A 57,671-nucleotide genomic window follows, 5' to 3' on the forward strand; every position below is an offset into this window, starting at 1 on the left:
GCACGCGATGGTGCTGGATGTGATGCGCCAGGTGCTGGCCCACACCCACGCCCATGCCGACCTGGAGCCCATGCGAAACCTGGTACCCGAGCTGGTCAACTGGTTTCCGGCCCACGCCGACATGATGGACGCAGCCCTGGTCTTCCACATGAGTCAGGTCGGCTACGACCCGCTCACGGGCCAGACCACCCAGCCCATGGCCACCGAGGCCAGTGGCATCAGCTCCTGCGGCAGCCAAGGCTGCAGCTGATGCAGCCGAGCCCTGGCACGCGTCTTCAGTGCCGGGCCATTTTGAACACCGCCACCGCCTCGCCCAGCTCCGCGGCATAGTCGCGCAGGCTTTGCGCTGCGGCCGCCGACTCCTCCACCAGGGCGGCATTCTGCTGCGTCATCTGATCCAGCTCGCCCACCGAGGCGCTGACCTGACTGATGCCTCGGCTTTGCTCGGCGGCCGAGGTGGAGATCTCGCCGATGATGTCGCTGACCCGCTGCACCGAGGTGACGATGTCGCCCATGGTCTGGCCGGCATCGCTGACCAGGCGTGAACCCTGCTCCACCCGCGCCACGCTGCTGCCAATCAAGCTCTTGATCTCCCGGGCGGCCTCGGCGCTGCGCTGGGCCAGGCTGCGCACCTCGCCAGCCACCACGGCAAAGCCTCGGCCCTGCTCGCCCGCACGCGCGGCCTCGACCGCGGCGTTCAGGGCCAGGATATTGGTCTGGAAGGCAATGCCATCGATGACGCCGATGATGTCGCCGATCTTGCGCGAGCTGGTGTTGATCTCGTCCATGGTGCTGACCACCTGCCCCACCACCTCGCCACCGCGCAAAGCCACGCTGGCGGCCGTGTGGGCCAACTCGCTGGCACTTCGCGCGGCCTCGGCGCTCTGGCCGACTGCGCGGGTCAACTCTTCCATGGAACTGGCAGCGCGCTGCAGATTGCTGGCGGCCTGCTCGGTACGCGTGGAGAGGTCCAGGCTGCCCGAGGCAATCTCGGACGCGGCCGTGCGGATGGAATCGGTGCTGTCGCGGACCGAGGCCATCGCGTCTTCGACCGCACCCAAAGCGTCCAGCATGCGGCGGGTGGTCGGCTCACGGCTCAAGCTCTGAACGACGGCGAAGTCGACCTTCCCGTCCTTGTTCATCAGGCGCAGCGCGATCGTATTCAGCTCTTCGCCCACCCGGGAAGCGGCCTGCGCCCGGCGCGCCAAGACCATCAGCACACCGGCCTCGGCGACCACAAACGCGGCATGCTCCAGGACGATGGCCAGGCTGGGCTGGGTGAAGCAGATCGGGCCCCAGCCCCATTGCTGGAAATAGTTGAAGCTCAGGTGATGCAGGGCCACGGTCAGGGCCGCCACCAGAATGGGCAGGGTGCTGCGGTAGACCGCGGTGACCGCGAGAAAGGCGAACACGCTGAAGTGGGCCTCGGTGTGCCCGCGCGCCACCTGGATCATCAAAGCCACCATGGCCATGCCCAGAAACGGCAGACCCAGCTGCGCCGCAGTGCCGCCCTGCGAAAACCAAGCCAGGCCCAGAGCCGCGACCATCAGCGACACGCCAAGCCCCAAGGCCAGGCCGAAACTGTCGTAGGCCGCCCCATAGGCCAAGCAGCCCAGCAAGAGCAGCAGAATGGCACCCAGCAAGGTGCGGTCGTTCAGATGCAAGGCCTTCATCGGTGGGTCTCCCTGGGGCCGCCTGTTCGGTGTGCAGGGCTTGCAGATGTGATCCGTGGCGGTCCGCCGCTCATTCTGGCCAAAACGCCCCCCCGCCAGAGCCGAAACAGAGGCGAGTTTGCAGGCCTGCTCGCAGGCTGGCGCGCTGCCTCCTGCTGACAGTCGCTGTCAGCAGCGGCAGGCCACAATCGAGCTCGATGACTGATTCCCCGCTCCCCGGCACCCGCGGCCTTTCGCCCCTGCCCGATCGCCTGATCGCGCACCTGGACATGGACGCCTTCTATGCCTCGGTGGAGCTGCTGCGCTACCCCGATCTGAAAGGCCAGGCCGTGGTGATCGGCGGGCGGCGCATGCACGAGCCGCGCACCTTGACCGACGGCACGCGTGAATACTCGCGGCTGCGCGACTACACCGGCCGCGGCGTCATCACCACCTCCACCTATGCCGCGCGCGACCTGGGCGTGTTCTCGGGCATGGGCATGATGAAGGCCGCCCTGCGCGCGCCCGATGCCATACTGCTGCCCACCGATTTCGAGGCCTACCGGCATTACTCGCGCCTGTTCAAGGCGGCGGTGGCCGAGATCGCGCCGGTGATCGAGGACCGCGGCATCGATGAGATCGTATGAGTGTTTTATAGACGGAATGTAACCTAAGTCATTTTCCACCTATGAGACGGAACTGTGGCGGACTGCGCAGGATGTAATGCTTCAGCGCCCGTCGGAAAATCTTTTATTTCTAATAGCTTTAGTAATTTATCGGTTCGGGTGTATGGCAGCAAATCAGTGCGGCCATTGGCGGCCCGGCGCGCGGTGGCGAGCGGCCGCGGGTGGCGGCCGAAAAACGCGCTGCTTCCGATTGCCTGAACAGCCGCAATCGGAAGCAAAAGTTATAATGTTTTCATTATTTATACGTCTAGTCGTGTAATGAAAACACAATCGGCCGGCAGCAATTTCCTACTCCTGCATGAAGACGGGCGGATTCACTATCCGTTTTCAAAGTTCTTGACTCTCCGATTTGACAATCCGCACACCAGAGAACTTGTAAGCCAACCCCTGCGGTTGCTAGGAAAGTACATGTCTGCGCACGGAATCGAGTTGGCCGTCCGGGCACTGGACGGGCGCTGCCTTACCTACGGTGAATGCGCCGACCTCGCTGGCCTCTGCTACAGGCCGTTGGATGAAGTCGAACTGCTCACGGACAAGAAGGTAAAACTCATCACCAGCGCAAAGGCTGGTCAAGCGCCCAGGGACGCCCGGGGAGCCGTCGAAGACAACACCGCGAAGAAACGCCTCTTCTATATCGCGGCGTATCTCCAATTCTTCCGCGAGGCTTTTTTGGACGAACACATACGTTCGAGTTCAACTAGATCTGAGCTTGCCGAGAGTTACGCTCGAACACAGAAGCGTCTCACAGACGAAATTCGCGGAACAAAACAAAACCACCATGTCAACATTCGATCACTTCCGAGCGCAAAGTTCTTAGAAATTATTCGCGTCGTCGTGGTAGAGCCAGAACGCATTTTTCTGACTGCATCTGGGAAGGTTTCGTCCACCCTTTACAGAGATAGAGCGATGGTCCTGCTTGCGTGCGAATGCCTTCGACCTGGCGCGATAGCAAACATCGCGCGCGACGACTTTCGTCCGTCCGGCGGCTATCTCAACATAAAGGATCACAGAAAAAAGCGCCAAGGCAGGACGACGACTGGCACCCCTGTTCTAAAGCTTGGACAGAGCACCAGCGTAAATAGCGCATCTGAAACAATGATTACGCTTTACCCCTTCACAGTAAGCGCTATTCAAGATTACATCAGGGAAGAACGAGAACCAATACTTACCAAGCGCCTGAGGAATCTCAGTCGCGGATTTCTATTTTTATCTCAGAACGGCGGCCCGATCGGTCATCGATCCAGCTTGACAACTATGTTTCATGAGTTGGGGGAACAGCTTAGAGAACTTGATTTTTTGAGTGTAGGCGATGACCCATATTTTCATGATAAGGCACAGTATGACTTCTACGGATACGTCCTTCGACATTCCGCCGCCAGTCTATTCGTAGAGTCGAAAGGGACATCTGATGCAACCTTGGACGAAATGCGAATTCGGTTTGGCTGGACAGCATTGAGCAAAATGCCGCAACGATATGCTGACCGCGCCCTGAGCGACAAGGCAAATATCGATCTAATGGATTTCAATCAATCCCTGCTTGAAGCGTCAAGGCGAGGAAATTCTAAATGAGCATAGTCCATCAGATGATTGGCAGTTCCTCGTGCGAATGGGACGAACTCTACCCCCTGCAGTGGACGATGTCCGAAACCAAAGGGAAAGGCGCTGATCGCATCACAACCACTGAGGAATTCGATCTAAGGTCACTCAGCCCCCACTACAGCACATCATTTTTAATTGAACTCAAGAATCTGCTTATAGATCGACGTAAAAGGGTTGCACTAATCACCGTCAAGACAGAATTCACAAATTTGCGATCGCTTTTTCGTCAAATACACGAAAACAAGATTGCGGTCACCCCAATAACGCAGATTGACCAGCCGCTCCTTCTAGGCCTTCGAACTATTCTCGAAGAAGTATCCGCACCTGCATTGAACCGATTAAAGGGCTGGTTCAACGATCACCATGAGTCGTTATGTTTCGCAGATGACCTTACAAAGCAAGATTTCCCCACAAAGAAATCAGCCAAAGGAGCGATGGGGGAATTGACGGCGCGGATACTTACTCGTGCCCTTACGAGAGCGGCATGTGTGACGGTGTTACGAGCGGCAGACGAGGCTTACGAAGAGGGTGTGATTGAAATAGGAACATACAGTTGCCTGCATCTGGCCTTTCATATCTTTTGCCGACCCACAAGTTACCGACGCCTAAGGCTCGCTGATCTGCGAATCGATAGAAATCCCGAGACAGAAACGACCAACTATTTTCTTCTTGTGTCACCGGCCAAAACACAAGTTAGCAACCCTGGAAAATTTCCCTTCCAACTGAACAAGATCGTTGGGGAGCTTCTCGAAGCGCAACGGCTAAACGTTATCGATAATTTCTCCCACTTGGTGGACCAGGCCGACATCGGGAAACTCGCAATGTTTCCATCGGTGCGACTAAACAAAGATCGCGACGGCTGGGTAAGTGAGCATGCGCAAAGAAACTTCGGGCAATGCACCAATAACGCGTTCATCACCGCGTATTTTCGCTCACTTTACAGACTAATTCCGTCAGTCAAATTCAATTTCAACGCACTGCGCCACACTATTGGGACCCAGCTAGCAGAAGCCGGATGTTCCGGGAAAACGATTCAGGCTGTGCTGAAGCACGCCTCTGACAAGACATGCCAAGCTTATGTAGATATCGCCTTCCACGGTTTAATTGACCAGCTGAGCGACACTTTGCAACCTGGCTTCGAAGAACATTTCCCCACGTTCGACAAATTCCGCTCTAAAACTGAGCCCGTGGATCCACAAAGAGCGATTCGAAGCGACGATCTGGCGACGAATCGCTCCGAGCTAACAGGTGAGTGCGGAAGAAGCATAGCGTGTCAGTTCGCCCCGCTTTCGTGCTATGCGTGCCCTAGATTTATCCCATGCTTTGACGCCGATCACACGATCAATTTAGATCTAGTCGACACCGAGATAGTTAGATGCAAGCAAATGGGCCTGCCATTCAGGCACATGCTTTCCCGAGCGACAGATATTCGCCGTCATATCATAGTTGTCATGGCAGCGTCCGATCGGAAGCGCCACGAAATGGCGGCAGGAGCAACTGCGTGAACGCGCTGATCGACCTTGATGGCGTTCGTCAAAGAAATGCTCTCGCCGCATGGTCGGCCAATTGTCGGCGAGCATTTGGACGGAGATTTCCAAAAATTGACTTTGAAAATGATATATGGCCAATAGAAACGCTTTACGCCTCACGGGTCCGAGATATTAGCCTTCAAGCGCCGCTTCAAGACTTTGAAGTGAAGGACAGCAGTTTCAATGATGCTTTGAGATGCATCGCTGCGACTATCGCCGTCGCAGATCGGTTGAAAGATCCCAGACCTGAATTGAGAGCATTCCGACTGCTCAGTGACGTGCAGGCTGAAACCATATTCGATCTATCGATTCCTGATCTGATGTCTCTGGAAGCCAATCTCCTGATAAAAGCCAAGGCCGCACCGGAAACAGCTCAGACCGCGCGTCATCTTCTGAGAAGACTAGGACGTCACCTGGAAACCTTGTCTTCAAAATCGATCATTTCCAGGATCAAATACAAACCATCTCGCGAGGTACAAGCAGCCTTAGCCACGCTTCAAAGAGCTCACCGAAGTTGGTTAAAGGATAAAGCATCTAAAACGCTGGACAATAAAATCGAATCGCTTTCCGAATCGATTACTTCTGCCTTCAGGCAGGACCCCATTTTATCAGTTACAGACATTTCGACTATCAGCCTAATGGCAATGGAAATGTCCGCCCCATCCAGAATCAACGAAATCCTCTGCCTCTCGGTAGATGATCGCGTAAGCCTCGACGACTATGTAAAGCGTTCCGATGGGAAATCCAGCGATCAAACGCACTCCGCACATCAGACGTTAATAGTCACGATGAAGGGAAGTAAGGGCGCCGCATGGGGAGCTAAGCCGATTCTCAATTTCATGATTGGTCTTTTTAATCTCTCTATAGAAACAATAATTAACAACGGGAAGCGCTCAAGAAAACTCGTTAATTGGTACGAAAAGAATCCTCAGAAGCTCTTTCTGCCCCCAGATTTAGAGTATTTACGCGGTGGACAAATTTCAGTGAATGATCTCTGGCGAATCATGAACTTCGCGGATTCGCCAAAGACCGACCGGCGCCCTAGGAGTAGTAACGTAACCGTATTTAGAGAGCTCAAATCAAAGCTTCTCTTTCTTCCAAATCCACGGCTTGGCGAACCTGGACAGAAGAAACTGCTGCCGGTGCTTCGTTGGGATGACTTAGAGCCGCATCTTCTAAAACGCGTGCACTCGGCGATGGAGGACTGCCGCAGAGTTACGACACACAACCACTACAAGGGCACGCTTTCAAGGATGTTGTTCCTTCTTGATGTTGAAGATACACCTTATTTGCCGAGTTCGTTGAAGTATGCAACGGTTGCGCGTAGATTGAAATCACATACATCGGATGTCGAATTTTATGATCGGCATCGCCGCGCGAGACTAGAACCGACCATCTTTCAAAAGCTTAATATAGTGATGCCCATCGACGGCAAAGTCGGTTTTGCCGAAATTGAAACTCACGATCCACGTCGATGGCTAAACACCCAAGCTCTTCTTCATAGAGAGAAACTATCTGACGCCCTAATTAACAAATGGGCGCGAAGATTAGACATTCGACAGCTCGATAGCTACGACCTCCGCACGCCAGAGCAGAAGGCCGATAAGTCCGCTATGCCCACCGTCGTTGAACTCACGGATCTTTCTGCGGGACTCGAAGCGATTCACAGGGCGGAGGAAAACTACGGACTGAATAGCGAACTCGTCGTTGTCGACGAGGCACGTATCACGATGACCAGTATGGAGTCAATAGCACAAGCCGTGGAAACGAGACCTGTTGCCAGGACATCAGAGCAGCTATTTGTCATCTACCCAAATTGGTATGGCGCGTGTATCCACCAGCACCATGAGAAACCATGTACGGCCTATTTGTCATGCCTTCCCTGCGATAACAATCTTGTAGTCAAGGGGCATCTTCCGACGAATGAAGAGGTTAGAAAGCGCTCTCATGTCCTCTATCAAAGCATAGTCGATCAGATTGAGAAACTTGTCTTCGCGCATAACCGCTCCATTGCTGACAACCCCGGCGATCTTGCTGAGCATGTGTTTACTTTGGCAAGCAAGGGACTGTCGGCAACAGGCATGGCGGATGATTTGACTGAAAGATTTCATGAGATCCGCCATCTCATTAAGGAAGTCGCATTTTTCAATAAGCTTGAAGAGGCCTTTGTAGCCAGAAAAATGGTGCATCACTTGGACAGTCCGAATGTTGCAAGCGGCGCACTCATCAAATATCACAATCCTACGAGGCATGCATCGCCCGGCATGGAACGCGCCATGGAAGCCAATGGCACAAGATCGGAGGTAGGAACTCGACGAGAGAGCCTGATAAAACTCTATCCCGAGTTTGCGCCTACAAGTATAGGATTATTGGACCAGCGCGCGCTCCTCACCGAAGAAGACGATGACTCTGAAGAGGAGGATTCTCAAATGAAAGGAGCAGACCTCGCTGGAGAGGTCAACAACGATGTCCAATGAAAAAGCCGGGCGCCCAGAAATTCTGACTCTTGAAGTGGCAAAGAAAATTGCCAAGCTAATTGAACGTTTTCCGGATGCAGAAATACCTGCAACTTGGGACAACGTTACAGCTCAATGCAAAAAATGCTACGGTCTAGATTTCGATTGGCGAACCCTATCTCAAAAGAGATGGGATGGTGAAAAGTTAATTGCAAACGCGCTGACCGCTGCAAAAGACATTCAGAAGCGAATGCGGAACGACTCGTCGCCAAGCTACAAGACTTCATCGCGCGCAACTTTGTTGGAGCTAGTGCAGAAGCAAAACGCCAAGATTCTGTCATTAAAGGACGAACTTGAAAAGGTCCGATCTCACCAAATGGATACTTTAGATGCTTTTCTCCATACAAGGCTCGATCTTCAAGAATTGCTGAATAGAGCGTCAAGCGAGAAACTTTAACGCAAAGGGAAATCTGTGAGCGCTCAGAAGGGAAGCAATGGAATAAAGGATGGCGAAGCCAATTCGGAGGCATTTCGGCGATGGGAAAGTTCCGTTCGTGATTTCAAGCCGTACATTCAGAATGGCGCGCTAAAGATTTCCGTGGTGGCCCGTGAATGCGCTTTGAACCGAGATGTCTTCTACACCAATGCAGAGATCCGAGATGTTCTGTGGCCGGCATTGAAGAGGCGCCTCGAAAAGGCAGGTGTTCTAAAAGCTCGGGCGGTTGACCCCACCGTTGAGACCAAGTCGATCAGTGCCCGCAGTGCCCTTAGCGATATGCGTGTCAAACAAATCCAGGAAGAAAACGAGGCGGTGAAGGCCGAGAACGAAGAACTTCGCCGAAAACTCGCAAAGTTCAAGGGCGTCGAAGAGGCTCTGCAATCGACGGGACGACTTCCATGGTGATCCAAGACCGGCTCCAGTCCGTCCTTGTAAAAGTTCTAACGGTTCGCGTTCAGAATCGACACGGTGTTGTGTTCCGCGGCAAGGTGATCAACGAGGATGGGGAAGTCTCCGATGCCTATAGCGAGTTGACTGCACGACTGCAAGCGGGCGCCATTGGCACACAAGTGCTGGCGGGCCAGTGGTGGAAGCTGACTGGAGTAATTGCATCTCGGTCTTTTATCAACGCTGCCGGTTTCGAAATGACTGAGGAGCAAATGGACGTCACGCCAGGGAACGCATCGTTGCGACTTCCTTCAGGACGCCACGTTGTGGACTACCTCGCTCGCAACCCTCGTTTCACCGGCATAGGGCCCGTGACGGCCGAGGACCTGTGGGAAAAGTTTCAAGATAGGCTTTTCAGCATTCTGGACGATGGCGACTACCAAGCGTTGGTCGACGTTGTCAGCCCTGCAAAGGCGACGCTGTTGGTGCAGGGATGGCAGGAAGAGGGTCTCAGTACCACGCTGCAGTGGCTTCAGTCTCACGGCGTTGGGTTGACGATCGGCCGGCGAATTTTGAGTTATTTTGGCGCGGACGCGATTGACAAGATCTCCGACAACCCCTATCGATTACTGAGCTTCTCGGCCGGATGGAATGAGGTCGATCAGTTGGCGACTGGGCATCTCGGAATCGCTCACGATGATCCCCGCAGACTTTCAGCAGCAGTGGAAGAGGTGGTGTACCGCCGTTTCAGCATGGGCGACACTTTCGTTTCCCGCGCCGACTTGAGTATGGGTCTCCGGACCCTCGTCGCGGCTGGAAAGCAGACCTCGCAGCTGCTCAGTTCTGCCATCGACATGGCTGAATCAGCCGGTCGATTGTTATTTGACCTTGATGGCAACGCATACAGCCTCGGCGCCTCGATCCTCGAAAACCGGGTAGTTGACGCCATCAGTTCTCGTTTGCATCTTCGCAGCCCAGCGTGCAACGTGCGCGGCATCATGTGTGCATACGAAGCTCGAGAAGGTCTCAAGTTAAACGCCGAACAGCTCGAAGCAGTCCACCTAGTTGCGGACAACCACTTCTGCGTCATCACCGGCGGCGCGGGTTGCGGAAAGACCACTGCGCTGCGGGTTGTGTGCGACGTACTCGAGGCCCAGGGATATGAAGTCATTCAATTAGCGCTGGCAGGCAAGGCCGCAAAACGCATGATGGAGTCGACTGGACGTCCAGCTTCCACGTTGGCTAGCTTCATCAAGAAGTCTAGAGAACTGGATGATTCCGGGCTGTCACGTCAGTGCCCAGTTGCGCTCGTGATCGATGAGGCGTCCATGGTGGATCTCATTAGCTTCAGCACAGCCGTAGGACATTTAAACCCTGATTCCAAGATCGTGCTGATTGGAGACCCCCACCAGTTGCCTCCAGTGGGACCGGGGCTAATCCTTCATTGCCTTACAGAGATTTCGGCAATTCCGCACGTTCAATTGAAAGTAGCGAAACGCTTCGGCACGGTGATTGCCGACTTTGCGACTCGTATCAAGGGCGGAGATTTTCCCACTCTGAACGAAATTCAAAGCCCGATTCAATTCACTGAATCCAGCAGCTCAGAGATGGCAAAGCGTGCCGCGTCACTCTACCTCGAGCGACCTAATGAAACAGTTGTCTTGTGCGCCACCCGGTCTGTAGCTCAGGCGATAAACCAGCGCGTGCAGAAAGCGCTGTCCATCGGTTCTCGCCCCCTTCAGTTTTGGAATTTCGAGTTCGACCAGTGGGAGGGCTTAGGATTCTACGAAGGCGACCTACTCATCTGCACGAAGAATCACTGGGACATTGGCATTCAGAATGGATCGATGGGACGACTCGTCTCAGTAGCCGATCCCGTCAAACACTCATCGGACCCAAATCTGGAGCTTGGCAAGGTTGAGTGGGATGATGGCATAACTCGCTCGCTGACCGAATCACTGCTGGCTAGCGTCGAACTAGGTTATGCACTCACCATTCATAAGTCCCAGGGCTCACAATGGGGTCGCGTGATTGTTTGTCTCCCGATGAACAAGACATCGATGCGGATTGAACGGAGCCTTGTCTACACAGCCGTTACGCGTGCTCAAAGTGAGGTCGTCATCCTTGGAAACCACGCGTTGATTACACAGTCCGTAGTCGAGCGAAAAAGTGCTGATCGCCGCCGCGTTGGTCTTCCGAAGCGATTAAACGCCATCCTGCACCCCGAGTCCGGCGACGGTCCGCGCGCGGCAGGACAACCCCTATCGACAAGCTTGCTGTAGCCAATTCGCTATGACGCCGGTCCGCCGAATTGCGCACATCGACATGGATGCTTTCTTTGCGTCCTGCGAGCTCTCGATCTACCCAGAACTCCGGGGCGTTCCCATGGTTGTCGGCGGCGGAGACCGCCATCAACCCCGGCTGAATGCTAGCGGTATTCGTGAGTTCTCACGGCTGCGCGACTACGTTGGCAGAGGTGTTTTGACCACGGCCACATACGAAGCGCGCGCACTAGGAGTGCGCTCTGGTATGCCGACCATGAAGGCAGCTAAGTTGGCACCTAACGCCGTTTTGCTGCCAGTGAATTTTGCCTTGTATCGTCGGCATTCCGCGCTTTTCAAGGACGCGGTGCGTTCGATATGCGCCGAAGTACAAGACATTGGCATTGATGAGATCTACGCGGACATTACCTCACTGACCGGCGACTCTCACTCAATCGCCGTGCAGATCAAGGCGGCCGTGTTTAGTGCTACCCGCTTGACCTGTTCTGTCGGGATCGCGCCGAACAAGCTATTGGCCAAGCTATGTTCTGACCTTCAAAAGCCAGACGGCATTACCGTCCTAAGCGCTGAGGACGTCCCCACGCGCGTTTGGCCGCTGCCCGTGAGCAAGGTAAATGGGATTGGTCCAAAGGCGACACTCAAGCTCGCCACCATGGCTATCAACACCGTCGGAGACTTGGCCGCAGCAGACATTGCAGTCTTGCAGGAGTCTTTCGGACCGAACTACGCCGAGTGGCTGCATCAGGTTGCGCACGGAGTAGACGATCGCCCGCTGGTCACGCATTCGGAGCCAAGGTCGATCAGCCGCGAGACGACGTTCGAAAAAAACCTTCACGTTAAGCGTGACCGGGATGCTCTTTCACAGGTGTTCACAGATCTCTGTTCGCGCCTCAGCGACGACCTGATTCGCAAGGGGTACCGTGCGCACACTGTCGGCATCAAGCTAAGGTTTGAGGATTTCAAGACCGTTACTCGTGACTTGACATTGCCGAAAGCAATCGACGACAAACGGTCTATGCGCCAAGCCGCCTCGGCTTGCCTTAAACGCATCCCACTCGACAAAACGATTCGGCTTTTGGGGGTGCGAGCGAGCGCCTTAGTGCCGGCTTCAACGCCGCTCGATGAAGGACCCGCTCAGGGCGCGCTCGACTTTGGGTTGCCAGAACCGTAGTCCAACTGCCATGATGCGACGAACTAGAGCTCGTTCAGTGGAGCCACTCTCAAGTTGTTCCTTGCGCTGGTGGGCAAACACATGGTTGTGACCACCGGTGCGCTGCACCAACTCAGAATAGCTGATTGGCTTCGATGCAACCTCATCATCCATGTTTCTCTGCCAGTGAGCCCAAGCCTGCCGAGAGTGGCTGTCGAACACTAACTTGAAAACATGTGTGGGTACCTGCAGGGGCGATGCCGCCGATCCTGATGACGCGCCATCAACTTCGTTGACCTTGGCCTTGAAATCCTGGAACTCTTTGAACTGGTCGAGGTAGGCGTTATTGATCGTGGCCGGAGCATCTTCCAGCGCGGCCTGGCCGCGCGGGGTGATGCGGTAGTAGCCCCGGCGGGTGCCTTCGGCCAGGCCCGCCTTGACCAAGTAGGTCTTGGCCCAATGCACGCGGTTGGCGAACATGGTCTGCTTGCCGCTGGGCAGCAACTGCGCGCGTTCATCCGGCGTCAGGCCCAACTGGTCTGCGAGCTGCTCGACGGCGTCGCCGATCTTGGTCTCGCCAGCCGCCGCACAGGCCAGGACGGGGCGCATGAGGGTCTGGTAGTCCGGAATCATGCAATTGCCCCTTCGACCTCGTGAACAGCATCAGCAGCACGTTCAGCCGAGAAGGCACGCGCAAGCAGGGCATCAAAGGTTGCCGTTGCCTTCTCTAGCGCTAGGGCCTGCTGCGATTGGATCGACAGCATCCCTTCAGCGTGCCGCGCGAAGACGCTTTGTTGGGCCAGCGGGGGCACAGGCAGACGCAGCTCGAAGAGCTTGGCTTGGGAGATGTTGCGCATGGACGCACTTGTCCCCGAGGACAGCTTACCGAGCTCTTGCCGAACATGCGCGCTCTGGAACAAGGCATGCATGAAGGCCTGCTCAACCGGCTCGGCCCAGACGAAGCGCCACAGCTTGTCTGGCAACAGGGTTCTGCCGTTCGTGGACCTGACCACCGCCGTTGCACCTACGAGCTGCTCGGTGTTCGCCCGAGAAAACAGCATGTCGCCCTCGCGGACGATGTGGTTCGATGGCGGTTCGTAGTCGTCCGGCGTCGGCTTGCTTTCGGCCTCGATGTACCCCCCGGATGTCACGGCGCTTACCTTCAAGATCCTGTAGTCCGTGCTGCCCTCGCTTGCTGCCTGCAGGTTCTTGCCGCCTTCGAAGCGCGCGACCAGTTCCCGGACGGTGCGAATCGGCAAGCCCTTCGGGTTCGTCGCCGGGTCGCCGAACATGTCCGCGCAGAGCGCAGGGATCAGTGCTGCGGCCTTCTGCTGCGCTTGGTGTCGCAGGTGGACGATGCCGTCAGCTCTGGATAGCTGATCGACGATTCGCCGCTGCTCGTCGAGAGGCGGCACGGGGACACGGACTTTCCTGAGCCCTTCGCCGGTGATCTGCGGCTGGGCGCTTCCAGATATGACGTCGTGGAAGCCTCGGTGCTTTAACGCGTAGTAAAGGAACTGCAGATCGACAGACTCGGAGAGGTCGTCAAGCGCCATCGCGTTGCCGGTGACGTACGCCTTTGGCACAGAGAGGTTCAGGGTTCCGCACGTAGCCCCTCGGCACGTGATCAAGAGAGTTGCATGCTCGTGGTTGTACTGCGAGTAGTAACCGATACGGCCGTTTGCTCCGTAGACTGGATATCCGGTCTCCGTGAATTCAGCCTGCGAGATGGTTCTCCACTGCCTCGGTCTACAGATCTCCGTCAGGTACTTTGTGGGCCAGCCCGTCATACCGCCTCACTCAGTGCCGTCCGCAGAGCCTCGACCTCTTCTGCTATCTCTGCCTCGATAGCAGCCAGCTCAGCCAGCAGCTCGCGCGGGTCCTGGTGCGCCGCCTGAACTTGGCTCATGGGCCGATAGCGGCTGGCCGAAAGGTTGAAGTCGTTGGCACGCAGCGCTGTGGTGTCGGCGAACCACCAGGGCGCAGTCCACTCGGCCTTGGGATCGCGTTCACTCCAGGCCTGGAGCTTGGCCTCGCGGTCCCGGTAGGCCGCCGCCAGGCCGGGCATGTCGTCGGCCTCGACCGGCGTGTCGTGGTTGGCGTCCATCTTGTAGCCGTCGTTGTCGGCGTGCAGGAACATGACGTTCTCTGTCTTGCCACCACAGCGGAAGAACAGCACCGACGTCTTCACGCCCGAGTAGGGTTGGAAGACGCCACCCGGCAGGCTCATCACCGCCTGCACGCGGTTGTTCTCAATGAGCTGGCGGCGCAGTTCTTTGTGCGCCCCAGTGGAGCCGAAAAGAAGACCCTCGGGCACGATGACTCCGCAGCGCCCACCCGGGCGCAGGCTGTCCATCATGTACTTCATGAACAGCAGCTCGGTGGCCGTGCTGGTGCCGATCTTCACGTCGTCGACGATGCGGTCCTTGTCCACACGCCCTGAAAACGGCGGGTTGGCCAGCACGACGTGGTAGCCCTCCTGCGGCAGGCCGAGCTCAGCCTTGCGTTCGTTGTCGAAGCTGGTGGTCAGCACGTTGCGCAGCAGCACGCGCACGTTGGGCAGGCCGCGCAGCGTCAGGTTCATCGTGGCCAGGCGGATCATCTTCGGGTCCACGTCGTTACCGAAGAAGGTCTTGTTCTGGATTGCCGAGAGCTGCGCGCTGGACAGCTTGTCACCCAGGCCACGTACCTGGGTCTTGCCGTCGATCTCCACTTGCTGGATGGCGCCGGGCGACGAGTTAGCCAGGCGCATGTGGTTGTAGGCGGCCACGAGGAAGCCCGCGGTGCCGGCCGCGGGGTCGTAGACGGTTTCGCCGACTTTGGGGTCGACCATCTCGACGATGGTGCGGATGACGTGACGCGGGGTTCGGAACTGGCCCAGCTCGCCGGCCTGGCGGATCTGCCGGAGCACGTGTTCGAAGAGGTCACCCTTGGTGTCGGCGTCGGAGCGGTCCAGGCGCAGGCCGTCGACCAGGGTCACGACCTGGGTCAGCACGGTGGGCTCGTCGATGACAAGCCGCGAGCCATGCATGAAGTTGACAGCCGAGCCGCCTGCCACTTCGGTAAAGAACGAGAACACTTCGTCGCGCAGGAAGCGCACCAGAGGTTCACCGGACAGTCCCGTGGCCCACACCGACCAGCGGAAACGGTCTTTCGGGATCGTGGTCTCGCCCTTGGTGGGCGCGTTGAGTGGGTTCTGCAGCGTCCAGAAGCCGTCGAACATACTTGTGTAAGGCTGCTTCAGCACCTTGGCGCGTGCCTGGTTCTCGGCGTCGATGCCTTCGACCAGGTAGAAGAAGAACAGGAAGGCCAGTTGCTCGGCGTTGCTGACCGGGTCGGGGTAGCCGCCGCCGAACAAGTAGTTGCGGATTGCGTCGACATCGCGGCGCATGTCAGGGGTCAAAGGCATCGAGGGATCTCTGGTCTTGTGGGGTCAGGATGGCGCGCGCGGTTGCGCGCCCGAATCAGGTTGTGGAGGTTCTGCGTCGCCGAACACGGCGGCGCTGAGCGACTCGAGGATGTCGTCGAGCACATCAGCCCCGCCGAAGACGCGCACCGCCTCGGGTAGGCCGCCCATCAGTGTGAACGGCGGAAAAGCGAAGTGCCCGGCTGTGAACTCGTCCCAGGTGTCAGCATTGGCGCGAAGCTGGCTGCCCACAGTGCGCAGCCAGCGTTCCTGGTCGGGCGTGAGTTCGCCTTCGCGGCTCAGGATCCAGGCTTCGAAGCGGGAGCCAACTTGTTCCTGCAACTGCTCGGAGGCTTCAGGAAAGATCAGGTTGCCGTCCTCGTCCACCGTCACCCAGGCGCGAGTATTGGGGTCGATATGGTCATCGACATCCAGGGAAAGCAATTTGCGTGGCTCACCAGGGGGCTTGCGCGGTCGTTCCACCACGATGCCGCCTTCGCCGGCTCCTTCGTCGTCGCCGTGGTAATCGGTGACGCCGACGAAGTCGAACATTGTGAACACCGGCTTGCCTTTCGCCTTGCGGGTGCCGCGCCCGCGCATCTGTTGGTACAGGATGGTCGAGCGGGTGAAGCGCGCGAAGACCAGGCTGACGACGTCAGGGCAATCGAAGCCTGTGTCCAGCATGTTCACCGAGACCAGAATCTGCGGAAACTGCTCTTTCTTGAAGCGTTTGATTTTGGTCATGCCGTCGACTGTGTCGTCGGCGCCCGTTCCGGAGACCACGTAGTCTGCGTAGCGCACCTCAGGCGAGGGCTTCTTGTCGGCAAAGGCCTGGTCGAACATGTTGGCCAGGGTCTCGGCATGCCGCTTGGTGACGGCGAAGACGATCACCTTGCCGAAGAGCGGCTTGCGCAGCACGCCCTTAGCGTCGACGTAACCGTTGTCCATGACCTGACGGAACTCGCGCACCATGGCGCGGTTGCGCTCGGGGATGGTGACCTTGCGTTCGAGAGCTGCCGGGTCGATCGTGATGGTCTTGGCATCGCCAAAAAGCTCTTCCAACTCCGACTTGGTGTTTGCGTCCATCGCCGACCAGTCGAGTTCGTCACGTGCGACCTCGAAGCCGCCTTCGGCCGCCGTCTTGACGGTCTTGGCCTTGTAGATCTGGTACGGCACGAGGAAGCCTTCCCGGATGGCGTCCTTCATTTTGTAGCTGAAGGTGGGCCGGTCGACCTCGAAGAAGCGCAGGGTGTCGCGGATGGCGAGCTTGTCGTCCTCGTCGCCAAAGGTCGAAGGGTCGGCGATGCACGGTGTGGCCGTGAGGCCGACCTGTACGCCGTCGAAGTGCTTGAGCACGCCGCTCCACTTGCCGTAGATCGAGCGATGGCACTCGTCCGAGATCACTAGGTCGAAGTAGCCGGCCGAATATTCACTGTAGATGTTCACCATGCTTTGCAGCGTGGTGATGGTGATGCGCTTCTCGTCCTGGAAGCGGCGCCCGGCGCGCAGCACATAGGCCGGGAAGTCGCTGAGGTGTTCCGCGAAGGCATCTTCGGTTTGCTTGGCCAGCGGGATGCGGTCAACGAGGAAAAGCACGCGGGTGATCGCGCCTGCTTCGAACAAGCGCTTGATGAAGGCCGCGGCCGTACGCGTCTTGCCGGTGCCGGTGGCCATCTCGACCAGGAGCTTGCGACGTCCGGCCTGGATCTGTGTGCAAAGCTCGTTGATGCAATCGATCTGGTAGTCGCGTTCGACGATGTGCTTGTCGATCTCGACCGAAAGCAGGTCTCGCTTGACCTGGGCGGTGGCCGCACGACGCTCCAGATCAACCTGAGAGAAGAAGGTCTTGATCGGGCGTGGAAAGGCTTCGGTCTGCCACTCCCAAAAGCGGATCTCGTTGCCGTTGGCCAGGAAAATGTAGGGGACCTTGAGCTGGGCGGCGTAAGCCTTCGCTTGGTCTTCGGCTTCGGCAGGGTTTATGGCTGCCTTCTTGGCCTCAACGACAGCGAGAGATCGGCCGTTGCGGTCGCACAGCACATAGTCGGCCTTGGTGCGGTCGGGGAGCACATACTCGAAGCGCACGGCGTTCGTGTTTGTGATTTCCCAGCCCTGGTCGCGAAGCTGGGCATCTATCTTGACGCGCGAGAACGCTTCATTTGTCATTCTTCGAGTTCTCTCCCTCTGACAGGTTGGCCATCTCGGCAAGCTTTACCGCTTTATCAACCAACTGCGATGGTTTTTCATGTAGTGCATACGCGATCGCACAAATGACGCTGAGCGTTGGCTGACGTCTGCCGGATTCGAGCAAACCAATGAATGTGCGATCCAGGAAGGCATGGCTAGCCAGTTCCTCCTGAGTCATGCCACGTTTCTGGCGGGTCTCCTTCAATGTCCTTGCAAAGGCGTCAATGACAGCCTCGTTTCGCGCTCTCGCCATCAGCGCAATCATCCGGGCATGCAGACTATAGTCAACCGACTATAGTCTGCATGTGTTATCAATTACGAACCGGAGCACTTAATGCAGCAACATACCGCCGCAGGGCCAGGAAACTGGCCAGACGCTGATATCGCAGCGCCTCAGCCCAGTTCGCGAATAGGCGCCCCGGTTTCAGTTGCGGTGGAAGGCGTCATGTTTTTGGTCACCTTCCGCTGCCGCCACAATGCAAGTGAGGCTCTAGTGCAACTGATTGCGAGTCCGGAGGATTTTGAGAAGGTGCCGATTCCAGATGGCGGGTACTTTCTTGATGCAATCGACCTTCTGACGCTAGAGAGAAGTTGCGGGTCAAGCGAGGCCTCTCGCAGAGTCGCATGCTTGCTGACAAGGTCGCCGAACAACCGATCGGCACTCAGCCATTTGATAGTCACTGCAACCGGGGACCTCCACCGGGTGCCACCGAACGCACCGGGCGATGCCTTGGACCTGGCCGACTGGAAGGTGCTGTACAGCCATGGCGGTGTTGCACGCAAGTGACCGTGAGGCAATATCTATCTGATGCACTGGATAGATCTCGATGGTTCTGAAACCATCGGGACATGCCGAAAAACCGCGACTACACCGGACTTCTGAGGACTCCGCCTTCAATGGCAAGTCAAAGAGCGGGGGATGTGCTAGTTTCTGCCCATGAAGCCAGTCAAACAATGTCCGCGCATAACGACTGAGTCTTGCGCTCCAGGTGGTCGCGGCCAGCAGCCTCTGCTGAATGTTGAACTGCACATGCGTTTGCTGCTTGAAGGCGGTGCAAAAGCTTCAACGCTCGAATCAGCCATGGCGGCTCTGACTCGTATCCGTCGGGGGCGAGATGCGGAGGCCAAATGCAGGGGGCAATGAATTCAACAAGTTACAGAAACCGCAATTGCGGGATTCCGCCGCAATTCACCGCAAAGTGAGCATCTGGCGCGCGTGGTTAAGGTTCCAAGGTCATGTTTTCGCCCCGTAATCTTGATCTGAAGAGCTTGGCGCTACATCATCTCGTTGCTCAGAAGATCCGATCGGACCCCTCTCTGTTTTTGAAGGTGCGCAAGAATCTCGAGCGGCTGGCAGATCGGAGCAATGGCGCTCCAGACGTCTACGCAACGGCTTGGCTTGTTGTGTTCGACCAAGGATTGGACGAAGCCCTTGCTGTCGCAACGTCGGACACAGAACGGGGGCAAGCAATGAGGTCGAGTTCTCCGTTCGCGGGCGTCTTGGCCGAGAGCGAGCGCCTTGATTTTCTCAAGGCATGGGCATTGCGAACCACGTCAAATCCGCACTCCCGATGAACCTCATGCTGGCATCAGCAAAATGGTCGGGAAAGGCGCCGCTCGTTACATGCACCGGCAATAGCGGAATGAAGCACAGAAATTCAGTAAATCATTGATTTAATTGAGAGAACGTGGATTCTTGTGCATCAGATAGATAGTGCCGGACCGTGAATAGGAAGTACGCTGCCTTCTGTCCGGTAACTTCAACTCAGACCCGAACAACCGCTCGTGCGGCGGGCAACACTGCAGACTCCGGCGATGTGGGCGCCCTCGTAATGGACGCCAAGTTCCGCACACGCTGGCGACGGGGCGAACTTACCGACCTACTCGTTGAACTGTTCGATGGAAAGGGCTACGGCGGCAAATGGGATCGCGTGTTCATTTTGCAGCCGCAGGCATATGCAGTGTCTGACCCGTCATCTCCGCTTGCCTGGGGGCAGCACTGCGACTATGGACAGGAATCGCCCTCAAATCACCGAACAGGAAATATCCAACTCGCGGCTGGGGCTCAAGACGGTGATGCGCAACAGAACCTGCGTCGTTTGATCGCCATGGGACTACCCCCCGCGTCAGAATAGTTGTCGCCTCCATTGATTCAACCCAGGGGGCGGCGATGAAGGACGAGAGTGGCAAGGTACGGACAAGCATTGAAGAACAGAGCGGTGGCCAGGTTGCTGCCGCCGGAGAGCGCGACGCTGGAAGTGGTGGCGCGGGATGTCGGCATTGGCGTGGGTACGCTGGAGCGTTGGCGTGAACAGGCGCAGCCTGCACCTGCGGGTGCCCGGACATGGACAGCCGGCGCCCGGCTTGAAGCCGTGATCATCACAGCGGCCATGAACGAAGCGGGCAAGAGCGCCTGGTGCCGTGAGCATGGCGTGTACCCGGCCGAGTTGGACAAGTGGCGAGCGAGTTGCACCGCCGCACTGGCCGCGCCCGAGGAGGCGCGCGCCAGCCCGCAGGCCACGCGAGCCGACCGCAAACGCATCAAGGAGCTCGAACGCGACCTGCTGCGCAAGGACCGGGCGCTGGCCGAGACGGCCGCCTTGCTGGTGCTGTCAAAAAAAGTCGCGGCGATCTTCAACAAGGGCGAGGACGAATGATCGGCCTCGAGGATCGCCAAGCCTTGGCTCGAGACATCAACGCCGCGCATGCGGCTGGAGCGCGGCTGCGGCCGGCCTGCGAGATCGCAGGCATCGAGCTGCGCACCTTGCAGCGCTGGAAGGCCGGCAAGGGGCTCTGCGAAGGCGATGGCCGGCCTCGGGCCGTGCGCCCACTGCCAAGCCATGCCTTGAGCCCGGCCGAGCGCGCCGCGCTGCTGGCCGCGGCCAACGAGCCGCGCTTCGCGTCGGTGCCGCCGGCGCGCATCGTGCCCATGCTGGCCGATGAGGGCGTCTACCTGGGCAGCGAATCCAGCATGGCCCGCGTGCTGCGCGAGCATGGGCAGAACGCACGACGCGGCCGCGCCAAGGCCCCCAAGACCTCGCGAGCACCGACCACGCACATCGCCTGCGCCCCCGGTCAAGTCTGGTGCTGGGACATGACCTACCTGCCGGCCCAGGTGACGGGCCGCTGGTTCCATCTGTACCTGATCCTGGACCTGTACAGCCGCAAGATCGTGGGGGCCGAGGTGCACGACCGTGATGACTCCGACCATGCCGTGCATTTGGTGCGCCGCACAGCGCTGGCGGAAGGCATTGCCACGCGAGAAACCAGGCCCGTGCGGCATGGCGACAACGGCTCCACGCTCAAGTCCACGACGGTGCTGGCCATGCTCAACTGGCTGGGCATCAAGCCCTCGTACTCGCGGCCCCGCGTGAGCGACGACAACGCCTATGCCGAGTCCTTGTTCCGGACCGCCAAGTACCGGCCGGAGTTCCCGACCCAGGGCTTCGCCGATCTTGCCGAGGCCAGAGCTTGGGCGGCCGAATTCGTGCGTTGGTACAACGTCGATCATCGGCACAGTGGCATCGGCTACGTGAGCCCGGCGCAGCGCCATGACGGTCGGGACCACGAGATCCTGGCGGCGCGCCACGCGCTGTATCTCCAGGCCAAACAGCGCCACCCGGCGCGCTGGTCCGGCAACACCCGAGACTGGTCGCAGGTCGGTGCGGTGACCCTCAACCCCGAGCGCGAGGCCATAGTCAACATGGCCTCCGCCGCTCCTCATACTCAGCAGCAGGCTGCGTGACTGAGGCGACAACTACCTTGACGCGCGCCGGGGTAGAGACCCGGCGTCCGACCAGAACACAGACTCGGCGAACCACCCCAACGAATACGAGGACCAGGCGCATAAGCGCTCGCGGCCTTCTGGTTTCGGTGGCGGCGTCCGCACCATCGGCATGGCAAGGTCGTTTATGTCCGGAGCAGTCACTCGTAGAACCATGCAGGAATGGCTCAGATCAGCCTATTGCTGAAATTCGACGGATTTCCGCTTTGGGCACTTTGCTGCCACTCAGTCTGGCCGCCTGAATGACCGGATCTGGTCGGCGGCCGAGGTTCTCGAATGCGCTTGAAAGCGGTCGTCCAGACTGCGCCGACAGCGGCAAACCCGCCCAGCCGGCGGGACCGGCCGAGCGGTACCAAGCGGTTCCCAATCAGATTTCAGTCTGTTCAGATATCTCGAGGGCGTCGTCGACCTCGATGCCCAGGTATCGCACTGTGGACTCCAGCTTGGAATGCCCAAGCAACAGCTGGACGGCGCGCAGATTCTTCGTGCGTCGATAGATCAAGGTCGCCTTGGTCCGCCGCATCGAGTGCGTGCCGTAGTCAGCGGGATCCAGGCCGAGTTCCTGCACCCAGCCTTCGAGGATCCGCGCGTACTGTCGCGTGCCCAGGTGCGGAGAGTCATGGATGCGGCTGGGGAACAGGAAGTCGTCAGACTTCAACCCCGCCAACTTGATCCACTTGTACAGCGCGTCGCGAGTACCCGGTGTGATTTCAAATTGCACCGGGCGCTGGGTTTTGTGCTGCATCACCATGGCGCGGGATGCGACTTGGTCTCCGTGGCAAACGTCCCGGACCTTCAGGCTGACGAGGTCGCAACCTCGTAGCTTGCTGTCAATGCCCAGGTTGAAGAGAGCAAGTTCCCGGACTCGGTCTTCCATTTGAAGGCGTACGCGGAGCGCCCAGATGTCCTTGAGCTTGAACGGTGCCTTCTGGCCGACGATCTTGCCCTTGTTCCATGGCTCGCGATGAGCCGCATTGGCTGCAGATCCCATGATGGTCTCCCATCGAGTTGAGGGCCTGACAAGATGCGCCGTCGCGCGAATGGCGTCCTTGTCTTACATCAACTCTGGCCTGCAGCTGTTGCGGGCGCTGAAGGTCAACTATGCGGTGGTGCCGCGAGATGCAGCTGTCGGCCAGGAGCGGAAGTTCGTGTTCTCAAGATAGCCGTCACTTGAATGACTGCTGTGCTCTAAAACCCTTCGGAACACCAATTCAAACTACTCGGTCAAAGCTTACAGCGGACCCGAGCTCGCCGGCAGGCGGCAATTCCCGGGTTACCTGTGGTTCAGGCGTCGAGTCAGGCTCACCACTTCGAGCGACAGCCAGCCCCGACCAACAACAGACTCTCATCTTTGCAATGGCTCTACTGCAGGCTCTCGATCGGAGCACCTGGCAAATCAGTGTTGCCCCTGCAGAACCCGGGTCAGCGCCTCCTGCATGGCCTGCGGCTGTTGCTCATCCATTTCAACGCAGGGGGCAGCGAACTGGTCAAGCAGGGCTCTCAGGGCCGTCTGTTCAGGGCGGGTCACGAAGAGCGTGGGCAGCCCGCTCCACGCCAGCCTGGTGCGCAGGCGGGTCAGCCAGCTTTCCGGAGGATCTTCGGCCAGTGCGGTATCGATGACCAGGCCAATCACGTCGTGCTGTCGTTGCAGATAGTCATTTGCCGCTTCTTCGCCATCGACCGTCTCGACGGCGTAGCTCAGCCCAGTCGTCAACCTGTTGCCCAGCGATTTTTCCTTCGACAGGACAAGAATCTTCATGCGTTGGCCGGGCCGCGCGACCTGCGCCAGGTTGGCACTGAGTGTCTCGGGACTGAATCCGTGCTCCTCGGCCAGTTCTCGCCAGAAGCTGATGCCCAGCACATACTGCACCTCGGACGGGGTGGTCTGGCCTGAGACGATCCAGTCTTTGGCGCTGGCGGCCATGGAACGCCGCTGACCACCGGCGATGCGCTTGAGTTCATTGACCCGTTGCTCACCAGTGACGATCGCCTGGCGCAGGGCGGGCGAGATTTCCACGCTTTCGATGATCGGCAGTCGCCCCTTGTAGCCGGTGAAACTGCATGCCTGGCACCCACCGGGGCGATAGGAAGGAAATTCGCCGGTCAGGCGGTGAAACTCGGCTTCGCCGGGCAAGTACGGTGCTTGCGCCGGTTGGCGGCAGGTCTCGCACAAACGCCGAACCAGCCGCTGCGACACCGCACCCATCAGTGCATCGGCGAGAACGCTGCGATCCAATCCCAAATCGAGAAGGCGCGGCAAAGTACCTAGGGCATCATTGGTGTGAAGGGTGGACAGGACGAGATGGCCGGTCAGCGCCGCTTGCGCGGCGATGCGCGCCGTTTCACCGTCACGGATTTCACCGACCAGAACGATGTCCGGGTCCTGCCGCAAGATGGAACGCAAGGCATCGGCGAAGGACAGGCCCTGCTTTTCATTGACCTGGACCTGAGAGATGCCCGGCAGGACGTATTCGACCGGATCCTCGATGGTCATGATGTTGAAGTCGACCATGTTCAACTCGGCGAGCAAGGCATAGAGCGTCGAGGTCTTGCCCGAGCCCGTGGGTCCGGTCAGCAGCACGATGCCCGCACTGTTGTTCGTCATGCGGCGCAGGGCTTGCTGATCGCCGGTCGAGAAACGGCTCTGCTGCAACGAAAAGTTGCGGCTCTGGTCGAGCAGTCGACAGACGATCCGGTCTCCGTCATAGGCCGGCAGAATGGACAGGCGGACATCGATTTCACGTCGGCCGTAGGCCAGCCGCAGTCGGCCATCCTGTGGCTTGAGCGGATTGGGCTCAAGTCCCGCCTGCGCCTTGAAGTAGCGCGAGAGGGCCTGCAGGGTCTCCATGGGAAGGGTCGTGATGCGCCGCAGTTGCCCGTCGATGCGAAAGCGGACCACGCCGCCGCCGACGAAAGGATGGACATGAACATCTGACGTATTGCTGTCGATCGCCTTGCGTAGAAGAGCACAGGCCAGCTTGACGACTTTCGAGGTTTCGTTGGCCTGCGTTCCCGCTAAAAGATCGATGACGTGCGTCCTGTCGAAACGCCCGTCACCCGATGCGGAGAACTGGCGGGTCAGGCAAGTGTCAATGTCGTCCGGCGGCAGGACGGCCAGTTGGACAGTGCGCCTAAGGACAAAGCGCAGGCTACTCCACTGATCTTCCGAGAGCCTGGGATCGGCAATGCCGATGCACGCGGTTTTCTCGTCCAGCCACAGTTGGACAATGCGCATTTCGCGGCAGAGTCGTTCCGGAAGTACGGTGACGTCGCCAGGCTGAAATTCCGCAATGCTGCCGAGTTGCAGGCCGAACGCCTGAGCAACACATGAAGCCAGTTCCGCAGGGCTGATCTGGAAAATGGCAGCCACCTGCCGCCAGGCTTCGCTCAAGACCGGGGATACCTCCACGCCCGGCGGGATGACAACACCTGGATACTGCGTCCGGGCGGCTTTTTCGAGCCAATGGCTGGTTTCAGACAATTTGTGTACTCCCGGTGTGTGGTTTGGCTGTCAGAGGCTTATTTGCCGAACAGGGTTTGGGTTGCCTTGACATCCACCTTCTTGTCATAGCGGTTGGTCCAGCAGGTCTTTAGCTTCGTGTCGCAGGTCAGACCACCACTCATGGTGAATATCGTCGGATTGAAGTATTCCGAACCCACCTTGTTGATCTGGTCCATCAACTTCTGCTCGGCTTTTCCGCCCAGGTACATCTTGGTCAGTGCCAGCGAAACCCCCATCCGGTCGGCACAGAAACCGGCCTTCCTGTCACAGATGGCACCTTCCTTGTAGTAGTCGAGGCCGGCGGCATGCGCCGAGACTGTTACGGTCAACAGCGAAATCAGGGCAAAAACTCTCATGGTGCCTCTCCTCTATTCCTCTTTGATGACATTGATGGTGCCGCCGCAGCCGACGAAGCACTGCCGAAAATCCTCGTCGCAGTGCCGAGTGTTCTCATAAACGTTGCAAGCGAGTTGATAGCACTTTTGGCCTCGTCCCGGTTATTGGCATTACGCAGCCAATCCGGAACACATTCTCGCTGCGCTGTACACAGGCATAGCACTCAGATTGCATACGATTGATTTCGTTACCTCAGCACACCTCGCGAATGCCCTGGCGCTGCGTGATGCACATCCGGCCCTGCTCGCTGGCCTGCGGGAAATATTCGTAACGAACTGTCGAGCACCCGGCGATCAGGAGGCAGGCGGCAATCGCAGCCATCATGGCCGGCCAGTTTGGCAAGGATTTCACGTCGACTTCTCTCCAAGCAGAATTTCTAGCACGGGGGAAATTTCCCCAATGCATTCCTCGGCAGTGCCTCCATGAAGGACTGCCCGCCTGTAGCCCACGTAGTAAATTGACCAGATGCCATGCGCTCGAGCTTCGATTCCTTGCAGCCCGGCCGCTTTCATCCAGTCGATGATCGGCTGCAACAGTTGCATGACCTGGGCGACGATCTGTTGCTCGTAGCGGGTGTTCCACATCCACCCGAAAGCGGCACCGACCGAACGAATCGGCAGGTTGTGAATGTCAATTGCATAGAGTTCGCGCAGGTATGCGCAACAGCGTTCATGCAAGGACTCTCCCTGCACGCGGTTGCACAAATCCGGCAGCTGCGCGATCTGCTCCTGGTTCAACGCAATGATCACCTCGGCCAGGATGTCAGCCTTCGACAGCTTGAGTCGATACAACTGCAGCGGCTGCTTGCCTACGGCCCCGGCAATATCGCGCATGCCGACCGCCTCGTAGCCATGTTCCATGAAGAGCATCCTGGCCGCCTGAAGCACCTCCGCCTTGAGGGAGTCCTTTTGATTCAGCATCGGGTCAGTGTGCCGGAACCTTCACGGGCTCAGGTGTTTGCCCTTTGGCAAAGGCCCAGGCTTCCTCGCCCTGACGGCCAACGATGACGTAGTCGTAACCCGACGTGCCGTCAAAGAAATACTCCGTGCTTTGATCAAGCAAGCGCACGCCATACTGGTCAATGGGCCACTCGATGGCATTCTTGGGAAACGCCTCCAGCTCGCCGAGGGTCCGGGGAAGGCTTCTGTTCTTTTCGTAATAGACATCCACCGCCGACGCGAGCTGCGCCACCTGGCCGGCCAGCGTGTCGGGCGCGCTCGCTTTGCGCGGCTGGTTCTGGTAGATGGCAAAGGCCACGACCACTGCCAACAGCGCGGCAAGCATGATCTGTCCCAGCGGCAGGTGGAAACGGGAAGGGCTGACAGGTTCTTCAGCCACTCGCAGCAGAGTCTCAAGTTCGTCGACGGGCGGGTCGATCGGTTTCTGGGCGACCCGTTTCGCAACCGTAGGCTGGTGGGAAGGCTGCACCTTGCCGGTCGCCCCCGAGAAAACCAGGCTTTCGATGCTCTCGGCATCGGCCGACACTGCCGCCGCCGGCGTGCGCCGGGTGGGCTGGGTTTGCCGCCGCTCTGCCGAACGTGCGGGCAGCAACTGCTCCAGAGACTCGACGGGTTCAGGCGCCTTGGCACTGTGTTGCCCCGTTGGCCGGCTCGCTGGGGCCGAGCGTCCTTGCGCCAACCCGGACACGATGTCGTCCAGGCTTTCGGCTGCCGCACCCGCCCGGTCGGGCTTCACGGGCTGACGACGTTTGCCCTCGCCCTTGCCCGCGTCAAGCCGGCGCCCGCTGGCCAGCCGACCCAAGGCCTCAAGATCGTCGTCCGGAGAGCTCACGTGGACATCCTCAGCGGCTAATATTCAGCCCATTTGTCGTTATCCATTGTTCGGTGCCAAAGCGAATCTTCAGGCGGTCTCAAACCACTGTTGCAATCTTTTTTCGTGCACGCAAAGGAGCATTGGAAATCGACATGCACATTATTTTTGATGACATCACACTTGTCCTCATCGGACGTCCCTAGATACCACTCTCTGTAACTAAATTCGTTGCTCGCACAGCCGCGGATAACGGTCTTGGTTCCATCCAGATGATTGGTGATGTGCATTCCGCAGACGTTGTTCGGCCACTTGCATGTCGTGGGAAAGTGAATCTGCTCACAAATTTGTGCGGGGCCGGTGCATTGGTGGCATTGAACATCGGCGTAGTAATCGGCTGGACGAGTACCGACATTGGCACATCTGCCGCTGACAGGCCCCTTGCTGAAGTCAGGATCTGCCTGCCTCATATCTAGTCCATACTTATCCTTGACCCGCGGGGTGTCAGGTACCCAGATGCCACCCGGGGCGCAGGGGTTATTGGCCATGGTCGGTTTTTGTGCCTGGGGACCTGGCTGCGGACGCGGTGCTGGCGTCGCTGCCGGAGCTGGTGTGGGAGTCGCCGCTGGAGCTGGAGCTGGAGTCGCTGCCGGAGCTGGTGCGGGAGTCGCTGCCGGAGCTGGAGCTGGAGCTGGAGCTGGAGCTGGAGCTGGAGCTGGAGCTGGTGGTGGCGCGCAGACTTGACGGGAGGTGCCGGTGCTGTCCGTGGCCGTCGTCATTACCTGACCGGCAGGGCAACTGGTGGCAGGCGGCGCGCTTTTCGCCAGTGCAGCGCCACCGTCGCGGCAGCTGGGCGGTAGTTTGTCGACTTCCAGCGCCTGCCCGGCACCGGCATAGGGTGCCGCGCCGACGCAGTGCCAGTCGCCATTGCTGCGCTTCTCCAGCGCCAGTACCTTGCGCTGGCCGAGGCCGGGCAGGTCCATCTCGGCAAGAACGTATCCCACAAGGCCTGCGCCCGGCTTGCCCGGGTTCCACGTCAGTGCGGTCATCATGTCGACCTTTTTGCCGCCGCTGTCGAGCAGATCGGTCGCCGGTTGTGCTCCGTTGGCCAGCGCAACTTCCACCCGGGTGCGGGCGGCATCGGCGAACACCAGGGCCTCAGCTACGCGAGAACGGGTGACATAGTTCTGGTAGACCGGGTAAGCGATTGTCGCCAGAATGCCGATGACCGCCACCGTCACCAGAATTTCCATCAGGGTGAAGCCGTTTGATTGCTGCCTTGTCATGCGGGATTCCTTTGAACCATGACTTCATCGCTTTTCGATTGCGCCGGTTAACGACACTGACGATATCGAACTACGTGGAACTCTCACCACGCAGTCAAATACAGCCGAAATTGAGTGTAAACATGATTACATGCATTCGTCAATGTGTGTTTCCCTCCGTCATGATTTTTGAAAACAGGAGCTTCCATATGCGTTTGAACGGCGGCAGCGCGAACCATTGCTCTCGTTCAACACCTTGGTGTCCAGTGGCTGGTCAGGCCGACGTCCTGTCATTGGTCATTTGCGTTGTATGACAGCTCGCATCTAATGCTTGCCTTTGAGGGGCTGATTGAGTGACTGGCCGTTTTGGGTCGATAGCTGAGGTTGGCCGCAGGCCCAAGCGGTCGTTGGTGGGCCCCGTGTTGGGACCGTCAGCGCTTATCCACAAAACTAAGGATGAGCAGAGGTTTTTGCCCAGAGCGGTCATTCGGGCTGACACCTTTCGAAGGACCGCTTTCGGCCGGTGCTGCCGTTCAACGCCGCGATCCGAACTTCGGGAACCAGCCTAGAACAGACAGCGATTGTCGAGGCGGGACATTTGCCGAAAGCTGGTGCGCTCGTATAGCCTCCCCCAAAGGTAGGCCCACCCAGGCGGGATAGAAGTTCGGTCCGCAGTGGACGAAAGTTGCATCCACGCCAACGGAGACCGCCATGCAACGCTTTCAAACAAACGTCCCTTCCGCACGCCTGTCCATGGGTCAGATCGCTGGCCGGGTGCTGGCAAAGCTCCGACGGCCTGGCCAGCACGCCAGCGACGTTCAACCTATAGCAGGTCTGGAGGTCGTGGAGTCCACCTGGGAAGAGTGGGAGGCGACCTGCGCAGCCTCTCACGAGGTGACCATGCATCATCCTGCCGTGGCATAGGCCCAAAAGCCAGCGCGCTCAGCTGCTCGCCCGCGAACGCTAGGCCAGAAGCGGCCATATCCATCCCTTCGGGTACTGGGCGCGCGCGTCAAAACACGCGCTCGCCCTGGACTCGAACTCAGGGCTTTGTTGCCCCGACCGGCAGCCACTCGATACCTGTACGTCGCACCAACTCTGAATAGCTGATCGGCCTCGATGCGACTTCATCATCCCTGTTTCGTTGCCAGTGAGCCCAGGCCTGGCGTGAGTCGCTGTCGTACACCAGCTTAAACACATGGCTGGGAACGCTCACTCCGTTGGCGCCGATCCGCGGGCTGCTTGAATCGAACACCGGGCCGGTAATCAAATAGACATCCCCCTTGGCACGCTGCACATACTTGCGCGTGTCCTGCTCAATCTTGGACCAGGGCCCCGAGTTGTGTCGTATCGACTGGGGCACCATGTTGGCCAGCGAGAAGGACTGGGCAAGCGCTTCTTCCGTGACCATGTCGCCGGAGGGTGCCATGTGGCCGCGCGAGTAGCCGGATCGCTTGTAGTCGTCGAGTTCGGCCCGCTCCGCACGCGGCAACCGTGCATCCGCAAAGAACCGGTCGGACCTTTGCCGCTTGATGCCGCTCAGAGCGTGCTTGTTCAGCCGGTGGGCAACATAGACCGGTGTTTTCCTATCGCCGCTGTGCAGCACTGCGAAGCCGTCATAGCAAAGCTCACGAAGACGGGGCCCGCGAGGAACGGCAGGCGGTTGCCGCTGCACAAAGAACTGTGGGCAGTGCGCAAACGAGGTCGGCAATTGGGAGACCTCCTGGGCGAGCGAGCGTGCGCTCGCGGGCACATGCCACGCAGCAAGGCAGACAATTGCCAGAGACGAGAAGGTTTGGGAGACAAGAAAGCGCACGCGGAGACGAAGGGGCTGTTGCAATGACCGCACATTGGACCATTGCCCAGCGCATCTACCCCATGCGCAGTGTGTGCTTGGCCTCGTCCCTCAAGTGCTCGCAACCCTGAACTCGTCCCGCTTGCGCCCTTGGGCTTCGTAGTCGGCCAGCCACCTTGCCGCTCGCCCGCGGCCGCTCCATGTGTTCGCTGGGTCCGCCGGATCGCGGTAGAGAACCTTCAGTGTTGCGTTCTGAGCAGCGCGCTTGCCAGGGCTTGCCGGATCTACATAGGGCTGCAAAGCTTCCACCGCTTCTGCGACCGAGAACCCGGCCGCTTGAACCTTTCTGGCAAACCCATCGGCCAAGACCTTCAGCTCCTCGCCACGCTTATCCTGAATCTCACTGTCCAGCTTTGCCCGCAGAGCAACCATCTCTGCGTAAGAAAGACTTCCAACATCCACTTCAGTCATGCGTATCTCAATGGCACCGCCAGGCAGCGGCGAGCAATAGTACGCTGGGGCGCGACGCCTTCAAGGAGCCATGAGTGCCGAGGGACTCCTTGACCGAGCGCTGCCGGTCAAGCCTGCAAAAACCTGATTGGCAATGAAGCTCAGCTTTGAAAAAGCTTCGACTGCTGGGGCTACGTTTCCGCCAGAGGGCTTTCCATGAAGTCGCAAATTTCAGGCGCTCGAAAGGCGCTCGATTTCTAGGTTTTGCTGAGCCAGCTTGCTAATCAGGTGCAAAAAAGGGCCCCTGCAGTCGTCCCGCGAGGCCCAAAGCTGACGCATCAATGCTCAGCAACTGCAAACTTTCAGGCCACGTCAACCGTGGCGCCCGGTGGCGCCAGAGCAGCACTGTCTCAGGCAAATGCCGCGCGCCGGAGTTCGTACGCCGATGAGCTCATTTTTTCCAGCGCCATCGCCGCCACACGCTCTCGCCGCTCACTCACTGAACTGGCGAGCAGCCCGCTGAGTTCTGCGCTCGATGCAATGCGGCTCTGTGCCACCCTGATGCTGGGGGCGAACTCCGGGCTCGACTTGAGCACGTGCTCCAGGTAGGCATCATGCCGCTCGGGCCAGACCCGCCACCAACGCAGGATGCTTTCCGGATCATTCATATTGAGCAACATCTCGCACTCCTCGGATTGATGGCCGCCTTCAGCTGCATAATTCAACGGCTTGCATAAACTGTACGTTCATACAGTACTTCTTGCAAGCCCATGCACCCGCCCGCCCTCTGGGACGACCCGTCTATGGTCGACTCCAGTTCGCCCTCCCCGTCGCAAAACGCGCAGCCTGCCCCTGGGCAGGCACTGTGCTCGCACTGGCTATGCTGACTGCGTTGCACAAGTCGTTGCACCTGATCGGCCAAGGCTACTGGCGGTGCATGGGACGTAGCAGCGGCAGGATGGCGCGTGCAGCCTCATTGCGGGCAAGCTTGAAGACTTGATTGCGCAGCTGGAGGAGATGGAGACGACGAGCAGGGACTTTCACTAGCGCGTGACTTGACACTCGGCACCCTCTTGCCGACCGTTTTCGGTTAACGAGGGCGGCGCTGTCCTCGGGTTCGGGCGACCGTATTGAAATCGTGCGCGGACGGACGAAACTCAATGCATGAGCAGGACTCGGCGAATCTATCTTGTTCGAGGGCGGAAGCCTGAATATCCGTGCGTAGAGGTGGCGCGTTCAGGTGCATTCGTGACCCTCAACATGGCGCCGCCATACTGGCCGTTTCCTCGGTTCCAGACATTTGCAGTTGAAGACCTAATTTACGCCGGCGGCCCTGTTGAGCCTCAACGACCGTCTTGTAGCGCGAATCAGCCCAAAATCTGAACCAAGGTCGGTACCCATTCTGTTTCCAAAGGCCTGTGGATTTCGGCTCAGCAGCGGTTGCTGCCGCTCGCTCGGCTACGTTGGCTGTCAGCAAAGTGCCCAAAGCCGAAATACAACTCCACGGTTCACGGTCGCCACGGCAGCGGCTGCCGTCATCCAAGGCAGGTCACCGCGTTCACGGTCCGGGCCAAGAAGCCGTCATCGGCTGTTCTGTTGACATGTCAGCTGCGATGACCGCTTTCGAAGGTACTGCGGACGCAGCCGGATCGCCGCGGCCCCCACTGTGTCATGACAAAGATGTAATCAAGCCGTGTGCTTGCCGTCGGAGGTTGACTCCTAAAGTCATGGTCAAGATGAATCGCTGAAGCACATCACAACGATGTGCCGATCGTCTTAACTAGTCAGGAGTCAAACATGAACCGTTCCTTCACCCACGCTGCCCTCGCTCTCGGCTTGGCCTTGTCGGCAACCGTGGCGAGCGCTGCCATGAATACCTCTACTCTGGCCAATGGCAAGTCTGTCTATGGCGCCGTTGCCTCCGCATCGCAAACCGCCAGGGTCGTCGATGTCGGCACCGCGAACACACTCAACATCGATTGCGGCGAAACTGTCACTTTCCGCAATGGCGACAAGAGCTTCAGCTGGAAATTCGACGTGGTCGGCCACCGTGTGGTGGACCTGCAGGCCATTGCCCCGGCAGGCTTCAGCAGCAAGCCGCTGAAGGTCTATGTCGCGCGCAATGATGGCGAGCGCAACTGATCTCCATCGCATCAGCCCGGACCAATCTCATGCATGGGTGCCGGCTTTGCGCCGGTGTACCGCCCCCACATGGGTATGAACCTCAGACGCAGGCAGCGGTGCCAGTTGGCCGGCCTGCGGGTGATTCAGCTCTTGCAGGATCGCACAGGCCTGTCCGGGGCTGGTGGACTGACAACGGGAACGCAAATTCCTGAGTTCTGTCTCCAGCGCACGCAACTCCTTGATCCGCGCCGCCACATGCCCGATGTGGTCGTCCAGCACCTGGTTCACCTCGCCGCAGTCGGCTCCAGGGCGGTCGGTGAAGCGCAGCAGCGTGCGAATCTCGTCCAGCGCCATGTCCAAGCCCCGACAGCGCCGGATGAAGATCAGTCGTTGCACATGGCTGTCGTCGTACAAACGGTAGTTGCCCGTGCTGCGCCCAGGCGTCGGGATCAGCCCTTCGCGTTCGTAGAAGCGGATCGTCTCGATCTGCGTGGCTGTCGCCACCGCCAGTTCACCGATTTTCATGGTTTGGCTCGAATTTGTGCGCTTGCGCTTGACTCTACACCGACTACAGGGTTTTTAATTCAGCCATGGACAAGACCCTGCACACCTCTCCCGCTCCCGACGACACACCGGCGGCTTCTTGTTGCGGCTCGGTCTGCGGGTCGGTCTCGATCACTCCGGCACCCGCACCGTCTATGCCAGCGCCAACGCCTGCACAAGCCGGGCTGCATCGCTACCGCATCGCCAATATGGACTGCTCGTCCGAGGAGTCTGAGATCCGCCGCGCCCTGGAGCCCATTGCTGGTGTGAAGCAACTGCGCTTTGACCTGGGGCAACGGACGGTCTCGCTGGCCGCCGAACCGGCCGATCTGACGGCTGCGATTGCAGCGATCGAGCGCATTGGCTACAAACCGCAACTTCTGACCGAGCCGACGGCCGAGGCCGCGGGCGGGCGCGAGCAAGGTGTCGATCATGATCATGCGCATGTGGAATCGGGCTTGCCCCGTCTGATCGGCGCCCTGGCCTTCGCCATTGCCGCCGAGGCCGTGGCCTTCTTTGCGCCGGAGACGGCCTTGCTCAAGGGCGTGCAGATGCTGCTGGCGGTTCTGGCCATCTACCTGGCCGGATTCGGTACCTATCAAAAGGGGCTGCTGGCTCTCAAGGCGGGGCGCTTGAACATCAATGCGCTGATGACCGTGGCGGTGACCGGCGCCTTCGTGATCGGCCAATGGCCGGAAGCTGCCATGGTGATGGCCCTCTATGCCATTGCCGAACTGATCGAGGCCCGGGCCGTGGACCGGGCCCGCAACGCCATCAAGAGCTTGCTGGATCTGGCGCCTCAGGATGCCGAGGTGCAGCAGGCGGATGGTCAGTGGCAGCGCATGCCGACCGCCGCCGTGGAGGTCGGTGCCATCGTGCGCCTGCGCCCCGGTGAACGCGTTCCATTGGATGGCATGGTGACCGCTGGTGCCAGCGCCATTGACCAGGCGCCGGTCACCGGCGAGAGCGTCCCTGTCGACAAAGGTGTCGGTGACGAGGTCTTTGCCGGCACCATCAACCAGAATGCAGCCCTGGAGTTCCGGGTGACCGCATTGGCGACCGACAGTACCTTGGCGCGCATCATCCATGCGGTTGAGGAGGCGCAGGCCACCCGTGCGCCCACCCAGCGCTTTGTCGATCGTTTCGCCGCCATCTACACGCCGGGCGTGTTCGTGCTCGCCTTGGGTGTCGCCTTGCTGATGCCTTGGTTGATGGGCTGGACCTGGATGGAGGCCGTCTATAAGGCCCTGGTGCTCCTGGTCATCGCCTGTCCCTGCGCCCTGGTGATCTCGACCCCGGTGACGGTGGTGAGCGGCCTTGCGGCCGCCGCCCGGCGCGGCATCCTGGTCAAGGGGGGCGTCTATCTGGAGCAGGCTCGGACCCTCAAGGCCGTTGCCCTGGACAAGACCGGCACCATTACTGAAGGCAAGCCCAAGCTCGTGGATGTTCAGATCGTGCGCGACGGTACCGACCGCGCCGTGGTCGCGCGCGCAGCGCTGAGCATTGCCGGCCGCTCCGACCATCCGGTCTCCAAGGCGATCGCCGCCGGCCTGGCAACGGAAGCCAGCGCAGGCGAAGTGGATGGGTTCGAGGCCGTCGTCGGCCGTGGGGTGCAGGCGCGGCTGGACCAGGTGTCCTATGTGCTGGGCAATCACCGCTGGGTCGAGGAACGCGACCAGTGCTCGCCGGCCATCGAGGCGCTGCTGAAGCAGCATGAGCAGGCCGGTCGCACCGTCACGATGCTGGCCGACGATGCCGGCGTGCTGGCCCTGTTCGCGGTGGCCGACACGATCAAGCCGTCGTCGCAGGCCGCCGTCGCCGAGTTGTTGGCTTTGGGCGTGACGCCGGTGATGCTGACCGGCGACAACCAGGCCACGGCCGAGGCCATCGCCCGCGAGGCGGGCATTGAGCAGGTGCGTGGCAATCTGTTACCGCAGGACAAGCTCAACGCCATCGGCGAGATGCAGACCCGCTACGGCCCCACGGCGATGACCGGCGACGGTGTCAACGACGCACCGGCGCTGGCCAAGGCCGACATCGGTTTTGCGATGGGCGGCGCCGGCACCCACACGGCGATGGAAGCCGCCGATGTGGTGGTCATGAACGACGACCTGCAGCGCCTGCCCGAGACCATCCGCCTGTCGCGCCGCACGCATGCGGTGCTCTGGCAGAACATCAGCCTGGCCCTGGGGATCAAGGCGATCTTCCTGGTTGCTGCGGTGTTCGGCAATGCCAGCATGTGGATGGCGGTCTTCGCGGACATGGGCGCCAGCTTGCTGGTGGTATTCAACGGCCTGCGATTGCTGCGCAGCAAGGAGCCCTCGTGATCGACATTCCCGAGCTTCCCGCGCTTGCCCCGGCGGGCGCTGAGCGGATGCGCGCACTGGCCGCGACCGGCTTGCTCGACTTCAGCCACCCGAGCATGGCTGCCTTGGTACAAGGGCGCGGCTGGCAGCAACTGACCGAGCACGGGCGTATCGCCGCAGCCTATGCCTTTGTCCGCGACGAAATCGCGTTCGGCTACAACCGCGACGACGACCTCAAGGCCTCCGAGGTACTCGCCGATGGATACGGCCAGTGCAACACCAAGAGCACGCTGATGATGGCCCTGCTGCGCGCGCTGGGCATTCCCTGCCGCTTCCATGGTTTCACCATTGACAAGCAGTTGCAGCGCGGCGCTATCACCGGGCTGGCGTACTGGCTGGCGCCGCGCAACATCATCCACAGCTGGGTCGAGGTCTGGACTGGTGAACGCTGGGCCCGGCTGGAAGGCTTCATCCTGGACAAGGCCTACCTGGGGGCGTTGCAACTGCGCTTCGCCGGGCACCGCGGCGCATTCTGCGGCTACGGTGCGGCCACGCCAGACTTGCAATGCCCGCAAGTCGACTGGAACGGCGGTGACACCTTCATTCAGAAGGATGGCATCAACCAGGACTTCGGCGTGTTCGACAGTCCCGACGAGTTCTACGCCCGCCATGGTGTCAACGTGAGGGGCCTCAAACGCTTGCTGTTCCAGAACGTCATCCGCCAGCGGATGAACGGCAACGTCGCTGGCATCCGCCAAGCTGCTCCGGCTCCGGCCCAATCAACCGGGCCGGGAAGTGTCCTCGTTGTCGAGCAGGACCAGTCCGATGCGGGTCACGCCATCCGCTGACTCCGCGAAAGCATGGCCGCCATGCATGCGCGCGATGGCCGCGACGATGGACAGTCCCAGGCCATGGTTGCGGTCCGCGTGGCTGCGGGAGGGGTCGGCCCTGTAGAACCTGTCGAAGAGCCTGGGCAGATGCTCTGCTTCAATCGTCGGTCCCTCGTTTTGCACGGTGATGCGCACGCCGCCGGCCTGCTGGCGCTCGATATGAATCAGCACAGCTGAGCCGGCAGATGCGTATCGGGTGGCATTGCCCAGAAGATTGGAGAGCGCGCGTCGCAGCAGCCGGACATCCACCGCGGCTGCGGCGTCTCCTAACACTTCGGCCCTGAGCCCCGTATCGAGCAGCGCCGCCTCGTGGAACTCTAGGACCTCCACGGCCAGCATTCCCAGGCTGAGCGTCCAGGCGCGTCGGGCCGGCACACCTCGGTCGGCGCTGGAAAGAAAGAGCATGTCGCCGACGATGCTGGCCAGGCGGTGCAAGTCTTCGAGATTCGATCCCAGCGCTTCGCGCAGTTCCTCCGGGTTTCGCGGCTTGCGCAGGGCCAGTTCGCAACTGCTGATCAGCGTGGCCAGCGGCGTGTTCAGCTCGTGGGCCACATCGGCATTGAAAGCCTCCATCTGCTTGTAGGCCACCGAGAGGCGATCCAGCAGCTCATTGAACTGCCGGATCAGCGGTTGCAGCTCGTCGGCCTGTCCGGCGCCGTCAAGGCGACGCTCCAGGTCTGTCGCCGTCACCTGCCGGGTCTGCGCCACCAGCTTGTGCAAGGGGGCCAAGCCAAGGCGGACCAGCATGAAGCCCCCGACGGACACCGCCAGTGCACCCGCCAGCGCTGCCAGTGTCAGCGTCCAGGCCAGCCGGGCCAGCAAGGCCTCGTCGGTACGTCTGTCAAGCACCAGCACGGCGTGGGCCGAGCCTCCCGCATCCGGCGGCAGACGAATGTCGAAGACCCTGCGCTTGCTGTCGGCCAGGGGTGGTTGGCGCGCAGCGGTTTCGAAGATGCTCTGGCCCTCGCCATTGACCAGGCGCAGAGACAGCTCGTCATGCCCGGCCAGAAAGTCCTTCAGCAGGTGACGCACGCCAGCCAAGTCATGGGCACCGCGCCCCTCAGTGAGCAGGTGCTCCACCGCAGCCTGCTTCTGCGTCAGCGTGTCGTCCTGCCGTTGCGACAGCGTGAGCGCGATGACCACATAAACCGCCGCACACACCAGCCCCAGGCCCAGCATGGTCTGCAGCGCCAGCCAACGCGACAGCCGGCCACGCAGACTGGCGGTCGTTGCGGCCTCGCTCACGACTCTCTGGCCTCCAGCACATAGCCCATCCCCCGCACCGTGTGGAGCAGCGGCCGTTCAAAGGGCTGGTCCAGCTTCCCGCGCAGACGCCGGACAGCCACCTCCACCACATTGGTCTCGCTGTCAAAGTTCATGTCCCATACCTGCTCGGCCAGTTCGGTACGCGACAACACCTCGCCCTGACGGCGCAGCAGCAGGCTCAGCAGGTTGAACTCCTTGGCGGTCAGGTCCAGCCGCTGGCCTGCGCGCGTGGCCTTGCGGCGGATCAGGTCGACTTCCAGATCGGCCACCTTCAGCATGGTCGGCTCGCCGCCGCTGCGAGAGCCGCCCGCGCGCCGGAGCAAGACCTGGATGCGGGCCACCAGCTCCGAAAATGCGAAAGGCTTGACCAGATAGTCGTCGGCTCCGCTCTGCAGGCCCCGGACGCGGTCCTCGATTTGGCCGCGGGCAGTCAGCATCAGCACGGGCGTCTGCTTGCTCTGACGCAGGGCCGCCAGCACGGCCAGACCGTCGATGCCTGGCAGCATGCCGTCGAGGACCAGCAAATCATAGTCGGCCTCGGTCGCCATGTGCAGGCCGTCGATGCCGCTGTGCGCCACGTCGACCACGTAGCCTTCCTCACCCAGACCCTTGCGCAAGTATTCGGCGAGCTTGATCTCGTCTTCGATCACCAGTAGCTTCATGGCCTGATTCTGCGGCCTGCGCCAGACAGCGAACATTACGAGTTTGTCATCTTGGCGTCGGGCGCCTGTCCGGTCCCGCACCTTAGAGTCGTGATGCACTTGCCCAAAAGGGGTCAGGTCATTCCAGGAATTTGCTGCGCCGCACGGCGCTTTCGCTACACTCCCGCTCCATGCAACGTATCGTGCTGGTCCTCTTGCTGATGCTCCTGCCCGTCCAATGGACATGGGCAGCCGCTGCCAGCATCTGCAGGCACGAAACGAGTGTCCATGCCAATCACTTTGGCCATCACGAGCATCGGCACGATCACACGACAAGTGTGAGCTCAGCCAGCGATGCTGCCGCTGACGACGGGGTGCAGAGCGAGTCCGGCGTCCATGCCGATTGCGCCACCTGCCACGCTGCCGTGCCTGGGTTGATGATGCCGCCCGCCGTCGTCATGGGTGTGCAGGCGCCGCTCTCGGCGTTCACGCCCTACCAGCGTTCAGTCACCACCGGCGTCCCCGAACGCCTGATTCGTCCACCACACGTCCGCCTCGCCTGATTAGCGGCGAGGCAAGGTTCCGGCTGCCCCAGGCGGCGGGATACGTGCAAAAGGGTTTTGCCTGCGGCATCGCCTTCCTCGCCAGCAACACAGCTGACACCGCAGCGGCCACCAAGCCGCTGCCGACGAGGACACCATGCATTTTCTTTTTCAGACCGCACCTGCGGCTCTGCGCCCGCGCGCAAATTTGCCTTGTCTGTGCGCCATCCTGCTCGCCTTAGGTACGGCTGCTACAGGCGCCATGGCCCAGGCGCCCGCCATCACGACACTCAAGCAAGCCTTAGACGCGGCTTGGGTGCGCCAGCCTGAAGCGGCCAGCAGCGATCTCCACAAACAGGCCGCAGAGGGTCGCAAGGCTGCGGCGCAAAGCTGGACGGCGGAGCCCCCGTCGCTGGAGATCTCCACCAAGACGGATCGCCTCAACCGCAATGAAGGCAGTCGCGAGTTGGAGATCGGCGTGGCCGTGCCGCTGTGGTTGCCCGGTGAGCGCAGCCGCAGTCTGGCTCTGGCGGATGCCGAGGCCGGCGCGGTGGATAGCCGCACTGCCGCCACGCAGTGGCGGCTCGCGGGCACGCTCCGAGATGCTTGGTGGGCCCTGCATCGCGCGCGGGTCGAAGTCGGCCTGGCTCGCACCCGACAGGACAGCGCTGCGCAGTTGGCACGGGATGTCGCGCGGCGCGTGGCAGCCGGCGACCTGGCCAAAGCCGACCAGCACCAGGCCGACGGCGCCCTGGCCGCCGCCCAGGCCGAACTGGCAGCCAGCCAGGCCGCGCAGATCCAGGCCGAGCAGGCGCTGCGGATCTTGACGGCCGAGGCGCCAGCCCAGGGGCTGATCGACGCACCGGAAGCCGCTGCCACCGTGGTGCCCGACGACACCGAAGCCACGCCAAACCACCCCGCGCTGCGCGAGCTGAGCGACCGCGCGCTGAGGGCCGAACGGGCCCGCGATCTGGCCGGTGTCCAGCAGCGCGCCAACCCCGAGCTGACGCTGGCCAGCACCCGGGACCGTGGCGCCTTCGGGGAGCGCTACGGCCAGACGTTCACGCTGGGGCTGCGCTTTCCGCTCGGCTCCAGTGGCAACAACCAGGCCAAGCGCGCCACGGCTGGCGCCGAACTGATCGAAGCCCAGACCCAGCTGACCCTTGAGCGCCAGCGCCTCTCCGGTGAGCTGGCCGGGGCAAAAGCAAGGCTTGTAGCCGCGCAGGCGTCCGCCGAAGCGGCGAACCGTCGGGCCGCGCTGGCCCGCGAGACCCGTGGCTTCATCGAGAAATCCTTCCGTGCCGGCGAGACCGACCTGCCCAGCCGCCTGCGTGTCGAACTAGAGGCCTTCGAGGCCGAACGCCAGTCGACCCTGGCCCGGCTGAACGTGAACCAGGCCATCTCGGCCCTCAACCAGGCCTTGGGCCTGCTGCCGCAATGAACAGCCCCATATCTTTCAGGAAGCAAGACATGACCCTCGCTCCCCCCTTGGCGATGCATGCCATCGCCCGCCCGCTGGCTGCCGGCCTGCTGCTGGGTGCCCTCTGGATGGCCACCATGCCCGCACAAGCCGGCGAAGGCCATGACCACGGCGAGGCCCCGGCTGCTGCCGCGGGTTCAGCGTTGCCCCGTTTCTCCGCCGGCTCCGAGCTGTTCGAGCTGGTCGGCGTTCTCAACGGCAAGCAACTGACCCTGTACCTCGACCACGCAGCCAGCAATGCGCCGGTCAAGGATGCCAAGCTGGAACTGGAGCTGGGCGGGCGCAAGCTCAGCCCCAAGGCGCACGGCGAAGGTGAATTCGAGCTCACGCTCGCCGAAGCGCCCAAGGCCGGCGTTACGCCTGTCACGGTGACCGTATCCACCGCCAGCGAGTCCGACCTGCTGGCCGGCGAGCTCGACATCCACGAAGAGGCCCATGCCGAAGAGGCCCATGTGCATGGTTGGAAGGAGTGGGCGCTCTGGGGTAGTGCTGGCCTGGCAGCTTTGCTTTTACTGGGCTTTCTCGCGCGTCGCTTCTTGGGCGGTCGGGCATCGCGTACCGGAGCTGCAGCATGAAGCGCTTGAATCTGAACCACGGCCTCACGGTCTGCGCGCTGGCTACAGCGCTGTTCCTGGGCGTGATGCCGGCATTTGCAGGTGATGGCCATGACCATGGCGATGCGCCTGCGGCCACAAACTCTAACGGGCCTCAACGCCTGCCCGATGGCAGTGTGTTCCTGCCCAAACCGGCACAGCGCCAGATCGGCGTCCGCACACTGACTGGCACGGAGCAATCGCTACCGCGCGGTCTGGAACTGAATGGCCAGGTCCAGATGGACCCGAACGCAGGCGGCAAGGTGCAAGCCATGGCGGCCGGCCGTTTGGAGCCCGGTCCGCGCGGCCTGCCCTCGGTCGGACAGGCGGTGCGCAAGGGCGAGATCCTGGCCTATGTGCTGCCCTCGGCAGGCAGCCTGGAGCGCGCCAACCAGCAGGCCCAGCTGGCCGAGCTGCGTGCCGCCCGAACCCTGGCTGAAAAGCGTCTGGCGCGTATGCGAGATCTTGCCGACACTGTGCCGCGCAAGGACATCGAAGCGCTGGAGAGCGAGGCCGCGAGCCTCGGCGAGCGCGCTCAGGCGGTGGGCGGCGGGCTGTCGGGTCGGGAGGCACTGCTCGCACCGGCCACCGGCGTGATTGCCTCGGCCCATGCGGTGGCCGGTCAGGTCATCGACGCACGCGAGCTGGTGTTCGAGGTGGTCGATCCGCAAAAGCTGCGGATCGAAGCCCTGGCCTATGACGCATCGGTGGCCAATGACATCGCCGGTGCCTACATCCCGGTCGGCAGCGGCAAGGTCGCGCTGACCTTTGTGGGCGCGGCACGCAGCCTTCGCGACCAGGTCCTGCCGATCAGCTTCAAGGCCCAAGGCGAAGGTTTGAACCAGTTGGCCGTGGGTCAGCCAGTTCGGGTGATCGTGCAGACGCGCAGCCAAGTCAAGGGAATTTCGGTTCCGGCGGTCGCCCTGATGAAGAACCCATCGAATCAGCAAATCGTCTGGATCAAGACCGCTCCCGAGAGGTTTGAGCCGCGTGTCGTGACGGTGGCACCGCTGGATGGCGCTTCTGTGGCGGTCACCGCCGGCCTCAAAGCAGGCGAGCGGGTCGTGACCGACGGTGCCGGTTTGCTGAACCAGATCCGTTAAGGAGCCACGACCATGTTCAAGTGGCTTCTCGACAGCAGCCTGTCCAACCGGCTGCTCATCATCATCGGCAGCCTGGTGCTGATGGCCTACGGGGCCTTCACCCTGTCACGCACGCCGGTGGACGTCTTCCCCGACCTCAACAAACCCACCGTCACCATCATGACGGAGGCCGGTGGCATGGCCGCCGAAGAGGTTGAGCAACTGATCACCTTCCCGCTGGAGACCACCATGAACGGTCTGCCCGGGGTGGAGTCAGTGCGCTCGACCTCCAGTGCCGGCCTGTCTTTCCTCTACGTCACCTTTGACTGGAGCACGGAGATCTTCAGAGCCCGGCAGATGGTGTCGGAGCGCCTGGCCTCCATGGAAGAAGGCATGCCCGAGGGCGTGCTGCCGCGCATGGGCCCGATCAGCTCCATCATGGGCGAGATCATGCAGATTGCGATCCCCATCGACACGGCAAAGACCTCGTCGATGGCGGTGCGGGAGTATGCCGATTGGGTCTTGCGTCCCCGCCTGATGGCGGTCCCCGGTGTGGCCCAGGTGATTCCGATCGGCGGCGAGGTGAGGCAATTCCAGGTGCAACCCAACACGGCGCGCATGGCCGAGCTGGGCATCACGCATGAACAACTCGAAGGGGCGTTGAAGGGTTTCTCGTCCAACACCTCGGGCGGTTTCCTGGAGCTCAATGGCCGCGAATATTTGATCCGCAATCTGGGCCGCACCTCCAATCTCGACGATCTGAAGAACCTGGCCTTGAGTGCTCGGAATGGGCAACCCATCCTGCTGCGCCAGCTCGCCGAGGTCACATTCGCGCCCGCCCTCAAGCGCGGCGATGCCGGCTTCGAAGGCAAGCCGGCAGTGATCCTGGGCATCCAGAAGCAGCCCACGGCAGACACCATTGCGCTGACGCGCGCCATCGAGACGGCGCTCGACGAGATGAAGCGCTCGCTGCCAGCTGGCATGGACACCCCGCAGGTCACCTTCCGACAGGCCAGCTTCATCGAGGCTTCGATCACCACCTTGCAGGGCAAGCTGATCGGCGCCTCGGCCTTCGTGGCCGTGATCCTGCTGCTGTTCCTGGGCAATCTGCGCACCACCATCATTGCCCTGGTGGCGATTCCGGTCTCCATCTTCATCACCGCCCTGGTGTTCAAGTACTTCGGGCTCTCGATCAACACCATGACCCTGGGCGGTCTGGCGATCGCCATCGGCGGCCTGGTGGACGATGCGGTGGTGGGCATCGAAAACGTGATGCGCCGGCTCAAGGAGGACCGGGTCAAGCACCCCGAACACCGCATGAACCCGCTGGAAGTGGTGGCCATGGCGACGATGGAGGTGCGTTCCGCCATCCTCTATGCCACGGTCATCATCGTGCTCGTGTTCGTACCGCTGTTTGCGCTGCCGGGCATGGAAGGCCGTTTGTTCGTGCCGCTGGGCATCGCCTTCATCGTCTCGACCCTGGCCAGCCTGATTGTCTCGGTGACCGTGACGCCGGTGCTGAGCCTGTACCTGCTGCCGCGCATGAAGTCGCTGGACCATGGCGACACCAAGCTTCTGGCCTGGCTGAAGGCCCGCTACCGAGGTGGGCTGCAGGCCACGCTGAACCGCCCCAAGGCAGCCCTTGTGGCCGCCAGCGTGACGGTGCTGGTCGCCGCTGCGGCCGTGCCGTTCTTTCCGACCACCTTCCTGCCGCCTTTCAACGAGGGCACTCTGCTGGTAGGTTTGCGGCTGAACCCCGGCGTGACACTGGCCGAGAGTTCGGCCCTGGCCCGCCAGGCCGAGGTGCTGATCAAGCAGGTGCCCGAGGTGACCCATGTGGGCCGGCGCAGCGGCCGGGCCGAGCTGGATGAGCATGCCGAGGGCGTGCACGTCAGTGAGCTGGACGTGGGACTGAAGCCCAGCAGCGAGATCACGCGCTCGATGGACGAGATCAATGCCGACATCCGCTCGCGCCTGATCAACCTGCCGGCTGCCATCGGCATCGGCCAGCCGATCTCGCACCGCATCGACCACATGCTCTCCGGCGTGCGCTCGCAGATCGCGATCAAGATCTTCGGCGAGGATCTGGACACCTTGCGCGGCCAGGCCGACGTCTTGCGTGCCCGGCTGGCGGCCATTCCCGGCGTGGCTGACCTGGAGATCGAGAAGCAGGTGCTGGCCCCGCAGATCAAGGTGCGCGTCGACTACGCCGCGGCCGCGCGCTATGGCGTGCCGGCACCGCAGATCCTGTCGACGCTGCAGGCCCTGGTCGAAGGCGAGAAGGTCACGCAGATCGTCGAAGGCAGCCGGCGTTTCGCCCTGGTCGTGCGGCTGCCCGAAAGTGCGCGCTCGGTCGAGGGCCTGGCCCAGATCCTGATCGAGACACCCAACGGCAGCGTCCCGCTGTCCAAGCTGGCCACCATCGAAGAGGGCGACGGCCCCAACCAGGTCAGCCGCGACGACGGCAAGCGCCGCATCGTGCTGTCTGCCAACGCGCAGGGGCGGCCGCTGTCGGACATCGTCACAGACATCCGCGCGGTGGTCGCCGAGACCAAGCTGCCCGAGGGCTACTTCATCACCTTGGGCGGTCAGTTCCAGGCGCAAGAGGAGGCCTCGCGCCTGGTCGGTCTGCTGTCCATCGTGTCGGCGGTCTTGATGTTTGTGGTGCTGTTCAGTCGCTACAAGAGCACGCGCCTCGCGCTGCTGATCATGGCCAATATCCCGCTGGCTCTGGTCGGTGCGGTGCTGGGCTTGGCGTTGTCGGGCCAGCCGCTGTCGGTGGCCGCGCTGGTGGGCTTCATCACGCTGGCAGGTATCTCGGTGCGCAACGGCATCCTGAAGGTCAGCCATTACATCAACCTGATGCGCTTCGAGGGCGAGAGCTTCGACCACAAGATGATTTTGCGCGGCTCGATCGAACGCTTGAGCCCGGTGCTGATGACCGCGCTGGTGACGGCCTTCGCGTTGGCACCGCTGTTGTTCGAGGCCGAGCGCCCGGGCACCGAGATCCTGCATCCGGTGGCCGTGGTGATCTTCTCGGGCTTGATCAGTTCCACCCTGCTGGACACCTTTCTGACCCCGGCCATGTTCTGGTTGTTCGGCCGTCGTGACGCCGAGCGCCTGATGAATGACCGCAACGCAGAAGCCTTCTGAAAAACATCCCAATCAATCCACCCCTAAAAGGAACAACCATGAAGAAAACTCAAACGCTGCTCGTCAGCACCCTCTTTGCATTCGCGGCGGGCGCCTTTGCTGCGGACAAACATGACCATGGGCATGAGCACAAGTCGCTACATGGGGGCGTCGTGGTCGAAGCCAGTGACATGGACTTTGAGCTGGTGGCCAAGGCCGATCAGATCAACCTGCACGTCCGCGACCACGGCAAGCCGGCCAGCGTGCAAGGTGCCAGTGCCAAGCTGACCTTGCTCAACGGCAGCGAGAAGAGCGAGATCCAATTGGCCCCAGCCGGCGACAAGTTGGAAGCCAAGGGCAGTTTCAAGCTGGGCGCCGGCACCAAGGCCGTGGCCACGGTCACGCTGGCCGGCAAGAAGCCGGTCAATGTGCGCTTCGCGCTGAAGTAAAGCAGCGACCCGTCAAGTCAGCTCGCTGATCTGGCGCTACGACCATGGTGCTTGATTTTGATCACATGCGCGCCATGCATGGCGAGTTGCTCTCGTTTTGGCTGGTAGCCACTGCGGTGATCGGGGTAGGCGCTTTGCTTGGCATCGCCTACCTCGGGTACCGAGACTGGCAACGCAAGCGGCAGCGCCGAAAGGTACGCAGACCAAAGCGATCTGTCGGGAAACGCAGACGTAGCCATTGAATTGACTCTCAGCCAGAGACGCCATGACCGCAGGGGCATCTTTGCAAATAGTTCAATCAGGAAGGACCTTCAGCATGCATGCTCCGCGACTCTTTCTTCCCATACTTGCAAGCGCCGCAGCCTTGATGTCGGGATGCGCAACTCCTCATGCATCACCGGTGGTAACTGAAGGCAGCTACTGTCAAACTGTGATGAAACCTCGGAGGCAGCTCTGCATCACTGGCGTTCCATCAGCCTATTTGGCAAAAGAGGCAACCGAGCTTGCCGGCTCTGCAAACGCATTTACGGTGTACGTCGTACGAAACAATTGGGCAGATCCGACTGAACTGGCTGACGTGCGGTCTACTGGAACTCCAGTTGTTCAGACGCTGCCGCAGACCTTTGCAAGGTTTAGACTACCGCCTGGTCAGCACGAACTCACCGTCAGCTGGAGATCTGGTGCCACTCGAACTGTGGTGTCCGGCGCCGCAGGCGAGGTCATATACCTGCGTGTAAAGGGCTGGGCATTTTGGACCCATCGTGACTTTAGTTTTTGGCAGATTGATAGGAGCGACGCCGTAGAGCTGACGCGGGATGGCAAGTTCATCGGTGATGTTGAATCGAACCCTTGATTGCCGAAATCATTGATGAGCTGACCTTTGCCGATTCACAATCGGCTAAGCCCCGGCAACTGGGCGGGATGCGTTTTAAGCGCTACAAGCTTTACTTTGTTTGCCTTGACAAACTCGTGCGCCGCCGCAAATTCGGAGACACTGGCACTAGCGCCGCCGAATTTGCGGCGCTGCCGTAGGCCTCTGCCAAAGAGTCAAGCAGTTCCCCGATGTGGTAAGCACTGTTTCCGGTTGAGTTCGCATCCGTGGCGAAAGAAAGGCTAGCGCGCAGGAAACCTCAGCGCAGTCCTGGAACCAAGGCTAATCAGCATGTGCCCAGTGCAGAGCACCAATAGATGGTGGCGTTTGATGCTGCGGAAGGGGCTACTTGCTCTGCATATGCGATCCGTCAGGCTTGCCGACCCGCAGCTAGAACTTTCAGGGCCTGGGCGCGGGAGGCGCCACGATGTTCGTCCAGCGCTGATGCCACATCATGTGCTCCATCATCATCTGCTGCATGGGCATGTACTGATCCATCATGTACTGGCGCTGTCGGATCTGTTCTGGCGTCAGGCTGTTGTAGTAACCGTGCATATGGCCCCAGCCCATCATGGGGCCATTCATCATCATGCCAGGCCCCATGCCGCTCGGCGTGGTCGTGCAACATGCCCCGTGCCCCCAAATGCCGCGCATGCCGGTCATCGCCTCCTGCATAGCATCCCAATGCTCCTGCAGCAGTCGTTGACGCTCTTGCGGATCTCGGGACTGCGCAATACGGTCCATCTGCGTTTGCATCTGCTTCATATGCTTCTGCATTTGGGCCAATTGCTTGTCGAACTCTACTGGATTTGCGCCGCCAGCAGTCACCGCGCTCGCAGCTCGTGTCGGCTGGCCCGAGGTGTCTGGTTGAGCGTGCAACGGCGTTACCGACAAGGCAATCGCCGCTAGACCTGCCATCGCTGAGATTTTTGGAATCTTCATGGTCTTGCTCCTGAATCGAGCGCGCAGCACAGCGCAGCGCAGCGCATCCTCTCGTGGAAACAATGGTGCGCTGAATCAATGATGCGCGTATTGAGCAAGATCAAGCGGTAGAGCAATGCGGGGCCAACTGCGAGCTCGGCGCATGATTGGCGCAGCCCTGACGTGACAAATTCGGCTCTTGCCCTGCTCAGTTTGTCGTCTATTACTTGGCGATAAACTCTCCACATGGGCATCGCCAGAAACATCGCCAAGCAATGGGCTCGCTGGATCATCAGCGGGCTTGTTGCGGCGTTGTTGTTTATGCAACTGGCTGTGGCGGCCTATGCCTGCCCGAAGCTTGAGGCGCCGTCGCACGATTCAACCATGCAGATGGCTGTCATGCCCGATTGCCACGCAATGCCGGGCAGTATGGATGAGGAGGCGCCTCAGCTCTGCCATGCCCATTGCAGCAGCGACAGCCAGTCAGCGCCGTCTGTGCATGCCCCCGACTTCCAGGCTGTCGCGGCACAGGCCGTGTGGCTGGCCTACGTCCTGCCGGCCGTTCTTGATGCGGCCATGCCTACTGAACGTCGAGCAGCTCATGCCGAACCGACCCCTGGTCGCGGCTTTCCACCTCTCTATCTGACGCTTCAGGTCCTCCGGAATTGACGTCCGCCTGTAGCCGCTGCGAGTCTCGCAGCGGCTGACATGCCGTGCGAATTTCTTGTCGAGGACCATCATGCCAATCACCTATCCGGGTGCGCCTGCGGCGCATCTCCGGGCGCCGTGCGCTGCTGCACGTCGTCCTATCTCCACCCCCGCCTTGATGGCGTGCGCCCTGGTCCTGATCGCCGGACTGAGTTCCGGCACGGCCCGGGCGCTCGGCTATGCCGAGGCTTTGAGGCTCGCCGAGCAGCAAAGCCCCGGCCTTGCAGCGCAAGGCCTGCAGCTCGCTGCGGCCGGGGCAGCCCACGGCGCGGCGGCGGCATTGCCGGACCCGAAGCTGTCGGTCGGCGTTGAGAACCTGCCCGTCAGCGGCATGGATCGCTGGAGCCTCACGCGCGACTTCATGACGATGCAGCGCCTGGCGCTGATGCAGGACATTCCCAACCAGGCCAAGCGGGAGGCGCGCGTACAGCTCGCTCAGGCGCGCGCCGACCGGGAACGCGCCCTGGTGGCACTGCAACGGCTGCAGCTCTCGCAGGCCCTGGGCCTGGCCTGGATCGCCGTCCAGTCCAGTGACCGGCGCCTGCAGTTGCTCGACGAGCTGCTCGCGCAAAACCAGCAACTGCAGGACAGCCTCCCCGCACGCATTGCCGGGGGCAGCGCGCAAGCCACCGAACTCCTCGCGGCACGCCAGGAAGACCTGGGCCTGAAGGACAGGCGGGACGAGTTGCAGCGGGATGCGAGCAAGGCTCGCGCTGCCTTGCGGCGCTGGGTCGGCTTGCGCGCCGACGAGCCCCTGGATGACGCGCCGCCGCCCTTGGCGATGCCGATGGCGCAGCTGCGCGCCGAGCTGCAGCGTCACGCGGAGCTGGCGGTGTACCCGGCCATGCGCGGCATGGCGGCGGCCGAGCTGCGTGAAGCCCAGGCCGAATCCAGGGGCGATTGGTCCTGGGAGCTGGCCTACAGCCGTCGCGGCCGGCAATGGGGTGACATGCTGTCCTTCCAGCTCAGCTTTGATCTGCCCTTGCAGAAAGGGATGCGCCAGGAACCGCTGATTCGAGCCAAGCAGCTGGAATCGCAGCGCGTCGAGGCCGAGCAGGAAGATGCCGCCCGGCGCCATCTGCTGGAACTCGACGAGAACACGGCGGAGCTTCAGACCCTGGAGCGGCAGATCGAGCGGTTGCAGTCCAGCGGCATCGGCCTGGCTGCGGATCGCGCGGCCTTGGCGCTGGCCAGCTACCAGTCCGGCAAATCCGATCTGGGCGCCGTGCTGGCGGCGCGTGCGCAGGTGCTGGAAGCCCGGTTGCGCCTGATCGAGCTGCAGTCCCAGCGCGACAGCCTGCGGGTCCGGCTGAACAGCCTGATCGCCGAATGAACCGCGAGGAGATGACGATGAACACGAAGCCAAGAAAACACCTGGTCGGGCTGACCCTGCTAGCGGTCGGCATTGCCATCGGCTGGGGCCTGGCGCAATGGAATCCTGCCGCTTCCTCGGCCGCCGGCTCCACGCATGCACCCGCAGCGGCGGCTTCGCCCGAGCGCAAGGTGCTGTACTGGTACGACCCCATGGTGCCGACGCAGAAGTTCGACCAGCCGGGCAAGTCACCCTTCATGGACATGGCGCTGGTGCCCAAGTACGCCGATGAAGGTGGCGGCGGTGCCGGGCTGAGCGTTTCGCCGCAGGCGATCCAGTCGCTGGGTCTGCGCACTGCCGTTGTCGAGCAGCGGGCCGTCGCCTCCAGCATCGATGTGGTCGGCACGGTCCTGCTCAATGAACGCGATGTCAGCATCGTGCAGGCCCGCAGCGCAGGCTTTGTCGAGCGGGTCTACGCGCGCGCGCCGGGTGACGTGATTGCGGCCGGCAGTCCGCTGGTCGATCTGCTGCTGCCGGAATGGCTGGCGGCGCAGCGCGAGTTCCTGGCCGTCACCGCCTTGAAGGATGCGGCACTGAGCGCAGCGGCCCGCCAGCGACTGCTGTTGCTGGGCATGCCCGAAACCCTGGTGGCGCGCGTCGAAAGCACCGGCGAGCCGCAAGGGCGCTACACGGTGCAGGCACCCCTGGGCGGCTTGCTGGCCGAACTGATGGTTCGTCAGGGCATGACGGTCTCGGCCGGCATGAGCCTGGCGCGCATCAACGGCCTGGGCTCGGTATGGGTCGAGGCGGCCGTGCCCGAAGCGCAAAGCGGCCCGCTGCAGCCGGGCCAGACGGCGGAAGTCCGGCTGGCGGCCTTTGCTGCGGAGGTGCTCAAGGGACGCGTCGTGAGCCTCCTGCCGGAAGCGAACCCGCAGACCCGGACCGTCCGGGTGCGGCTGGAGCTTGCCAACCCGGGGCTGCGCCTGAAGGCGGGCATGTCCGGCCAGGTGCGCCTGCTGGGTGCCGAGCAGACGGCGCTGCTGCTGCCCAGCGAAGCCGTGATCCGAACCGGCAAGCGGGCCCTGGTCTATGTCGTCGATGCGCCTGGGCGCTTCCACCCGGTGGAGGTCCAGGTGGGCGCCGAGATCGGCGATCTGTTGGTCGTGCAGCGGGGACTCGCCGCGGGCCAGCAGGTCGTGGCATCGGCCCAGTTCCTGATCGACTCTGAAGCCAGCCTCAAGGGCCTGATGCCCCAGGAGCTGGCGGCAGCCGAGCCAGCGTTGCGGCCCGGTGCATCCCCGGCAGCGTTCACGGTCCTCGGCGTCATCGAGGACATCTCGACCACCGAGATGACGCTGGCGCACGAGCCCGTGCCAGCCCTCAAATGGCCGGCCATGACCATGGGGTTCAAGCTCGCAGACCCCAAGCTCGCCACCGGGCTCAAGCGCAGGCAGACGGTCCGCTTCTCCTTCACCCAGCAAGGGGATGACTACTTGATCACGGCCGTCGAGGGGGTGTCGCGATGATCGCCCGTCTGATTCGATGGTCGGTGGCCAACCGCTTCCTGGTGCTGCTGACCAGCGTCATGATGACGGCCTGGGGCATCTGGGCGGTGCGCAGCACACCGGTGGACGCGCTGCCGGATCTGTCCGACGTGCAGGTGATCATCCGCACCAGCTATCCCGGCCAAGCGCCCCAGATCGTCGAGAACCAGGTGACCTATCCGCTGGCCACCACCATGTTGTCGGTGCCGGGTGCCAAGACCGTGCGTGGGTTTTCCTTCTTCGGCGACTCCTTCGTCTATGTGCTGTTCGACGATGGCACCGACCTCTACTGGGCGCGCTCGCGCGTGCTGGAGTATCTGAACCAGGTGCAGGGGCGTCTGCCGGCCAGCGCGAAGCCGGCGCTCGGGCCCGATGCCACGGGCGTCGGCTGGATCTTCCAGTACGCGCTGGTGGACCGGACTGGCAAGAACGATCTGGCGCAGTTGCGCGCGCTGCAGGACTGGTTCCTCAAGTTCGAGCTCAAGAGCCTGCCCAACGTCGCCGAGGTGGCGTCGGTCGGCGGCATGGTCAAGCAGTACCAGGTCGTGCTCGATCCCCTCAAGCTGGCGGCTTATGGTCTGAATCAGGGTCAGGTACGTGAGGCCCTGCTGGGGGCCAACCAGGAGAGCGGCGGTTCGGTGCTGGAGCTGGCGGGTGCGGAGTACATGGTTCGTGCCGGTGGCTACCTCAAGACGCTGGACGATTTTCGGGCCATCCCCCTGGTCACGCGCGGCAATGTTCCGGTTCGCCTGGGCGACATTGCCACCGTGCAGGTGGGGCCGGAGATGCGCCGGGGCATCGCCGAACTCGATGGCGGGGGCGAGGTGGCCGGTGGCGTCGTGGTCTTGCGCTCGGGCAAAAACGCCCAGGAGACGATTGCTGCCGTCAAGGTCAAGCTCGCCGAACTGCAGAGCAGCCTTCCCAAGGGGGTCGAGATCGTCACGACCTATGACCGCAGCGCCTTGATCGAGCGCGCGATCCACAACTTGACCAGCAAGCTGATCGAGGAGTTCCTAGTTGTAGCCCTGGTCTGCGCAGTCTTCCTGTGGCATCTGCGTTCCGCCCTGGTCGCCATCATCGCGCTGCCACTGGGTGTGATGACGGCCTTTCTGGTGATGCGCTATCAGGGCATCAATGCCAACATCATGTCCCTGGGCGGCATCGCGATCGCCGTCGGCGCGATGGTGGATGCGGCCGTGGTGATGATAGAGAACGCTCACAAGAAGCTGGAGGCTTGGCAGCATGCCAACCCTGGTCAGACGCTGCAGGGCAAGGAGCGCTGGGAGGTCATCACGCAAGCGGCCGAGGAAGTCGGGCCGGCGCTGTTCTTCTCGCTGCTGATCATCACTTTGTCCTTCGTGCCGGTCTTTACGCTGGAGGCTCAGGAGGGGCGCCTGTTCGGTCCGCTGGCCTTCACGAAGACCTACGCGATGGCGGCGGCCGCCGGCCTTTCGGTCACGCTGGTTCCGGTGCTGATGGGCTATTGGATCCGCGGGCGCATCCCGGACGAGCAGAAGAACCCGATCACGCGGGCGTTGATCGCGGTCTATCGGCCTTGCCTGGAATGGGTACTGCGCTGGCCCAAGGCCACCATGCTGATTGCGCTGGTGACCCTGGCCACGACGCTGTGGCCGCTGGCCCGGCTGGGTGGCGAGTTCCTGCCGCAGCTCGACGAGGGCGATCTGCTCTATATGCCGTCGGCCTTGCCGGGCCTGTCGGCACAGCGGGCGACCGAGCTGCTGCAGATCAGCAACCGGATGATCAAGACGGTGCCGGAGGTGGAACGCGTCTTCGGCAAGGCCGGCCGTGCGGAAACGGCGACCGACCCGGCGCCGCTGGAGATGTTCGAGACCACGGTCAAGCTCAAACCGCGCGAGCAATGGCGGCCCGGCATGACGCCGGAGCGGCTGATCGAGGAACTGGATAGCGCTGTCAAGATCCCGGGGCTGTCCAACATCTGGATTCCACCGATCCGCAACCGCATCGACATGCTGGCCACCGGCATCAAGAGCCCCATCGGCGTGAAGGTGAGCGGCAGCGATCTGCAGGTGATCGATCGCATCGCAGCGCAGGTCGAGCAGGTCGCCAAGGGCGTGCCGGGCGTCAGCTCGGCGCTGGCCGAGCGATTGACGGGCGGTCGCTACATTGACGTCAAGATCGATCGCTTGGCCGCGGGTCGGTATGGCCTCAATGTGTCCGACATCCAGGCCATCGTTTCCGGTGCCATCGGTGGTGAGAACGTGTCGGAGACGGTCGAGGGACTGGCACGATTTCCGATCAGCCTGCGCTACCCGCGCGAATGGCGCGACTCACCCGAGAAGCTGGTGCAGTTGCCGATCGCCACACCGATGGGGCAGCAGATCACGCTGGGCATGGTGGCGAGCATCGCGATCAGCGACGGGCCGCCGATGCTCAAGAGCGAGAACGCGCGCCCCTCGGGCTGGGTCTATGTGGATGTACGGGGGCGAGACCTGGCTTCGGTGGCCAAGGATCTGCGCACCGCCGTGGCCAGCCAGGTCAAGCTGGAGCCCGGGGTGAGCATCGCCTACTCGGGCCAGTTCGAGTATCTGGAGCGAGCCAATGCCCGCCTCAAGGTGGTGGTACCCGCGACGCTGCTGATCATTTTCGTGCTGCTCTACCTGACCTTCTCCAGGCTCGATGAGGCGATGCTGATCATGGCCACGCTGCCGTTCTCCCTGATCGGTGGCATCTGGTTCCTGTACCTGTTGGGCTACAACCTCTCGATCGCCACCGGCGTCGGCTTCATCGCCCTGGCCGGCGTGGCGGCCGAATTCGGCGTGGTGATGCTGATCTACCTGAAGCATGCGCTGGCCGAGCGCTGCCCCGGCGATGCGACTCCGACAGCGGGCCAACTGCTGGACGCCATCCGCGAGGGCGCGGTGCTGCGCGTGCGGCCCAAGGCGATGACGGTGGCGGTGATCCTGGCAGGCCTGGTGCCGATCGTCTGGGGCAGCGGCACCGGCTCGGAAGTGATGAGCCGCATCGCCGCGCCCATGCTGGGCGGCATGGTGACGGCACCGCTGCTGTCGCTGTTCGTTGTACCCGCGGCATTCCTGATGATGAGGCGGCGCTGACAAGCTGGCACGGCGTTTGGTCAGGGACAATGCTGACCATGGAGCTCATCAAGACTTTCGGATTGTTCGTGGTGACCGCGCTGGCGGAGATCGTCGGGTGCTACTTGCCCTACCTCTGGTTGAAGCAGGGCAAGTCCGCCTGGCTACTCGTGCCAGCCGCCATCAGCCTGGCGCTGTTCGCCTGGCTGCTCTCCTTGCACCCGACAGCGGCGGGCCGGGTCTATGCCGCCTACGGAGGCGTGTATATCGGCATCGCCATTCTTTGGCTGTGGCTGGTGGACAAGGTCACCCCGACCACCACCGACTGGATCGGCGTCGGACTTTGCTTCATCGGCATGGCAGTCATCATCTTCGGCTCAAGAGCTGAGGGCTGATCTGGTCAAGGGGGAAAAAAGAACAATCATGGCTTGAGTCTGGGAACGGATGCGGCCGAGACTCTGCCTCGCGACCTGCCGCTGGCAGACCATGCCTCAATTAACTACGCTGCCGACTGTTGAAGCGCAAGGGTGCGGTTGAAAGAGCGCTTACTTTGATCTTCCGTTAACCGAAGCGTTCTCATGGGCTCCTCGCGGGGTGAAGCCATTTTCTCGTGGAATCAATGTCTCGGAGAAAATAGGCAGGTCAGGTGGCCTTCGATGATTGCGCGCGAGTCAACCACTTCTGAATGACCGGTTCGGGATGTAGACCGTCCGCCCGGCCAGCAATGGGTTGAATGACCGTTTGGTGAGGGTGCAGACATTCACAGTTTGAGGGCGAATGTCGCTGATCAGCCTCGTGCTGAGGTTCGATGAACTTCGGCTTTGGGCACTTTGCTGCCGCAAGCCCTGCGGACCGAGAGCCCTCTGGCCGGCAGCAGTCAGTTCCAGCTGGGATGTGGGCGTCAGCGCTACTCGGCCAGCCCCACGCACCCGATCCGACCATTGCCACAGGTAAGTGCAACGACTTCCAAATTCAGCGCGGACCGACAGCCGAGCTGGAAATTTCAGGAATGAGCGAGCAAAGTCCAGTTTGGAAGTTTTTTGAAGCCGGAACCCTTCGTGCTGAGCGTTTACGACGACTAGGCGCGGCCTTGCACCGGCGGCTGCGGCCGCTCCGCCACATTGGCGAGGATGACCTGCCACTTCCTGAGCGGGATCCCTCGCCGCTTAGCGAACTGCTCGATCAGGCTACCCGCTGTCCTTTAACCGTGCGTGTCGGCTCCAACCAGCCGAAGCCCTGTCGTTTCAGCTTAACTGACCGCTATCGCAGCGACACTGCCGTTGGCCCGGCCTATTTACACGGGGATGACTCAACCAGTGCCCTAGTTAGCACCGCAATGCTCGTGCTGGACCCCGCGGGTAGCGCTTCAATTGCCTTCGCGTTGCGCGCGTAGTAGTTAACATATAGGGCGGCCCGATCGCGATTAGACGTGGCATCTGGCTTTAAACAGGCGAACGCCACGTTGCGCTTTTTGAACTCCGCTTCAATATTCATTCCTGGCTTTAGCTCGGCCCCTACAACAGCGCCGACGTATATGCCATTCGTTGCGCCATCAATAAATCCCATACATATCCCGGCCTGAAGCATACGGTCGTCGGGCAGACGTCCGCCATTCAGCATTGCCAAAGCGTCTTTACAAAAGCTGAACATCTTAGCCGCATCTGATTGCGCAATCGAAACTTGCGATACCAGTGCCAACGCTAATCCGCATAGAATCTTGCTCATAATAGTATTCCATTTGGTGCCGTAAAAGGAGCGGGCAACATGACTATTCTTTGATATCGCAAGGCTGACTACGCAACTCGATATCAAGCCTGTAACCAAACCCGCCGAATTGCGACTTTGCCATTGGGTCACAAAGGCGCAAAGGTGAGTTTTCACTTTGGGACCGCGTCCGTGGAAGTCGTGTAAGTCTTTGAGGTGGCCAGCCTGAAAGGGCTGGCGAACGTCAACACTTGAGTCGTACTTCGGCTTTGGGCACATTCCTGAAGCTCGATTCAACAGCCTAGTCAGCCGCTTTGTGCCCGCTCACGCCAACTTCAACCTGCCTGGTCGGGAATCGTAGGGTAGGTTAGCCAAAGACTTAACCCTCCGTTGGGAGGGTGCGGTCCCCAGCGCTTCCGCATTCATTCTCCGCTGGCTCCACTCGGGTCATTGACTCGCTCTACATGACTCAAGCCAAGTTTTAGCTTCGACTCGCGTTATGCTTTGAAAAGTATGTCCCAATACGATCAATTCGGTGAACGACAATGAATATCCTATTCAGATCTCTTTTCATTTGTTTGTGCGCACTCTCCTTCAATGGTGCCCAAAGCGAAACCACCTCTAACGTAGTAATTCCTGAGTTTGAGAAAATCATCGCAGATGCCAAGAAAACAGGAGTGGACCCCATCGATTTCGCGTATGAAAAAAACTTACCAGAAAGCAAGATTTTCGAACTCGATAAATACCTTAACAACAAGCTGGCCAAAGAAGCTAACGAGCGGAAAGTTGCGGAAGCTCAGCTGGATAAAGAAGCTGCCGAGCGAGAAGTTAGGATAGCTCAGAAGAAAAAAGAACTTGCTGATAAAGCAGATACCCTAATCAGAATCTTTTCAAGCCTTAAAAAGGACGGCAAATTTACCCAAAAGGAAGTTGATATCCTGACTCGGATGTACAACAACGAAGTAACTCCGCCAGAGACCAAGAAACTCATAGAAGAACGGTTTCCGGACTTGTTTCCGCTCAAGTAGATATCTGTATGTTGGCGCCGACCGAATATTGAGCCACCGTGCCGACTGAATTTTGAGCCAGGTAAACGTGCCGAGTTTTGATGCCCGACTGTGGATAAGTGTAGGTCGTGTGGTTCTTGCTTGACCTCCTTCCTGTGCTGAAGCTGGTTTTGAATCAGTCCGTTTTGGCCACTTCTGGTGGCTCCGTCTTGCCGCCTTTGCGAGTCTGCTCCCTGGCCTTGATGCGGGTCTTCGCGACCGCCGAGCTGTGCTTCAGTCGGTAGCTCTCGTTGCCGGTTTCGACGATGTGGCAGTGATGCGTGAGTCGGTCCAGCAGCGCCCGGGTCATCTTCGCGTCGCCGAACACGCTGGACCACTCAGCGAAGTCCAGGTTGGTTGTTATCAGGATGCTGGTGTGTTCATACAGCTTGCTCAGCAAATGGAACAGCAAGGCTCCGCCGGCTTGGCTGAAGGGCAAGTAGCCCAGCTCATCAAGAATGACCAAGTCCATCCGCAGCAAGCTGGTGGCGATGCGACCGGCCTTGCCTTGCGCCTTCTCTTGCTCCAGCGCATTGACCAAGTCAACCGTCGAATAGAACCGCACACGCTTGCCATGCTTGGTGATGCCGGCCACGCCGATGGCGATGGCCAGATGCGTCTTGCCGGTGCCGGGGCCACCCACCATCACGA

At 60.8% G+C, this 57,671-nt stretch carries 47 protein-coding genes and 1 pseudogene (2 of these 48 only partly in view); 26 read left to right on the forward strand and 22 right to left on the reverse strand.

Annotated elements, in window-relative coordinates; genetic code table 11:
* Positions 1–250, forward strand: the 3' portion of a protein-coding gene (locus ACQY39_RS18445) for a hemerythrin domain-containing protein (protein WP_428508700.1). It extends 236 nt beyond the left edge of the window; the window shows 250 of its 486 coding nt (coding positions 237–486); its start codon lies off the left edge, out of view; its stop codon occupies positions 248–250.
* A gap of 25 nt (positions 251–275) precedes the next feature.
* Here the strand turns inward: ACQY39_RS18445 and ACQY39_RS18450 are convergent, their stop codons facing one another.
* Positions 276–1,673, reverse strand: a complete 1,398-nt coding sequence (locus ACQY39_RS18450; protein ID WP_428508702.1) for a methyl-accepting chemotaxis protein — start codon at positions 1,671–1,673, stop codon at positions 276–278.
* Between the two features lie 197 nt (positions 1,674–1,870).
* Between ACQY39_RS18450 and ACQY39_RS18455 the strand changes: the two are divergent.
* The 8 genes and pseudogenes from ACQY39_RS18455 to dinB all read left to right on the forward strand — a co-directional run.
* Positions 1,871–2,293 (forward strand): annotated as a pseudogene (locus ACQY39_RS18455) (DNA polymerase Y family protein); the annotation flags it as partial.
* Positions 2,294–2,746: 453 nt separating this feature from the next.
* Positions 2,747–3,907: a hypothetical protein gene (locus tag ACQY39_RS18460; RefSeq protein WP_428508704.1), complete on the forward strand. Its 1,161-nt coding sequence runs from the start codon at positions 2,747–2,749 to the stop codon at positions 3,905–3,907.
* Positions 3,908–3,975: 68 nt separating this feature from the next.
* Positions 3,976–5,442: a tyrosine-type recombinase/integrase gene (locus ACQY39_RS18465; protein ID WP_428508706.1), complete on the forward strand. Its 1,467-nt coding sequence runs from the start codon at positions 3,976–3,978 to the stop codon at positions 5,440–5,442.
* On the forward strand, positions 5,439–7,943 hold the full coding sequence (locus ACQY39_RS18470; protein ID WP_428508708.1) for a hypothetical protein: 2,505 nt from the start codon (positions 5,439–5,441) through the stop codon (positions 7,941–7,943). The genes ACQY39_RS18465 and ACQY39_RS18470 overlap by 4 nt, the downstream gene beginning before the upstream one ends.
* Positions 7,933–8,379 (forward strand): hypothetical protein, encoded by a 447-nt coding sequence (locus ACQY39_RS18475; RefSeq protein ID WP_428508710.1) that lies wholly within the window; start codon positions 7,933–7,935, stop codon positions 8,377–8,379. The genes ACQY39_RS18470 and ACQY39_RS18475 overlap by 11 nt, the downstream gene beginning before the upstream one ends.
* Before the next feature lie 15 nt (positions 8,380–8,394).
* A complete protein-coding gene (locus ACQY39_RS18480) occupies positions 8,395–8,826 on the forward strand; it encodes a hypothetical protein (RefSeq protein ID WP_428508712.1) in 432 nt (143 codons plus the stop codon).
* Positions 8,820–11,090, forward strand: a complete 2,271-nt coding sequence (locus ACQY39_RS18485; RefSeq protein WP_428508714.1) for an AAA family ATPase — start codon at positions 8,820–8,822, stop codon at positions 11,088–11,090. Before ACQY39_RS18480 ends, ACQY39_RS18485 begins: the two co-directional genes overlap by 7 nt.
* 10 nt (positions 11,091–11,100) lie before the next feature.
* Positions 11,101–12,261 carry a DNA polymerase IV gene (dinB, locus tag ACQY39_RS18490; RefSeq protein WP_428508716.1) on the forward strand — a complete coding sequence of 387 codons (1,161 nt, stop codon included), beginning with the start codon at positions 11,101–11,103 and terminating at the stop codon, positions 12,259–12,261.
* On the opposite strand, the gene ACQY39_RS18495 is transcribed toward dinB, so the two are convergent.
* The 5 genes from ACQY39_RS18495 to ACQY39_RS18515 are packed head-to-tail and all read right to left on the reverse strand — an operon-like array spanning position 12,199 to position 18,095.
* A complete protein-coding gene (locus tag ACQY39_RS18495; protein WP_428508718.1) occupies positions 12,199–12,873 on the reverse strand; it encodes a winged helix-turn-helix domain-containing protein in 675 nt (224 codons plus the stop codon). The genes dinB and ACQY39_RS18495 overlap by 63 nt on opposite strands.
* Entirely contained in the window at positions 12,870–14,030 is a 1,161-nt protein-coding gene (locus tag ACQY39_RS18500; RefSeq protein WP_428508720.1) for a restriction endonuclease subunit S, read from the reverse strand. The genes ACQY39_RS18495 and ACQY39_RS18500 overlap by 4 nt, the downstream gene beginning before the upstream one ends.
* Positions 14,027–15,649: an HsdM family class I SAM-dependent methyltransferase gene (locus tag ACQY39_RS18505; protein ID WP_428508722.1), complete on the reverse strand. Its 1,623-nt coding sequence runs from the start codon at positions 15,647–15,649 to the stop codon at positions 14,027–14,029. Before ACQY39_RS18505 ends, ACQY39_RS18500 begins: the two co-directional genes overlap by 4 nt.
* A 24-nt stretch (positions 15,650–15,673) precedes the next feature.
* Positions 15,674–17,809, reverse strand: a complete 2,136-nt coding sequence (locus ACQY39_RS18510; RefSeq protein WP_428508724.1) for a DEAD/DEAH box helicase family protein — start codon at positions 17,807–17,809, stop codon at positions 15,674–15,676.
* The gene (locus ACQY39_RS18515; protein WP_428508726.1) at positions 17,799–18,095 is read right to left on the reverse strand and encodes a helix-turn-helix domain-containing protein; all 297 of its coding nucleotides are present in this window, start codon (positions 18,093–18,095) and stop codon (positions 17,799–17,801) included. The genes ACQY39_RS18510 and ACQY39_RS18515 overlap by 11 nt, the downstream gene beginning before the upstream one ends.
* Before the next feature lie 1,918 nt (positions 18,096–20,013).
* Between ACQY39_RS18515 and ACQY39_RS18520 the strand changes: the two genes are divergently transcribed.
* Positions 20,014–21,575, forward strand: a protein-coding gene (locus ACQY39_RS18520; RefSeq protein ID WP_428508728.1) for an IS3 family transposase whose coding sequence is annotated in 2 segments (ribosomal slippage) — positions 20,014–20,452 and positions 20,452–21,575 — 1,563 coding nt in all. Because the reading frame shifts where the segments join, the coding sequence is not laid out codon by codon here.
* A gap of 406 nt (positions 21,576–21,981) precedes the next feature.
* Here the strand turns inward: ACQY39_RS18520 and ACQY39_RS18525 are convergent.
* The 10 genes from ACQY39_RS18525 to ACQY39_RS18570 form a co-directional block, all read right to left on the reverse strand.
* Complete coding sequence (locus tag ACQY39_RS18525; protein WP_171828952.1) at positions 21,982–22,605, reverse strand: tyrosine-type recombinase/integrase; 624 nt, start codon at positions 22,603–22,605, stop codon at positions 21,982–21,984.
* A gap of 405 nt (positions 22,606–23,010) precedes the next feature.
* Positions 23,011–25,095: a GspE/PulE family protein gene (locus tag ACQY39_RS18530; protein WP_428508730.1), complete on the reverse strand. Its 2,085-nt coding sequence runs from the start codon at positions 25,093–25,095 to the stop codon at positions 23,011–23,013.
* A 38-nt stretch (positions 25,096–25,133) separates the two neighbouring features.
* The gene (locus ACQY39_RS18535; RefSeq protein ID WP_428508732.1) at positions 25,134–25,472 is read right to left on the reverse strand and encodes a YcgJ family protein; all 339 of its coding nucleotides are present in this window, start codon (positions 25,470–25,472) and stop codon (positions 25,134–25,136) included.
* A 232-nt stretch (positions 25,473–25,704) separates the two neighbouring features.
* Positions 25,705–25,836 (reverse strand): hypothetical protein, encoded by a 132-nt coding sequence (locus ACQY39_RS18540; protein WP_428508734.1) that lies wholly within the window; start codon positions 25,834–25,836, stop codon positions 25,705–25,707.
* Between the two features lie 23 nt (positions 25,837–25,859).
* Entirely contained in the window at positions 25,860–26,432 is a 573-nt protein-coding gene (locus tag ACQY39_RS18545) for a TetR/AcrR family transcriptional regulator (protein WP_428508736.1), read from the reverse strand.
* A 4-nt stretch (positions 26,433–26,436) separates the two neighbouring features.
* Entirely contained in the window at positions 26,437–27,303 is an 867-nt protein-coding gene (locus tag ACQY39_RS18550) for a hypothetical protein (RefSeq protein ID WP_428508738.1), read from the reverse strand.
* A 17-nt stretch (positions 27,304–27,320) separates the two neighbouring features.
* Entirely contained in the window at positions 27,321–28,568 is a 1,248-nt protein-coding gene (locus ACQY39_RS18555) for a prepilin-type N-terminal cleavage/methylation domain-containing protein (RefSeq protein ID WP_428508740.1), read from the reverse strand.
* 1,021 nt (positions 28,569–29,589) lie between these two features.
* The gene (locus tag ACQY39_RS18560; protein WP_428510880.1) at positions 29,590–30,300 is read right to left on the reverse strand and encodes a DNA/RNA non-specific endonuclease; all 711 of its coding nucleotides are present in this window, start codon (positions 30,298–30,300) and stop codon (positions 29,590–29,592) included.
* 153 nt (positions 30,301–30,453) lie between these two features.
* Entirely contained in the window at positions 30,454–30,813 is a 360-nt protein-coding gene (locus tag ACQY39_RS18565) for an H-NS family nucleoid-associated regulatory protein (RefSeq protein ID WP_428508742.1), read from the reverse strand.
* A gap of 389 nt (positions 30,814–31,202) precedes the next feature.
* Positions 31,203–31,472, reverse strand: a complete 270-nt coding sequence (locus ACQY39_RS18570; RefSeq protein WP_428508744.1) for a hypothetical protein — start codon at positions 31,470–31,472, stop codon at positions 31,203–31,205.
* 1,117 nt (positions 31,473–32,589) lie between these two features.
* Between ACQY39_RS18570 and ACQY39_RS18575 the strand changes: the two genes are divergently transcribed.
* Positions 32,590–32,934 (forward strand): CzcE family metal-binding protein, encoded by a 345-nt coding sequence (locus tag ACQY39_RS18575; protein ID WP_428508746.1) that lies wholly within the window; start codon positions 32,590–32,592, stop codon positions 32,932–32,934.
* Positions 32,935–32,961: 27 nt separating this feature from the next.
* Here the strand turns inward: ACQY39_RS18575 and cadR are convergent, their stop codons facing one another.
* Positions 32,962–33,441, reverse strand: a complete 480-nt coding sequence (gene cadR / locus ACQY39_RS18580; protein WP_428508748.1) for a Cd(II)/Pb(II)-responsive transcriptional regulator — start codon at positions 33,439–33,441, stop codon at positions 32,962–32,964.
* Between the two features lie 65 nt (positions 33,442–33,506).
* Here cadR and ACQY39_RS18585 point away from each other — a divergent pair, with 65 nt between their 5' ends.
* Together ACQY39_RS18585 and ACQY39_RS18590 are read left to right on the forward strand one after the other, a co-directional pair.
* Positions 33,507–35,786, forward strand: coding sequence for a heavy metal translocating P-type ATPase (locus ACQY39_RS18585; protein ID WP_428508750.1), 2,280 nt, complete (start codon positions 33,507–33,509; stop codon positions 35,784–35,786).
* A complete protein-coding gene (locus ACQY39_RS18590) occupies positions 35,783–36,613 on the forward strand; it encodes a transglutaminase-like domain-containing protein (RefSeq protein ID WP_428508752.1) in 831 nt (276 codons plus the stop codon). Before ACQY39_RS18585 ends, ACQY39_RS18590 begins: the two co-directional genes overlap by 4 nt.
* Here the strand turns inward: ACQY39_RS18590 and ACQY39_RS18595 are convergent.
* Both ACQY39_RS18595 and ACQY39_RS18600 read right to left on the reverse strand, forming a co-directional pair.
* Complete coding sequence (locus ACQY39_RS18595) at positions 36,545–37,834, reverse strand: heavy metal sensor histidine kinase (protein WP_428508754.1); 1,290 nt, start codon at positions 37,832–37,834, stop codon at positions 36,545–36,547. The two genes, ACQY39_RS18590 and ACQY39_RS18595, sit on opposite strands and share 69 nt — an antisense overlap.
* Positions 37,835–37,896: 62 nt before the next feature.
* A complete protein-coding gene (locus ACQY39_RS18600) occupies positions 37,897–38,583 on the reverse strand; it encodes a heavy metal response regulator transcription factor (RefSeq protein WP_428508756.1) in 687 nt (228 codons plus the stop codon).
* A gap of 170 nt (positions 38,584–38,753) precedes the next feature.
* Here ACQY39_RS18600 and ACQY39_RS18605 point away from each other — a divergent pair, with 170 nt between their 5' ends.
* The 7 genes from ACQY39_RS18605 (at position 38,754) to ACQY39_RS18635 (ending at position 46,872) form a co-directional block, all read left to right on the forward strand.
* Complete coding sequence (locus ACQY39_RS18605; RefSeq protein WP_428508758.1) at positions 38,754–39,125, forward strand: hypothetical protein; 372 nt, start codon at positions 38,754–38,756, stop codon at positions 39,123–39,125.
* A gap of 136 nt (positions 39,126–39,261) precedes the next feature.
* The gene (locus ACQY39_RS18610) at positions 39,262–40,545 is read left to right on the forward strand and encodes a TolC family protein (RefSeq protein ID WP_428508760.1); all 1,284 of its coding nucleotides are present in this window, start codon (positions 39,262–39,264) and stop codon (positions 40,543–40,545) included.
* A gap of 29 nt (positions 40,546–40,574) precedes the next feature.
* On the forward strand, positions 40,575–41,159 hold the full coding sequence (locus ACQY39_RS18615) for a hypothetical protein (RefSeq protein WP_428508762.1): 585 nt from the start codon (positions 40,575–40,577) through the stop codon (positions 41,157–41,159).
* Positions 41,156–42,280 carry an efflux RND transporter periplasmic adaptor subunit gene (locus ACQY39_RS18620; RefSeq protein ID WP_428508764.1) on the forward strand — a complete coding sequence of 375 codons (1,125 nt, stop codon included), beginning with the start codon at positions 41,156–41,158 and terminating at the stop codon, positions 42,278–42,280. Before ACQY39_RS18615 ends, ACQY39_RS18620 begins: the two co-directional genes overlap by 4 nt.
* Before the next feature lie 12 nt (positions 42,281–42,292).
* Positions 42,293–45,412 carry an efflux RND transporter permease subunit gene (locus ACQY39_RS18625; protein WP_428508766.1) on the forward strand — a complete coding sequence of 1,040 codons (3,120 nt, stop codon included), beginning with the start codon at positions 42,293–42,295 and terminating at the stop codon, positions 45,410–45,412.
* 38 nt (positions 45,413–45,450) lie between these two features.
* Positions 45,451–45,840, forward strand: coding sequence for a hypothetical protein (locus ACQY39_RS18630; protein WP_428508768.1), 390 nt, complete (start codon positions 45,451–45,453; stop codon positions 45,838–45,840).
* An 849-nt stretch (positions 45,841–46,689) separates the two neighbouring features.
* Entirely contained in the window at positions 46,690–46,872 is a 183-nt protein-coding gene (locus tag ACQY39_RS18635) for a hypothetical protein (protein WP_428508770.1), read from the forward strand.
* Between the two features lie 238 nt (positions 46,873–47,110).
* On the opposite strand, the gene ACQY39_RS18640 is transcribed toward ACQY39_RS18635, so the two are convergent.
* Complete coding sequence (locus ACQY39_RS18640) at positions 47,111–47,653, reverse strand: hypothetical protein (protein WP_428508772.1); 543 nt, start codon at positions 47,651–47,653, stop codon at positions 47,111–47,113.
* Between the two features lie 225 nt (positions 47,654–47,878).
* Here ACQY39_RS18640 and ACQY39_RS18645 point away from each other — a divergent pair, with 225 nt between their 5' ends.
* The 5 genes from ACQY39_RS18645 (at position 47,879) to ACQY39_RS18665 (ending at position 54,665) form a co-directional block, all read left to right on the forward strand.
* Positions 47,879–48,301 (forward strand): hypothetical protein, encoded by a 423-nt coding sequence (locus ACQY39_RS18645; RefSeq protein WP_428508774.1) that lies wholly within the window; start codon positions 47,879–47,881, stop codon positions 48,299–48,301.
* 70 nt (positions 48,302–48,371) lie between these two features.
* Entirely contained in the window at positions 48,372–49,673 is a 1,302-nt protein-coding gene (locus ACQY39_RS18650; RefSeq protein WP_428508776.1) for a TolC family protein, read from the forward strand.
* 17 nt (positions 49,674–49,690) lie between these two features.
* On the forward strand, positions 49,691–51,178 hold the full coding sequence (locus ACQY39_RS18655) for an efflux RND transporter periplasmic adaptor subunit (RefSeq protein WP_428508778.1): 1,488 nt from the start codon (positions 49,691–49,693) through the stop codon (positions 51,176–51,178).
* The gene (locus ACQY39_RS18660; RefSeq protein WP_428508780.1) at positions 51,175–54,291 is read left to right on the forward strand and encodes an efflux RND transporter permease subunit; all 3,117 of its coding nucleotides are present in this window, start codon (positions 51,175–51,177) and stop codon (positions 54,289–54,291) included. The genes ACQY39_RS18655 and ACQY39_RS18660 overlap by 4 nt, the downstream gene beginning before the upstream one ends.
* A gap of 38 nt (positions 54,292–54,329) precedes the next feature.
* Positions 54,330–54,665, forward strand: a complete 336-nt coding sequence (locus ACQY39_RS18665) for a YnfA family protein (protein ID WP_428508782.1) — start codon at positions 54,330–54,332, stop codon at positions 54,663–54,665.
* A gap of 895 nt (positions 54,666–55,560) precedes the next feature.
* On the opposite strand, the gene ACQY39_RS18670 is transcribed toward ACQY39_RS18665, so the two are convergent.
* Complete coding sequence (locus tag ACQY39_RS18670) at positions 55,561–55,995, reverse strand: hypothetical protein (RefSeq protein WP_428508784.1); 435 nt, start codon at positions 55,993–55,995, stop codon at positions 55,561–55,563.
* Positions 55,996–56,519: 524 nt separating this feature from the next.
* Here ACQY39_RS18670 and ACQY39_RS18675 point away from each other — a divergent pair.
* Entirely contained in the window at positions 56,520–57,002 is a 483-nt protein-coding gene (locus ACQY39_RS18675; protein WP_428508786.1) for a hypothetical protein, read from the forward strand.
* Positions 57,003–57,156: 154 nt separating this feature from the next.
* Here ACQY39_RS18675 and istB read toward each other — a convergent pair whose 3' ends face one another.
* On the reverse strand, positions 57,157–57,671 hold the 3' portion of the coding sequence (gene istB / locus ACQY39_RS18680; protein WP_428508788.1) for an IS21-like element helper ATPase IstB. It continues 337 nt past the right edge of the window; the window shows 515 of its 852 coding nt (coding positions 338–852); its start codon lies beyond the right edge, outside the window — the gene reads right to left on this strand; the stop codon is at positions 57,157–57,159.

The sequence above is a fragment of the Roseateles sp. genome, from assembly GCF_965262435.1.
Taxonomy (GTDB): Bacteria; Pseudomonadota; Gammaproteobacteria; order Burkholderiales; family Burkholderiaceae_C; genus Paucibacter_A.

Bases quoted from the DNA above. Each gene is read 5' to 3' on its own strand.
- ACQY39_RS18450 (WP_428508702.1), bottom strand. From the start codon at position 1,673: ATGAAGGCCTTGCATCTGAACGACCGCACCTTGCTGGGTGCCATTCTG.
- ACQY39_RS18460 (WP_428508704.1), top strand. From the start codon at position 2,747: ATGTCTGCGCACGGAATCGAGTTGGCCGTCCGGGCACTGGACGGGCGC.
- ACQY39_RS18465 (WP_428508706.1), top strand. From the start codon at position 3,976: ATGTCCGAAACCAAAGGGAAAGGCGCTGATCGCATCACAACCACTGAG.
- ACQY39_RS18475 (WP_428508710.1), top strand. From the start codon at position 7,933: ATGTCCAATGAAAAAGCCGGGCGCCCAGAAATTCTGACTCTTGAAGTG.
- ACQY39_RS18485 (WP_428508714.1), top strand. From the start codon at position 8,820: ATGGTGATCCAAGACCGGCTCCAGTCCGTCCTTGTAAAAGTTCTAACG.
- dinB (WP_428508716.1), top strand. From the start codon at position 11,101: ATGACGCCGGTCCGCCGAATTGCGCACATCGACATGGATGCTTTCTTT.
- ACQY39_RS18495 (WP_428508718.1), bottom strand. From the start codon at position 12,873: ATGATTCCGGACTACCAGACCCTCATGCGCCCCGTCCTGGCCTGTGCG.
- ACQY39_RS18500 (WP_428508720.1), bottom strand. From the start codon at position 14,030: ATGACGGGCTGGCCCACAAAGTACCTGACGGAGATCTGTAGACCGAGG.
- ACQY39_RS18505 (WP_428508722.1), bottom strand. From the start codon at position 15,649: ATGCCTTTGACCCCTGACATGCGCCGCGATGTCGACGCAATCCGCAAC.
- ACQY39_RS18510 (WP_428508724.1), bottom strand. From the start codon at position 17,809: ATGACAAATGAAGCGTTCTCGCGCGTCAAGATAGATGCCCAGCTTCGC.
- ACQY39_RS18515 (WP_428508726.1), bottom strand. From the start codon at position 18,095: ATGATTGCGCTGATGGCGAGAGCGCGAAACGAGGCTGTCATTGACGCC.
- ACQY39_RS18525 (WP_171828952.1), bottom strand. From the start codon at position 22,605: ATGGGATCTGCAGCCAATGCGGCTCATCGCGAGCCATGGAACAAGGGC.
- ACQY39_RS18535 (WP_428508732.1), bottom strand. From the start codon at position 25,472: ATGAGAGTTTTTGCCCTGATTTCGCTGTTGACCGTAACAGTCTCGGCG.
- ACQY39_RS18540 (WP_428508734.1), bottom strand. From the start codon at position 25,836: ATGATGGCTGCGATTGCCGCCTGCCTCCTGATCGCCGGGTGCTCGACA.
- ACQY39_RS18545 (WP_428508736.1), bottom strand. From the start codon at position 26,432: ATGCTGAATCAAAAGGACTCCCTCAAGGCGGAGGTGCTTCAGGCGGCC.
- ACQY39_RS18555 (WP_428508740.1), bottom strand. From the start codon at position 28,568: ATGACAAGGCAGCAATCAAACGGCTTCACCCTGATGGAAATTCTGGTG.
- ACQY39_RS18565 (WP_428508742.1), bottom strand. From the start codon at position 30,813: ATGACTGAAGTGGATGTTGGAAGTCTTTCTTACGCAGAGATGGTTGCT.
- ACQY39_RS18570 (WP_428508744.1), bottom strand. From the start codon at position 31,472: ATGTTGCTCAATATGAATGATCCGGAAAGCATCCTGCGTTGGTGGCGG.
- ACQY39_RS18575 (WP_428508746.1), top strand. From the start codon at position 32,590: ATGAACCGTTCCTTCACCCACGCTGCCCTCGCTCTCGGCTTGGCCTTG.
- cadR (WP_428508748.1), bottom strand. From the start codon at position 33,441: ATGAAAATCGGTGAACTGGCGGTGGCGACAGCCACGCAGATCGAGACG.
- ACQY39_RS18585 (WP_428508750.1), top strand. From the start codon at position 33,507: ATGGACAAGACCCTGCACACCTCTCCCGCTCCCGACGACACACCGGCG.
- ACQY39_RS18595 (WP_428508754.1), bottom strand. From the start codon at position 37,834: ATGCTGGGCCTGGGGCTGGTGTGTGCGGCGGTTTATGTGGTCATCGCG.
- ACQY39_RS18600 (WP_428508756.1), bottom strand. From the start codon at position 38,583: ATGAAGCTACTGGTGATCGAAGACGAGATCAAGCTCGCCGAATACTTG.
- ACQY39_RS18605 (WP_428508758.1), top strand. From the start codon at position 38,754: ATGCAACGTATCGTGCTGGTCCTCTTGCTGATGCTCCTGCCCGTCCAA.
- ACQY39_RS18610 (WP_428508760.1), top strand. From the start codon at position 39,262: ATGCATTTTCTTTTTCAGACCGCACCTGCGGCTCTGCGCCCGCGCGCA.
- ACQY39_RS18615 (WP_428508762.1), top strand. From the start codon at position 40,575: ATGACCCTCGCTCCCCCCTTGGCGATGCATGCCATCGCCCGCCCGCTG.
- ACQY39_RS18620 (WP_428508764.1), top strand. From the start codon at position 41,156: ATGAAGCGCTTGAATCTGAACCACGGCCTCACGGTCTGCGCGCTGGCT.
- ACQY39_RS18625 (WP_428508766.1), top strand. From the start codon at position 42,293: ATGTTCAAGTGGCTTCTCGACAGCAGCCTGTCCAACCGGCTGCTCATC.
- ACQY39_RS18630 (WP_428508768.1), top strand. From the start codon at position 45,451: ATGAAGAAAACTCAAACGCTGCTCGTCAGCACCCTCTTTGCATTCGCG.
- ACQY39_RS18640 (WP_428508772.1), bottom strand. From the start codon at position 47,653: ATGAAGATTCCAAAAATCTCAGCGATGGCAGGTCTAGCGGCGATTGCC.
- ACQY39_RS18645 (WP_428508774.1), top strand. From the start codon at position 47,879: ATGGGCATCGCCAGAAACATCGCCAAGCAATGGGCTCGCTGGATCATC.
- ACQY39_RS18650 (WP_428508776.1), top strand. From the start codon at position 48,372: ATGCCAATCACCTATCCGGGTGCGCCTGCGGCGCATCTCCGGGCGCCG.
- ACQY39_RS18655 (WP_428508778.1), top strand. From the start codon at position 49,691: ATGAACACGAAGCCAAGAAAACACCTGGTCGGGCTGACCCTGCTAGCG.
- ACQY39_RS18660 (WP_428508780.1), top strand. From the start codon at position 51,175: ATGATCGCCCGTCTGATTCGATGGTCGGTGGCCAACCGCTTCCTGGTG.
- ACQY39_RS18665 (WP_428508782.1), top strand. From the start codon at position 54,330: ATGGAGCTCATCAAGACTTTCGGATTGTTCGTGGTGACCGCGCTGGCG.
- ACQY39_RS18670 (WP_428508784.1), bottom strand. From the start codon at position 55,995: ATGAGCAAGATTCTATGCGGATTAGCGTTGGCACTGGTATCGCAAGTT.
- ACQY39_RS18675 (WP_428508786.1), top strand. From the start codon at position 56,520: ATGAATATCCTATTCAGATCTCTTTTCATTTGTTTGTGCGCACTCTCC.